The organism is Paenibacillus sp. 2KB_22, from assembly GCF_052115745.1.
Classification (GTDB): domain Bacteria; phylum Bacillota; class Bacilli; order Paenibacillales; family Paenibacillaceae; genus Paenibacillus.
In genome coordinates this window covers 1-57671 of the sequence record NZ_JBFRHG010000006.1, presented here as the reverse complement: position 1 = coordinate 57671, position 57671 = coordinate 1, and the positions used below count along the sequence as shown (strand labels likewise).

General features: G+C 47.1%; 48 protein-coding genes (1 of these 48 running past the window's edge). 36 read left to right on the top strand and 12 right to left on the bottom strand.

Annotated elements, in window-relative coordinates:
• The 6 genes from AB4111_RS25680 to AB4111_RS25655 form a co-directional block, all read left to right on the top strand.
• On the top strand, positions 1-920 hold the 3' portion of the coding sequence (locus tag AB4111_RS25680) for an ATP-grasp domain-containing protein (RefSeq protein ID WP_442033746.1). It extends 130 nt beyond the left edge of the window; only the last 920 of its 1050 coding nucleotides appear in the window; its start codon lies beyond the left edge, outside the window; it ends in the stop codon at positions 918-920.
• Between the two features lie 83 nt (positions 921-1003).
• A complete protein-coding gene (locus AB4111_RS25675) occupies positions 1004-1756 on the top strand; it encodes a hypothetical protein (RefSeq protein ID WP_442033745.1) in 753 nt (250 codons plus the stop codon).
• An 11-nt stretch (positions 1757-1767) separates the two neighbouring features.
• Complete coding sequence (locus AB4111_RS25670) at positions 1768-2871, top strand: toxic anion resistance protein (protein ID WP_036606281.1); 1104 nt, start codon at positions 1768-1770, stop codon at positions 2869-2871.
• A gap of 140 nt (positions 2872-3011) precedes the next feature.
• Positions 3012-3578 (top strand): hypothetical protein, encoded by a 567-nt coding sequence (locus AB4111_RS25665; protein WP_442033744.1) that lies wholly within the window; start codon positions 3012-3014, stop codon positions 3576-3578.
• A 366-nt stretch (positions 3579-3944) separates the two neighbouring features.
• On the top strand, positions 3945-5753 hold the full coding sequence (locus AB4111_RS25660) for an ABC transporter ATP-binding protein (RefSeq protein ID WP_442033743.1): 1809 nt from the start codon (positions 3945-3947) through the stop codon (positions 5751-5753).
• The gene (locus tag AB4111_RS25655) at positions 5734-7572 is read left to right on the top strand and encodes an ABC transporter ATP-binding protein (protein WP_347399694.1); all 1839 of its coding nucleotides are present in this window, start codon (positions 5734-5736) and stop codon (positions 7570-7572) included. The genes AB4111_RS25660 and AB4111_RS25655 overlap by 20 nt, the downstream gene beginning before the upstream one ends.
• A gap of 709 nt (positions 7573-8281) precedes the next feature.
• Here the strand turns inward: AB4111_RS25655 and AB4111_RS25650 are convergent.
• On the bottom strand, positions 8282-10273 hold the full coding sequence (locus AB4111_RS25650) for a DUF4832 domain-containing protein (RefSeq protein ID WP_442033742.1): 1992 nt from the start codon (positions 10271-10273) through the stop codon (positions 8282-8284).
• Between the two features lie 638 nt (positions 10274-10911).
• On the opposite strand from AB4111_RS25650, the gene AB4111_RS25645 reads away from it, so the two are divergent.
• The 5 genes from AB4111_RS25645 to AB4111_RS25625 all read left to right on the top strand — a co-directional run bounded on the left by AB4111_RS25645 (position 10912) and on the right by AB4111_RS25625 (position 16461).
• Positions 10912-12012 (top strand): Gfo/Idh/MocA family protein, encoded by a 1101-nt coding sequence (locus AB4111_RS25645; RefSeq protein ID WP_442033741.1) that lies wholly within the window; start codon positions 10912-10914, stop codon positions 12010-12012.
• Positions 12013-12023: 11 nt separating this feature from the next.
• Positions 12024-12914 (top strand): carbohydrate ABC transporter permease, encoded by an 891-nt coding sequence (locus tag AB4111_RS25640; RefSeq protein ID WP_442033740.1) that lies wholly within the window; start codon positions 12024-12026, stop codon positions 12912-12914.
• A 12-nt stretch (positions 12915-12926) separates the two neighbouring features.
• Positions 12927-13760 (top strand): carbohydrate ABC transporter permease, encoded by an 834-nt coding sequence (locus AB4111_RS25635; RefSeq protein WP_253430872.1) that lies wholly within the window; start codon positions 12927-12929, stop codon positions 13758-13760.
• A gap of 70 nt (positions 13761-13830) precedes the next feature.
• On the top strand, positions 13831-15180 hold the full coding sequence (locus AB4111_RS25630) for an ABC transporter substrate-binding protein (protein ID WP_442033739.1): 1350 nt from the start codon (positions 13831-13833) through the stop codon (positions 15178-15180).
• Between the two features lie 252 nt (positions 15181-15432).
• The gene (locus AB4111_RS25625) at positions 15433-16461 is read left to right on the top strand and encodes a LacI family DNA-binding transcriptional regulator (protein ID WP_307539485.1); all 1029 of its coding nucleotides are present in this window, start codon (positions 15433-15435) and stop codon (positions 16459-16461) included.
• A 59-nt stretch (positions 16462-16520) separates the two neighbouring features.
• Here AB4111_RS25625 and arr read toward each other — a convergent pair whose 3' ends face one another.
• Both arr and AB4111_RS25615 read right to left on the bottom strand, forming a co-directional pair.
• Positions 16521-16937 carry an NAD(+)--rifampin ADP-ribosyltransferase gene (gene arr / locus AB4111_RS25620; protein ID WP_442033738.1) on the bottom strand — a complete coding sequence of 139 codons (417 nt, stop codon included), beginning with the start codon at positions 16935-16937 and terminating at the stop codon, positions 16521-16523.
• A gap of 240 nt (positions 16938-17177) precedes the next feature.
• Positions 17178-18083, bottom strand: a complete 906-nt coding sequence (locus AB4111_RS25615; protein WP_442033737.1) for a helix-turn-helix domain-containing protein — start codon at positions 18081-18083, stop codon at positions 17178-17180.
• 187 nt (positions 18084-18270) lie between these two features.
• Between AB4111_RS25615 and AB4111_RS25610 the strand changes: the two genes are divergently transcribed.
• The 4 genes from AB4111_RS25610 (at position 18271) to AB4111_RS25595 (ending at position 21322) form a co-directional block, all read left to right on the top strand.
• On the top strand, positions 18271-18912 hold the full coding sequence (locus AB4111_RS25610; protein WP_442033736.1) for a carbohydrate-binding family 9-like protein: 642 nt from the start codon (positions 18271-18273) through the stop codon (positions 18910-18912).
• Positions 18913-18962: 50 nt separating this feature from the next.
• Positions 18963-19808: a sugar phosphate isomerase/epimerase family protein gene (locus tag AB4111_RS25605; protein WP_442033735.1), complete on the top strand. Its 846-nt coding sequence runs from the start codon at positions 18963-18965 to the stop codon at positions 19806-19808.
• Between the two features lie 63 nt (positions 19809-19871).
• A complete protein-coding gene (locus AB4111_RS25600; RefSeq protein WP_442033734.1) occupies positions 19872-20885 on the top strand; it encodes a Gfo/Idh/MocA family protein in 1014 nt (337 codons plus the stop codon).
• A gap of 122 nt (positions 20886-21007) precedes the next feature.
• Positions 21008-21322 carry a hypothetical protein gene (locus AB4111_RS25595; protein ID WP_442033733.1) on the top strand — a complete coding sequence of 105 codons (315 nt, stop codon included), beginning with the start codon at positions 21008-21010 and terminating at the stop codon, positions 21320-21322.
• A gap of 93 nt (positions 21323-21415) precedes the next feature.
• Here AB4111_RS25595 and AB4111_RS25590 read toward each other — a convergent pair whose 3' ends face one another.
• Complete coding sequence (locus AB4111_RS25590) at positions 21416-23071, bottom strand: bifunctional metallophosphatase/5'-nucleotidase (protein WP_442033732.1); 1656 nt, start codon at positions 23069-23071, stop codon at positions 21416-21418.
• Positions 23072-23250: 179 nt separating this feature from the next.
• On the opposite strand from AB4111_RS25590, the gene AB4111_RS25585 reads away from it, so the two are divergent.
• The 4 genes from AB4111_RS25585 to phnE (AB4111_RS25570) all read left to right on the top strand — a co-directional run bounded on the left by AB4111_RS25585 (position 23251) and on the right by phnE (AB4111_RS25570) (position 26873).
• Positions 23251-24246, top strand: coding sequence for a phosphate/phosphite/phosphonate ABC transporter substrate-binding protein (locus tag AB4111_RS25585; protein WP_442033731.1), 996 nt, complete (start codon positions 23251-23253; stop codon positions 24244-24246).
• Between the two features lie 178 nt (positions 24247-24424).
• Positions 24425-25222, top strand: coding sequence for a phosphonate ABC transporter ATP-binding protein (gene phnC, locus AB4111_RS25580; RefSeq protein ID WP_253430906.1), 798 nt, complete (start codon positions 24425-24427; stop codon positions 25220-25222).
• A complete protein-coding gene (gene phnE / locus AB4111_RS25575; protein ID WP_442033730.1) occupies positions 25219-26070 on the top strand; it encodes a phosphonate ABC transporter, permease protein PhnE in 852 nt (283 codons plus the stop codon). Before phnC ends, phnE (AB4111_RS25575) begins: the two co-directional genes overlap by 4 nt.
• On the top strand, positions 26067-26873 hold the full coding sequence (phnE, locus tag AB4111_RS25570) for a phosphonate ABC transporter, permease protein PhnE (protein ID WP_442033729.1): 807 nt from the start codon (positions 26067-26069) through the stop codon (positions 26871-26873). Before phnE (AB4111_RS25575) ends, phnE (AB4111_RS25570) begins: the two co-directional genes overlap by 4 nt.
• 1109 nt (positions 26874-27982) lie before the next feature.
• On the opposite strand, the gene AB4111_RS25565 is transcribed toward phnE (AB4111_RS25570), so the two are convergent.
• Complete coding sequence (locus AB4111_RS25565) at positions 27983-30769, bottom strand: DUF5689 domain-containing protein (protein ID WP_442033944.1); 2787 nt, start codon at positions 30767-30769, stop codon at positions 27983-27985.
• Between the two features lie 220 nt (positions 30770-30989).
• Positions 30990-31466: an RNA polymerase sigma factor gene (locus AB4111_RS25560; protein ID WP_442033728.1), complete on the bottom strand. Its 477-nt coding sequence runs from the start codon at positions 31464-31466 to the stop codon at positions 30990-30992.
• A 211-nt stretch (positions 31467-31677) separates the two neighbouring features.
• Between AB4111_RS25560 and AB4111_RS25555 the strand changes: the two genes are divergently transcribed.
• From AB4111_RS25555 to AB4111_RS25520, 8 genes are all read left to right on the top strand, one after another.
• Positions 31678-32391 carry a response regulator transcription factor gene (locus AB4111_RS25555; RefSeq protein WP_442033727.1) on the top strand — a complete coding sequence of 238 codons (714 nt, stop codon included), beginning with the start codon at positions 31678-31680 and terminating at the stop codon, positions 32389-32391.
• Positions 32388-33854 (top strand): sensor histidine kinase, encoded by a 1467-nt coding sequence (locus AB4111_RS25550; protein WP_442033726.1) that lies wholly within the window; start codon positions 32388-32390, stop codon positions 33852-33854. Before AB4111_RS25555 ends, AB4111_RS25550 begins: the two co-directional genes overlap by 4 nt.
• Complete coding sequence (locus AB4111_RS25545) at positions 33851-35014, top strand: hypothetical protein (RefSeq protein WP_442033725.1); 1164 nt, start codon at positions 33851-33853, stop codon at positions 35012-35014. Before AB4111_RS25550 ends, AB4111_RS25545 begins: the two co-directional genes overlap by 4 nt.
• 270 nt (positions 35015-35284) lie before the next feature.
• Entirely contained in the window at positions 35285-35968 is a 684-nt protein-coding gene (locus AB4111_RS25540) for an ABC transporter ATP-binding protein (protein ID WP_442033724.1), read from the top strand.
• Positions 35969-35986: 18 nt separating this feature from the next.
• A complete protein-coding gene (locus AB4111_RS25535) occupies positions 35987-37357 on the top strand; it encodes an ABC transporter permease (protein ID WP_442033723.1) in 1371 nt (456 codons plus the stop codon).
• Positions 37358-37385: 28 nt separating this feature from the next.
• The gene (locus AB4111_RS25530; protein WP_442033722.1) at positions 37386-38462 is read left to right on the top strand and encodes an efflux RND transporter periplasmic adaptor subunit; all 1077 of its coding nucleotides are present in this window, start codon (positions 37386-37388) and stop codon (positions 38460-38462) included.
• 524 nt (positions 38463-38986) lie between these two features.
• Entirely contained in the window at positions 38987-41428 is a 2442-nt protein-coding gene (locus tag AB4111_RS25525; protein WP_442033721.1) for a glycoside hydrolase family 6 protein, read from the top strand.
• A 755-nt stretch (positions 41429-42183) separates the two neighbouring features.
• Positions 42184-44520 carry a rhamnogalacturonan lyase gene (locus AB4111_RS25520; protein WP_442033942.1) on the top strand — a complete coding sequence of 779 codons (2337 nt, stop codon included), beginning with the start codon at positions 42184-42186 and terminating at the stop codon, positions 44518-44520.
• Positions 44521-44743: 223 nt separating this feature from the next.
• Here the strand turns inward: AB4111_RS25520 and AB4111_RS25515 are convergent, their stop codons facing one another.
• The gene (locus tag AB4111_RS25515; RefSeq protein WP_149846326.1) at positions 44744-45370 is read right to left on the bottom strand and encodes a histidine phosphatase family protein; all 627 of its coding nucleotides are present in this window, start codon (positions 45368-45370) and stop codon (positions 44744-44746) included.
• Positions 45371-45550: 180 nt separating this feature from the next.
• Between AB4111_RS25515 and AB4111_RS25510 the strand changes: the two genes are divergently transcribed.
• The 8 genes from AB4111_RS25510 to AB4111_RS25475 all read left to right on the top strand — a co-directional run bounded on the left by AB4111_RS25510 (position 45551) and on the right by AB4111_RS25475 (position 52677).
• Positions 45551-46564, top strand: a complete 1014-nt coding sequence (locus AB4111_RS25510) for an AraC family transcriptional regulator (RefSeq protein WP_442033720.1) — start codon at positions 45551-45553, stop codon at positions 46562-46564.
• Positions 46565-46699: 135 nt separating this feature from the next.
• Positions 46700-48205, top strand: coding sequence for an alpha-glucosidase/alpha-galactosidase (locus tag AB4111_RS25505; RefSeq protein ID WP_442033719.1), 1506 nt, complete (start codon positions 46700-46702; stop codon positions 48203-48205).
• A 402-nt stretch (positions 48206-48607) separates the two neighbouring features.
• Positions 48608-48967: a PadR family transcriptional regulator gene (locus AB4111_RS25500; protein ID WP_442033718.1), complete on the top strand. Its 360-nt coding sequence runs from the start codon at positions 48608-48610 to the stop codon at positions 48965-48967.
• Positions 48964-49659 carry a permease prefix domain 1-containing protein gene (locus tag AB4111_RS25495; protein WP_442033717.1) on the top strand — a complete coding sequence of 232 codons (696 nt, stop codon included), beginning with the start codon at positions 48964-48966 and terminating at the stop codon, positions 49657-49659. Before AB4111_RS25500 ends, AB4111_RS25495 begins: the two co-directional genes overlap by 4 nt.
• Positions 49656-50213 (top strand): DUF4825 domain-containing protein, encoded by a 558-nt coding sequence (locus AB4111_RS25490; protein WP_442033716.1) that lies wholly within the window; start codon positions 49656-49658, stop codon positions 50211-50213. The genes AB4111_RS25495 and AB4111_RS25490 overlap by 4 nt, the downstream gene beginning before the upstream one ends.
• A 132-nt stretch (positions 50214-50345) precedes the next feature.
• Positions 50346-51116, top strand: coding sequence for an amino acid ABC transporter substrate-binding protein (locus AB4111_RS25485; RefSeq protein WP_036672520.1), 771 nt, complete (start codon positions 50346-50348; stop codon positions 51114-51116).
• A 112-nt stretch (positions 51117-51228) separates the two neighbouring features.
• On the top strand, positions 51229-51888 hold the full coding sequence (locus AB4111_RS25480; RefSeq protein ID WP_149846333.1) for an amino acid ABC transporter permease: 660 nt from the start codon (positions 51229-51231) through the stop codon (positions 51886-51888).
• Positions 51889-51921: 33 nt separating this feature from the next.
• Positions 51922-52677 (top strand): amino acid ABC transporter ATP-binding protein, encoded by a 756-nt coding sequence (locus AB4111_RS25475; protein ID WP_149846334.1) that lies wholly within the window; start codon positions 51922-51924, stop codon positions 52675-52677.
• Positions 52678-52761: 84 nt separating this feature from the next.
• Here the strand turns inward: AB4111_RS25475 and AB4111_RS25470 are convergent, their stop codons facing one another.
• Positions 52762-52974, bottom strand: a complete 213-nt coding sequence (locus tag AB4111_RS25470; RefSeq protein WP_091015752.1) for a hypothetical protein — start codon at positions 52972-52974, stop codon at positions 52762-52764.
• Between the two features lie 158 nt (positions 52975-53132).
• Between AB4111_RS25470 and AB4111_RS25465 the strand changes: the two genes are divergently transcribed.
• Entirely contained in the window at positions 53133-53474 is a 342-nt protein-coding gene (locus AB4111_RS25465; RefSeq protein ID WP_149846335.1) for a DUF4190 domain-containing protein, read from the top strand.
• 129 nt (positions 53475-53603) lie between these two features.
• Here AB4111_RS25465 and AB4111_RS25460 read toward each other — a convergent pair whose 3' ends face one another.
• The 4 genes from AB4111_RS25460 to AB4111_RS25445 form a co-directional block, all read right to left on the bottom strand.
• The gene (locus AB4111_RS25460; protein WP_149846886.1) at positions 53604-55790 is read right to left on the bottom strand and encodes a YhgE/Pip family protein; all 2187 of its coding nucleotides are present in this window, start codon (positions 55788-55790) and stop codon (positions 53604-53606) included.
• A 77-nt stretch (positions 55791-55867) separates the two neighbouring features.
• Positions 55868-56446, bottom strand: a complete 579-nt coding sequence (locus AB4111_RS25455) for a TetR/AcrR family transcriptional regulator (protein WP_149846336.1) — start codon at positions 56444-56446, stop codon at positions 55868-55870.
• Positions 56447-56761: 315 nt separating this feature from the next.
• Positions 56762-57250: a hypothetical protein gene (locus AB4111_RS25450; protein ID WP_076319415.1), complete on the bottom strand. Its 489-nt coding sequence runs from the start codon at positions 57248-57250 to the stop codon at positions 56762-56764.
• A 309-nt stretch (positions 57251-57559) separates the two neighbouring features.
• Entirely contained in the window at positions 57560-57667 is a 108-nt protein-coding gene (locus AB4111_RS25445) for an IS3 family transposase (RefSeq protein WP_442031539.1), read from the bottom strand.
• Between the last annotated feature and the right edge of the window lie 4 nt (positions 57668-57671).

The window sequence follows — 57671 nt, the reverse complement described above, 5'->3', positions numbered from 1 at the left end:
CATTACAGGGCTGTGATGTTGCAGAAGTCGAACCGCGTGTAACGGGCAGGGAATATGTTGATTTTTGCCTCGACTTTTGCCGTCGTCATGAGATTGATGTGTTTATTCCGCGGTGGAACATGCTGGACATCAGCAGACATATCTCCCTGTTCGAAGAGATCGGTACACGGGTTATCGTATGCTCGGACACGGAATTGCTGGAGCAATTGATGGAGAAAGACCGGTTCTATGAATCGGTGCGTGAGAAAGGCATTATGGAGATTCCGGATTATTTCACGGTTAATAATGCCGCCCAATTCCAGCAAGCCTATGAGGCGCTGCGTGCACGTGGACATGATGTATGCTTCAAACCATGTAATGGTGAGGGCGGCATGGGATTCCGGGTGATTAACAATGAGCGTGATCCGTTGCAGGAGTTGTTCGGATATGCACTTAACTCTATTTCGTATGAAGATGCCCTGCGTGCTTTTTCTTCTGCTCCGTCCTTTCCCAACGTCATGGTGATGGAGGTACTGGAAGGATATGAATACAGCATTGATTGTCTTTCGGATCGCCATGGGAAACTTATAACGGCTATTCCGCGTAGAAAAGAAAGAGGACGTTTGCGCTTGCTCGAAGAAAACGAGGAATTGCTGGCGATTGCCCGCAATGTGGCAGAGGTATATCGGATTCCATATAATTTTAATATACAGATGAAATATCGCAAGGATACACCGAAGCTGCTGGAGATCAATCCGCGTATGTCGGGTGGGTTGCACATGTCTTGTCTGTCGGGCGTGAACTTCCCGTATCTGGCGGTCAAGTCTGCACTTGGCCATGATATTGGACCACTTCATCCGAAGTTTGGCATACTGGGAAGTCATATCGAACAGCCATTTATAATCGACGTTCAGAAGGTAAGCGGAGTACACCACGTCTAGCTGAGAATTTCCCTCAACATTGACACCTTCTGGATGGTTTTTTTACAATACGGATATGTGTTGTTAAGGCAGGAGGACAAGTAATGTTACGGAAAACGAAGATAGGTATAGGCGCATTGGTCGGTTATGGTCTCGCGGCCATCTCGAGTCCCTTTCTACCGGATGTCATCACGTGGGCAATTCCGGCACTGGCAACTGTGGTCGGGGGACTGATTCCTTCACGTTCCACGCCACGTACACAGGTCCAGGGTTCGTCATCATCCCCTGTACCCATTACAGATATCGGAAATGAACCATCCCGCTTGAATGGTGGACAAGCGCCGAGCGCAGTGCCAACAGGGGCAAGAGAAGCTTCTCCGGCACAGCCTCATTCGAGCTCCACTCCCGCACAACATGCGGACTCAGAACAAGCGAAGCCTTCCCGCACCGTACCAGATCCTGTATTTGATCCGGTGATTGAATACCTGGAGGTTCTGGAGGACATGATCATCTCCGAAGGTCAGAAGAACGAGCTGGATAATGAGATCGTGGAGAAATCACTGGCTTTGTTTGCCCGTCTGCAGCGTGTGATTCCTTCTCTTCAGGAGCTGAACAACGGGGATATCAACCATACGGTGCGCAGACTGATTTTGAAAGACCTGAACGGGTTTATTAATCCATTTCTACGGTTGAGCGGAGAAGCCAAACGGAACAATCGCCGTATGCTACTGAATGGTCTTCGAGACGTGGATTCCAAGATATCGGATATTGTATCAACGATTGAACATAAAGACTTAATGGAGCTCCAGAACAAAGCGGAACTAATACATCAACGGTATAACAGCTCTGAATTATAGGAGGGATTGGCATGGCAACGGAATGGGCTCAGTTGAAGCAGGAAGATGAGCAACGGATTAACCAGGAAGCAACGCAGCTTATTCAGAAAGTGTCCCAAAGTGACCCGGCTCATCTGGATACCTTAATGGATGATATCGGCAAGTTGGGTGTGAAAACACAAGAGAGAGCAGGACAGACTCTCAAGCTGCTTGATCGTCCAGTCAATGAACTGATGTCCGGGAATCGGGCAGAGGTATCCAACATGATCCTGAAGCTCCGTGATGAATGTGAGAGTCTGCAGCAGAGTAAAAATGTGAGTTTTGTCGGGAAGTTGTTACGTAAAAGCCCGCTGAAAAACTACGTATATCGTTATCAATCTGTTCGCACGAACATTGATGCCATCATTAACGGGTTGCGGGACGGCAAGGACAACCTGGAAGAAAGCATCGTGAACATGCGTCAATTGAAACGTTCTTCCATTCAGGAGATCTACAATCTGCAGACCAAAATTTCCTTTGGTAATCAGTTAAAAGCTTTGTTTGAAACCGAGATCGCCAAGCCTGAGAACGAGAATCGTAAAGCACATCTGGAGCGTGGGTTGCGCAAAGTGGTAACACGTACCCAATCCATGACAGAGATGATCATGCTGTACAATCAGGCGATCGCAGCTACCGACATCATTAACGATAACAATGACAAGCTGATTGATTCAGTGAATAATGCCATTGATAAAACGGCGAATCTGATCACCGTTTCCGCCATGATTGCGATGGCACTTAATGATCAGGAGAAGGTCATTTCTGCTGTGGAAGCGACCAATAAGACAATTGAAGATCAATTCAAGGAAAACGCCAGATTGCTGAAAACAACAACAGAGAAAACGAATGAGTTGTTGTCCAAACCGGCCATGTCCCTTGAAGCAGTCAATCAGGCGATGGGTGATCTGATGTCTGCGCTGGATCTGTCCGAGCAGTCGAATCGCCGTATCATTGAAAGCTGTAATGACTACACCAACAAGATGACAACCCTTAACGCTAAAATGAGCGATCGACTGGGTCTGGAAGGGCCGAAAGCTGCTGCCATTCCGGAGAAAAACAAACCGGATTCCAGTGCATTAGGATCTTTCCTGGATTAGGGTAATAGGGCGAGACTCGCTGCATAAGCCAGGAGATTGCTAGATGTATATCTTTCTACGAGGGACGCCGAGTGCGTCTCTTTGTTTCATTTGATAGAATAAAGCTAAAATCTGGGGTTATACGAAGGAGCTTGCTGAACATGTTGGACTTTTCATTCGAGATTATTGATGAGACCAAGATTAATATTCAATACAAATATGGCAGTGAGTTCTTTAACTTTAACCTGTATTATGCAAATGGAGAGTGGACACTGCATCCATTTGACGGCATACTGATCCAAAACCGTGAAATGTGCAGTCTGATTGTATCTGAACTGCTCCGTAACAAAGATTTTCATGTCATGCTGGCCAAAGAGAAAATCATTTTATCCCAACTACGTACGAGTGTTAATCTCCAGTCCAATGAGCCGGATGAATGGGTTGCAGATCGGAGAAACTCAGATTATTCCAGACATGATGATGAGTTGATGGATTACATAGGGAACCACAGTTTCGAAGAAATATTGCAGCTTGAGCGAGAACAGATTGAGGCCAGAGTGCAATTCTTCCAACAGATCATTCAGAGAATGTTTATGGAGGGGCTTGGACCGGAAGATGCTGATTTTATCAAAGTTCAGGCCGTGATACGGATATATAAGGAGACGTACGATCGCCTGGGCGAGTTGAATGATGACTACCGGGGTGATCGTGGACGCAGAAGATGGTAGTGAACATCTCGCTTGGTATGTAAACAGATAACTATATTTCTGCAAAGTTAGGCAGATGACCTGAGTGCAGATATGCATTTCTTTTTGACCTGAAATATGTCTGTGAGCGGGCGAGCTGTAAGAACTTAACTAGCGTGGGGAAGGGAGACCTTCCTTTTTTTACTGCCAAAATGAAGAGAAGTTTATTGTATTGGGAAAAGTAGGGTAATAAGAATAGAAGCGGCATTGTAAAATACGCTATAATAACCATATGTGTACATAGAAATGATTACATATTGGACGCTGTGGAGAAAACAACATGTCTAATGGAGGCTCTGAGCTGGAACGTGTTATTGGTTTAGGGTGCTCCGAGCCGGAGGAATGCTTATGATCAAGCTGTTGTACTACTTGAAGAAGTACCGAGTTGCCGCGATTGCAGCCCTGGTCATGATGTTAATTGAGCTTGCGGTGGAGCTGGCTCAGCCTTATCTGATCTCCAAGATCATCGATAACGGTATTCAGCAGGGAGACCTGTCTGTCGTCTGGTTGTGGGGTGGTGTGCTAGTTGGCAGTGCTGTCGTGGCTTTTGCTGCCGGAATTGCCAGTTCGTTCTTTGCATCCCATGCGAGCCTGGGGTTTGGATACGATCTGCGGGAGAAGTTGTATGAGAAAGTGCAAACGTTCTCTTATGCCGTCTTTAACCGATTCGCGACGTCGTCCCTGATTACCCGATTAACGGGGGATGTGACCCAGGTTCAGGACACAGTCTTCATGAGTCTGCGCTTCATGACACGTGTACCGCTGGTGGTCATTGGCAGCATGATTATGGCAGTCATCGTGAATCCGAGGTTGGGTTTGCTGCTGGTTGTCATGGTGCCTGTACTGCTCATTGTTGTGGTGTGGATGATTAAAAAGGCAGCGCTGCTGTTCCGCAATGTGCAGCGCAGACTGGATGCCGTCAATGGAGTCATCCAGGAGAATCTGACAGGCATCCGGCTGATCCGTGTTTTCGTACGGATGGGCCATGAGATTGAACGCTTTGCCGGATTCAGCGGCAAGCTGATGAAAGGCACGATCTCCGCGCTGCGCCTGACGGAGACCACGATGCCGTTCATGCTGCTGATGATGAACGTATGTATCATCGCCGTGTTATGGTTTGGACGAGTCGACATCGCCTCGGGTAATGCAACCGTGGGTGAAGTGGTCGCCGTCATTAACTATCTGCTTCGCACAATTGGTGCCATGTCTGCATTGTCATGGATTCTGGTAACCTTCTCGAGAGCAAGCGCTTCGGCGCAACGGCTGAATGAAGTGTTTAATACGGAGGACACGTCGGAGACTGAACAGACGAAGTCGTTATCAACGTCTGCACCATCTGCTGGATCTATGAAATCTTTGCATTTTCCGCAATCTGTATACCCGGCGAAGAAACAGCGCGCTGTGCAAGGAGCGGTTGAATTCCGCAGTGTAGGTTTCAGTTATCCCAATAGTGAAATTACAGTACTGGATAACATCACATTCTCGGCAAAAGCGGGGGAACGCATTGCCATTATGGGAGCAACTGGCTCAGGCAAATCCTCGCTCGTACAGCTTATTCCGCGGTTATACACAGAGGATCAAGGAAAGGTGCGGATTGATGGTGCCGATGCATCAGAGCTGGATCTGTCCATGTTGCGTGGTGCGATTGGTTATGTGCCGCAGGAGGTTGTCCTGTTTACCGGTTCCATAAGGGAGAATATTGCCTGGGGTCAGGAAGATGCTACCTTGGATGAGATCGTGGAAGCGGCTAAGCGCGCGCAGATCCATGAAACAATTGAGAATTTACCAAACGGTTATGATACATTGCTCGGTCAACGGGGAGTGAATCTCTCCGGTGGACAGAAGCAGCGACTTTCCATTGCACGAGCACTGGTACGTAGACCAAGAATTCTGATTCTGGACGATAGCACAAGTGCGCTGGATGTGGCTACAGAAGGCAGACTGCTCGATGCGCTGGAGGAATTGTCGTGTACCACGTTTATCATCACCCAGAAGATCAGTTCAACCACTTCGGCGGACCTGATTCTGCTGCTTGATGATGGACAACTCATTGGGCAAGGAAAACATGAAGACCTGATGGAATCGTCAGAGCTGTATCGTCGAATCCATGAATCACAATACGGGGAGGGTGCACAGCATGTTCAAAGCATTCATTGAGCCTTTCCGTCAGCCGCCACCGCCGATTGATCCGGAGACGTTACGATCAGGTGGTGGTCGCAAACCCAAGGCACGGGCGAAGAACTGGTCCGGTACGCTAGGTCGGATATGGACCTATCTGGCACGGCGCAAGGTTAAGCTGTCCATGGTACTGTTGATGGTGTTTGCCAGTTCCGCACTCGCTTTGCTTGGCCCCTACATGGTGGGGGTGGCCGTGGATGATTTCATCGCGGGGGAAGCCGGCGCAAGCTGGACGCGGTTTCTGATTGGATTAACCGCAGTGTACGTCTTGTTCTCTCTTACATCCTGGTTACAAAATATATGGATGATCGAAATTGCACAGGAAACCGTGTTCCGCATGCGGTATGATCTGTTCTCCCATCTGCACAAGCTGCCGATTCCATTCTTCGGTAAACGCCAGCAGGGTGAGATTATGAGCCGGGTGACCAATGATATCGAGAATGTCAGCGGTACGTTGAACAGCTCAGCGATCCAGATTTTCTCAAGTGTATTAACGCTGCTCGGAACGTTTGGGGTTATGCTCTGGCTCAGCCCACTACTGACCCTGCTTACCTTTATCGTTGTGCCTTTGATGGCCATTGGTATGCGTTGGATTACACGTAGAACGGGACCACTCTTCAAGGAGCGGCAGCGCAATCTCGGTGAGCTTAACGGTTACATCGAAGAGACTTTATCAGGCCAGCGGATCATTAAGGCATTCTCGCAAGAGGAGCGGGTGATTCGCGGTTTTGAGGAACGGAATACCCGCATCCGGATTTCCGGTTTCTGGGCACAGACCATCTCCGGTTTTATTCCGAAACTGATGAATGGATTGAATAACCTGAGCTTTGCGATTGTGGCGGGCATCGGTGGTATTCTGGCGATTCAAGGTTCCGTTACGGTCGGGGTGATTATTATCTTTGTGGAATATGCCCGTCAATTCACCCGCCCTTTGAATGATCTGGCGAACCAGTGGAATACGTTATTGTCCGCGATTGCGGGAGCTGAGCGCGTATTCGAGGTGCTGGACGAAGATGAGGAAGCGAAGGACGAAGGGGCAGCGGTATCTCTGGATAAGGTGGAGGGAGCCGTTCGTTTCGACAAGGTATCCTTTGGATACGATGAAGGACGTAACATTTTGCATGACATCAGCTTTGAAGCCAAACCGGGTGAGATGATTGCTCTTGTAGGTCCGACCGGAGCGGGGAAAACAACATTGATTCAGCTGTTATCCCGTTTCTATGATCCGACAGGTGGAACATTAACGGTAGATGGTCGTGATATGACCACCATTCGACGTGAGAATCTGCGGTCTCATATGGCGTTTGTGCTTCAGGATTCATTCCTGTTTCAGGGTACGATCCGGGAAAATATTCGGTTTGGCCGTCTGGACGCAACGGATGAAGAGGTGGAAGCAGCCTCCCGGCTGGCGAATGCCCATTCCTTCATTGTGCGAATGAAGGACGGGTACGACAAAGTGCTCCAGGCTGATGGGAGCGGCATTAGTCAGGGGCAGAAACAATTACTCGCCATTGCTCGGGCAATCTTGGCAGATCCATCTATACTCGTACTGGACGAAGCAACGAGCAGTATTGATACCGTCACAGAGATCAAAATTCAGGAAGGGCTGCAACGTCTGATGCAGGGACGAACCAGCTTTGTCATTGCTCACAGGCTGAACACGATCCGTCAGGCCGACCGAATTCTGGTGCTGAAGGATGGGCATCTACTGGAGCAAGGCTCGCATGACGCGCTGTTGGAACAAGGCGGTTTCTACAGCGAGCTGTATTACAGCCAGTTGCGTAAGAAGGCACAATAAGGCGCAATAAGGCAATGAGGTGCAGTAAGGGAAGGCAACGTGACGAAGGAATACAGGAATTGGTCCTGCTGACGATTCCTTTGCGCTCAAGTTTGGGAAATGACTTCAGCAGTACCTTTTATTCTGGTGAGGACGTTAACGTGGACAAGGCTCAATATTGACCAAAGGATTGGAGACCCGGACGGGGCCCCAATCCTTCTTTTATATGTGCGATATGAAATGGAGATCGTTCGCGGATGTCATATAGTCAACTTGTCAGGTATTATTGCAATGCAGACTCAGCAAGGGATGTACCAACATTAACGAACATGACAGACGCTATTAGGCGAGATACAAAGGTTGTGAGATTCTAACGAACCTCAGAGATGTTATTGACCTGAAGGAGTGTATTTGAAGCTAATTCTAGTCTGTACATTTGAATATAAGGTTTCTGATGTTCGTTAGCGTTCGGACCTACCCGCGAGTTGCCTTGTCGGAAGCTGAAGCTGAGGAAATAAAAGTAGACGTTAAAAAGGGTTGACCTGAGGGAAAGCGAGCTGCGAGCTATAGTGGAGTTGGTCGCTCGTGCAATCAATGGAAGAGCAGGAAGGAGGGCATGAGGGTTATGCCTTCTTTCCTGCTCTTGTAATTTACACGTACAATGGCGAATGCACTGACAAATGTACTGACAAATGAATCGCATTATACAACGCGGCATCTGAACCTGACATTACTTTGTTACACTGCTCAGCTTAAATGCTCCGTCCGTCAGCTTATTCGTATTGGCGAAGTCCACGCCAGGCTGAGTTGTTGATGGATCGATGATCGCAATCGCGATATCATAGGTGCCAGCAGCAAGACCGGAGACCGAAATGGAGTCGGTCAAGGTGTAGGTACCCGTTTTCCATGTGGTCAGATTAACGTTTGCAGTTTTCTTCGCAACAACGGTATTGCTGCTGCGAAGTTGAATCTCAACCGGCCAAGCAAACGGGAAATGCTGTACGCCTTTATTTTCCACCTTAATCGTTGTGGTAAACGTGCTTCCGCTAATGGTCGATGGATGCGATATTTCCTTCACGACAAAGTGGTAACCCATTCGTTTCTTGAGTGCATCAATATTGGCCTGTAATGCATGATTCAGAGGAAGCGAAGCAGGGGAATTCGGTCCCAGCCAGCTCGGTTTACTAAGCTCCGTTTGACGCAGCGTTTCCGTGAAGCCGCTACCGGTGGTTAATGCCGCAAGCATGCCGGAAGCTCCCCCATAAAATTCACCACCAGAGATTCTGGTTTCCCAGAAATTCGGGTGTCCTGGTTGCTGCTGGCCGATGTCATCCCAATAGCCATTCTGGGTGCCCGTGTACCAACCCCAATCCGCATCGAAGCTGTCTTTATGTCCAAACACATCGTTGAACATGCCCATAACCATGCCTTTATTGTTGGTTTTCGCCAAGGCGATACTGCGGCGGATCAGAACCTGCATTTTGTCCTCTTTGCCAGCAAAGGCATCAATGTAATGCTGAACATACTTGTTCGAGATGTCATTGGTAGGGAAAGCGCCTGTGTAATTGGTTTCACCATTGGGTCCGACATAAGGCCACGTATGGAATTCTCCCCAGTGTCCGAGGGAACCAATCTGGACAAAAGCGACCGGACGATCGTTGGTGTTGTACCTTGCCGCAATGGCTTCGATGGCTAATTGGTGCCGTTCTTGCAGATAGGTGGAGTTGTAGTTGGGGGAGAAGCCCATGTTGTTGCCTGTACCCATGCCTCCGGTTGTATCGTTGTATACGGTTCCGGGTGATTCTCCACGGGCAACCATGTCATTGTAGAGCCAGTCGGGAATATCCCGATGAGCCTGTCCTGTCGGGCTGTCCAGAATGAAGCGAAACACCACTTTGACGCCTTTACTTTTCCAGTAGGCAAAATTATTGGCGGCTTCAATCGCACTAAAATCATATGTGCCTTTGGTGGACTCTAGCTCCTTCCAGGTTACGCCGGCATATACGAGCCTGTGTGGCTGTGCATATGTCGTGCTCTTGGCCGAAGGCGCCCAACCTTTGAATGGATTGTTGAGTGGGCTGTCGAGCTCTACAGGATTCACCACGGTATTGTTCCCCGTACCCCCACCCGATCCAGACGAGGTCAGGAGATAAGCGGGCAGTGTTTGTCCAGCTGCGGGCAGTCTGGATGTATCCGAGCTGTTATCGATATACCCGACTTGCACTGTACTGCCTGCACTGATTTGCAGTGTCGAGAGAGGTATAGCAACCTCGATGATGGAGGAGCTACGGTAGAATTGGGAGCTGGTTAATGTGCTGTTGAAATTCCAGCTCCAGTCGGTCCCGCTGCCGCCATAGCGGTATAATCCCGTATTTTCAAGGAGCCACTCCACACCTGTAGTCCCCCAGCCCGCAGCCTGGTAACCGGTTGAAGTATTGTTATCGGTGTTAATCCAGAAGTTGCCCATCGCCGTACTCAGACCTGAGCCTTGAACGAGCAGATAGAGGTTGGTCCCATCATTAGTTACTTTGAGCGTCTGGGCTGTGCCACTATTGGTCATGAGAGCACTAACGCTGCTCCAGTCGCTCACATTGCCATCAATGGTAATGGTTGCAGCAGAGGCTTTGGGTAAGGCTCCGGCAGGTAAAAGCAGGGTTATCATGAGGACAAAAGCCAAAAACAGCCCAAAACTCCTCTTACTTCGATCAAATAATCTTGTCATGGTATACCTCCTGAATAATGGATAATGGATGATAAATCGTTCTGTCACACCTGCATGTCATGAGGGAAAGTTAAGGAAGCTCAACTCCTTTCGAATCCGCATGGAGCGGCACGATAATGACGTTGTATGTAAGAATCATGGTAGTAAGTGAGGATAAACAACTGAAAAGATGAAGGAATTAGTTTGCGGCAAATATAAAATGTGATATAAGTTCTTGAATTCTGCGCCTAAATTGCATTATAGGTGATGAATAAAGGAGATTCAACAGATTTTTTTCCAGAATTTATTGAGTTTTCTATTGAAAATAAGAGTATACCATTGAAAAATGAACAGAAATTTTTATAAGTTTAATGTTATTTTTGCCGCAATAAAAATAGAATTACATTAAATTATATGACATATAAGTAAAAATGTAAACGCTTAAGTTACGATAAATGCAGAGTTAAATAGTTTATTTGTATACAAAAACGCTTAAAAATATGTTGCGGCAAAATAATTAAAAATTTAGCCAAAACCAATTGACAAGCAAATAAAACTATTTTACTATCGTTACATAGTCATCGTCTTGTTAGATTTCTTTACATCGAATCGGTGTCAGGGCATTTGCCGCAAATTTACGAGCAACGGAGAGTGTAAGCATGGGGAAGATAAAAATGGCTTTTATCGGTGTAGGAGACATGGGGTCACATCATTGTATTGGTTTTGATTTGCTCGAAGAGAGTGAGGTTCGTTATATCTGTGATATGAATGAGGCCAATGTTGCACGTACGCTGGCTGAACTCAAGAACAGTAACCCCACTATAGTTAGTGATTATCATGAACTGCTTGCCAAGGAAGATTTGGATGCGGTGGTCATCAGTGTGCCGAACTATCTGCATCGTGAAGTAGCGGTCGCTTTTTTGGAAGCTGGCAAGCATGTATTTCTGGAGAAACCGGTCGCCCATACCATTGAGGACTGTGATGCCATTATAGAAGCGGCGGAAGCCTCGGGACGGGTATTGCAGATCGGATTGGTTTATCGGTATTCGAATCTGTATCGCCGAATGGAGAAGGAATTGGAGAACGGCCGTCTTGGTGACGTGAAATTGATGTGGTGCAAAGAATTCCGAGACCCGTTCCCACCTGCGGATTGGTTCTATGACAAAACCAAGTCCGGGGGAGCGATTGTAGAGAAGGATTGTCATCACTTCGATATTTTCAACTGGATGATCCAGGCGAAGCCTGTCCGTGTGTTTGCCTCTGGTGGTCAGCATGTCATGAAGCAAGGAGAGCGCAATCAGATTCAGAATTCATACAGTCACTATCCGACAAAAGAAATCTCGGATACCTCTATCGTCGATCATGCCTTTATCACCATTGATTATGATAACGGCAGCAAGGCCAATCTGGGCCTATGCATGTATCTGAAACCGCGCAATCTGATGGGAGAAGGGCTTGAGATTGGCCTGATCGGAGAGAACGGCGGTCAGATGGTGGCTCGCAATGACAAGACGATTGATATCGTTGGCGGGCAGGACTGGACGAAGGATCATCTGGAGATTGATGTGACGTCGGATTCCATTATGGGCGGTCATACAGGGGGACAGACTCAGCGTATTGATTTTCTGAAATGTGTACAGGAAGGCAAGCAGCCTTTTGCGAGTGCACAGGTTGGTCGTAATGCGTTGCTTATTGCCCTGGCGGCAGAGAAATCCATTTTGGAAGAACGGTATGTCTATTTAGAAGAAATTTCAGGCTGAGGGGTGTCATCATGAACAGGTTGAGAAAATATGACACGCTGCTGTTCTTTCTCTTCATTTTGCCTTGGATCATTGGATTTATGACCTTTTTTCTGATTCCTTTTGGAACCTCGGTATTCTATGCCTTTACGGATGCCAGACTTCCTGGAGCGACTAACTTCAACTTTGTCGGGATCGATAATTTTACACACATGATGGACGATCCCATCTTCTTGAAAAGTCTGCTGAACACGATGTATTTTGTAGTATTTGGTGTTCCGATTGTTACGGCGGGCATGCTCGGTCTGGCGATGCTGCTTAATTTTAATGTCAAAGGAATTGCCTTGTTCCGCACCTTCTTCTATTTGCCGACCCTGGTGCCGATTGTGGCAACGGTCATAATCTGGCGGCTGGTATTCAACTCCGAATTTGGCATCTTGAACGCTGGACTTGGCGCACTTGGTATAGGCAAAGTGGACTGGATTGGCGGAGAGCATACGATTAAGCCGGTCATCATCATGCTTCAGGTCTGGATCTCCGGCAGTGGGGTACTGATCTTCCTGGCTGCACTGAAGAATGTACCCAGACATCTGTATGAAGCGGCAGCCATCGATGGTGCCAGCGGGGTTCGCCGATTTTTCCAGATTACGCTGCCGATGATCAGTCCTTCCATTCTGTTTGTCATCATTATTCAGACCATGTATAACTTTCAGATGTTTACGGAAGCACTCCTGTTATCCAAGGGTGGTCCGAACTACTCCGCCTATACATTTGTCTACAATATCTACAAGTCGGCCTTTACCGATCTGAAATTCAGCATGGCGATGACACAGTCCATTTTCCTGTTCGCCGTGATCTCACTTGTCACCCTGATCCTGATGAAATTATCGAACCGCTTTGTGTATTACGAGGGAGAACGATAGGAGGAGAGTTACATGAATAGCCGAAAAATAGCGGTAAAAACGTCCCAATATACGTTGCTGATCGCAGCGTTAATGCTATTCGCAGGGCCTCTTGTATGGATGCTCTCGACCATGCTGAAAACCAAAGCGGAAACGTATAAGGTACCTCCAACCATCCTGCCAGACACATTCAGTCTGGAAGCCTTTGAACGGTTGTTCGCTGTACAGCCGATGATGTGGCAGTGGATTCAAAACTCATTGTTCATTTCCTTTTTTGTTGCAGCGGGAGCGGTGGTGTCCAGTTCACTTGTCGCTTACGGTTTCTCTCGCTTTGCAAATAGATACCGGAATATGTTGTTCCCGGTTGTACTCGTTACGTTGATGATTCCCCCGTCCATTATGATGATTCCCTCGTACGTCCTATTTTCCAAGTTAAACTGGATTGACACCTGGTTGCCGCTCATTGTGCCGGCCTGGCTCGGAGGCGCCTATTATATCTTCCTGTTTCGTCAATTCTTCATGACCATTCCCCAGGAGCTGGATGAAGCTACATATCTCGATGGCGGCAATCGCTGGACGGTATATGCACGAGTGATTATGCCGCTGTCCAAACCCATCATTATGACAACCATCATTTTTGCCTTTGTGAATTCCTGGCTCGATTTTCTGGGGCCGTTCCTGTATATCAAAAATGCAGAAATGTTCACCCTGAGCGTAGGCTTGCAGCTCCTCATTGGTCAGACGAGCCAGGATCTGCCGGCACTTGCGGCGGGAGCATTCATCAGTATTGTTCCGATCGGCCTGCTATATCTGTTTGCACAACGTTATATCGTTGAGGGGGTGGTGCTCACGGGCACCAAAGGGTAGAGAGGCTGCCTGCTTTCCGGTTTTCAGGTGAACAGGACTTATTGATATGACTTAAAGGGGAGCTGTGTATATGAGAGCGAAGAGCAAACGGTTATTCAATGTGTGGGCACTTGTACTTGCAACAATGGTGGTCATCAGTGGATGTGCGAATGGAGGATCGTCGGAAAATGCCAACTCTGGAGGTTCCGGAAGCAGTGAAGGCTCAGGCGAGCCGGTAACCATCACGTACTCACAATGGGGGACGGCAGAAGAGCTTCATCGTACACAGGAACTGCTGGATCAGTTCATGAAGGCCAATACCGATATTAAGGTCAAACTGGAAGGCAAGGATTGGGGCAGCTACTGGGACGGACTGACAGCGAATGCGGCGGGGGGTACACTGCCGGACGTGTTCAAAACGAGTTATGCATACGTGGAGAAATACGCCGAACTGGGTATTTTCAAGGAATTGGATGGCTTGCTGGCGGAAAATCAGTTTGATCTGAACAATGTGGACAAAAGTCTGCTGGGTCTCCACCAGTATCAGGGTAAACAAGTATCCTTACCTATCGATGCCAACGTCATCGTATGGTATTACAACAAAGCGATCTTTGAGAATGAAGCCACGAATCCTCATGATGCTCCCGTTCCTTCGCTCGAGCCCACATGGGATGAAATTACCGATATTGCAACCAAGCTGACGCTGGATAAGAACGGGAAAAGCGCAGACGAAGCGGGTTTTGATGCCGGAAACATCAAGCAGTGGGGCTTGTCCATTTCACCAGGATCAACGATGGATTGGTTTCTGGAGCCGGAACTGTGGTCCAATGGTGCGAAGCTGGTGAATGATGATGGTTCCCTTGCGCTTGAGACACCTGAAGCGATGGAAGTGCTGAACTATTTTATCGACTTGACCAAAAATAAAAAAATCAACACCACACCTGCACAGATTGAAGGTTTAGGTGGACAGGTGAATCTTGCGATTACGACATCCAAAGTAGCGATGAATCCGGGTGGCAGCTGGAATACAACCAACTATCAGGAGGCTGGGGTAGATTACGGCATCTCGTATTTACCAAAATTCAAAACAAACCAAACTGTTGTTCAGCCGGCAGGTCTTGCGATCAGTTCCAACACCAAGCATGAAGAGGCGGCATACAAGCTGCTTGCCTGGCTTGCGGGTCCGGATGGACAGACTGAACTTGCAAAGCAAGGATATTCCATTCCGGCTAACAAGGCCGCAGCGGATGCTTATATCGCTACTGTAGGTGAAGATAATAAAATCTTCCTGGATGCGCAGCAGTATGGCATTGTATCTCCATTTACAACCAAGAAAACCGATCTGGTCTGGACGTACGGCGAGCAATCACTTAAACTTCCGCTTGCCGGAGATGGTGATCTGAACGCAGCGCTTAAGGATTTGGCCTCCAAGATGCAATAAGCAGATAAAGAGGTGGAAATGCGTCATATGTTTTCTTAAAAAGGGTTAAAATTGCGGCAGTTATGGGGGACAGCAAGCTCCCTGACTGCCGCTATTATTTTATAAAAGACTGCGCCCGTGCACCATTTCATTGACTTCTGGTCAGTAGAAATATAGAATTATATTTGCCGCAAATTTGTGTTTTCAGAGATGGAATTGCCCCAATACGAATGGGGTTTAAATACATAGTTAGAGGAAAGGTGGGGACTTCACATGGCAAAATTGAAGGATATTGCAGACCGGGTTGGTGTATCGATCTCTACCGTTTCGCGCGTGATGAAGAACGATGTCAATCGATCGGTCAGCGATGAAACCCGCAAAAAGATCTGGGACACCGCTGAGGAGCTGGGTTATCGCTCACAGCGTCCGGCCAAGAAAAAGAAGATTGAACCTAAAACAGCTTATGCAATTGGTTGTGTGGTCGCCATTCCGCAGAACAAATACAACAGTCCTTATTTTTCAGTCATTATGGAAGGTATTGAGAAGCAGCTTGCTGAAGCGGGCATGCGGCTGGAATTTGTGTATAGCATCGAGAACGATGGAGATACCGTACAATTGCAATCTCTGGTGAAGGAACATCGGATTGATGGCATGATTGTAGTGGAACGAATTGACCCGGAAGCTTATCGCTGGCTCAAAGCCAATGTACGGACTGTTGTTGGAGTGGACATTACGGACCCGGACATTCCAGTCGTTGGTTATGACCGTGAAGAGGCGGCGAGAGAGGCCACGAATCATCTGATTGAGCAAGGACATCGGATCATTGCCTACATTGGCGGTGCGGAGTACAAGAATGATTTTCGTGAGGAAAAACGTTTCCTTGGTTACCAACGTGCGATGAATGGTGCGGGATTAACGATTGATGATCACTGGGTTATTGATGTGAAATGGGATGTTTCGCTGAGTTATGAATTGACCAAGCAGGCATTTACCAATAATGCGAATAGACCTACAGCCATTTTTGCCGCCAGTGATATGATGGCCATTGCAGCCATGCGCGCTGCAACAGAACAGGGACTCCGCATCCCGGAGGATATCGCCTTTTTTGGGGTGGATAATATTGAAATATCCGAATTCACCTCTCCGCCATTATCGACCATTCATGTACCCAAGTTGGAGATGGGCATGTTTGCGGTTAAGCAGTTGCTCGATTACCTAGATCATCAGTATGAAGTTGCTGTCAAAATGATCGTCCCATACCGCTGCATATTCCGCCAATCTTCCAATGGCAAAATAGAATAGCTTTCAACCCAAGAGTTCCCTTGTCCAAGTTGGACGAAGGGGACTTTTGGTTTAAGAGATTAATCGTAGATCACATTTTTCCCTTCTTCACTTAATTTCTTTAAAGAGGTGAGCATATGATTAATCTCTTCATCGGAGTGTCTTTCCCAGGAAGCTAATTCCGCTACTATTTTTAGAGGTGATTTAGATCGATATGAGCGTGTTGGGTTGCCGGGGAATCTTTTATCCGTTAAGTTAGGATCATTTTCAAAATCTCCTAATGGTTCTACAATGTAGATTCTTTCTCTGGCATTCGTTTTTGCTAACTCAGCACCCCACTTGGCAGCATTTAATGTTCCCGTAAAATAAATGTGGTTAGATTTTTTATCTTGGTAGTTGGATAAGTATTGCGGTTCTAATAAATCTCCAATGTTCAGTTCTGCTTTAGTACCATGAAAAAAGGGTCCATGATCTAAGACATTTTTTGGGTCATTCATACGGATGCACCTCTTTTTAGATTTGTATTTAGCAGTATAGTGTAGGAATCGCCAAAAAAACAGTCTATAAAAAACATGAAAATAACGTTACAATAGAAGTAGAGAGAATGATATTGAGCGGAAATTACCTATATAGGCTGAATTAAAGGGTATGGTTTGGCACGGAAAAATGAACTATTTGTCTTAAACGATATTTCAAAAAGCAAGGAGCAGACTGCACATTGGCAGTCTGCTCCTTTTTTATAGCATTCTGGACAACTTTCGGTATTCCCGGGGGGAAATGCCTTCATATTTGCGGAACATGCGGCTGAAATAATGAATGTCCGGGTAACCGCTTTGTACACCGACCGTCTCAATGGAATGATCGGTTTCCCGCAGCAACTTACGTGCCTCGCTTAGACGGATGGATTGAATGTATTCATTGGGCGGCATGCCCGCAATCTGTTTGAACAATTTGGCCATGTGATCCACACTCAGGTTTAATTGTTTGGCGATGCCCGAATTGGTCCACGGATTGGAAGGAGCGGCCTCTATATGTTTCATGACTTCAAGCAGCTTCTCTCCGTGTACCGAATCATGGCGTGGGGAGCTTCGCCAGGATGAACGCAGCAGATGGGTCAATATCTGAAGCATCAAGGCTTTGCATACCAGTTCATATCCCGGTGGGCGCATCGTAAATTCATGAACTAATTGCTCCATAAGCTGCACGGTAGCTGGAGAAGGGGTATAGGTCGGGTTGAAGGATAGCGGCGTCATGCCTTCTGCGCAAGCTTCCACTGCGAATTTATGATGCAGAACAGTCTCTTCGTTCACAACCATATCGGCCTCGGTCTGAATGGTCAATTCGTTGAAGAAATCAAAATGAATACCAATGAAACGTGCTTCCGGGCTGGAAACCACCTCATTCTGATGATAGACACCGGCAGGCAGCAAGATTAGCTGACCTGCCTTCAGAACATAGTGTTTATCGTTCATATAAGTTGCAGCTTCGCCTTGAGAGACGTACAGAAGTTCAAAATCATACAAACGACGCTTTGCCAGCTTGCCGGGAGGAAGGCTCTGGAATTGAGCATAATGCACGTTGGGGGACCATTCCTTGTAAGTGACGATTCGTTGCAGAGGATATATCGCTTGTTGCAGAGACATAAGTTCCATCTCCTTTTTCAATGAGATTGGGCCAAATAGATCGAATTAAAACTGAACGGAATTGTGCAAATAATCTCTTTATCTCCTAAATAAATAATCACATAATTTATTTATAATATATGTATTATCACATGTTCTTACGAGAGAGACAACATCACGGATTAAGCTAAAAAAGGAGAGGATGGACATGAACTCTCTCCCGGTGGAACGGAGCACGAGTTATTGCTGCGAACGACTCAGGTCCGTTGCACAGAATGGATCTCCCACGGCTGCGGATTGGGAGCGATGTGTTCCAGTGGAACTGGTGGACACGGTAACAGGCAGACCACCTCATCAATCTACAGAAGTTCGATTTGGCTGGAGTCCCGAATACTTGCATATTCGCTTTGTATGCCAGGATGATCACGTCGTATCTGATTTCACGGAAAGGGATCAGCCATTGTATGAGCAGGATGTAGTTGAACTGTTCATTGATGAACAGGGTGATGGCAGGAACTACATGGAACTTGAGATCAGCCCGCACAACGTGATATTTGATGCACTCATTCACAATAACGACGAAGGTTCAGCATTCCAGGCAGATGTAACCTGGCAGCTGAAGGGGTTGCAAACGTCTGTAGAAGTGGATCGTCAGGGCCATCGGGTGTATCTGATCCATATTCCAGCGAGTAACTTCAAGTTTCCCCTGACTAAAGGGGTGTGCTGGAGGGTCAACGTGTACCGTATTGATGAGAATGTACAGGGAGATCGGGAGTATCAGGCATGGCAGCCCACGGGGGCTGTAAACTTTCATTTGCCTGCCCGGTTTGGTTATTTTCAATTGGGATAGCTGTGCATCACTGAAGAACAGGTTTGTATATTTTGGAGGAGGGTATTCGGATGAAAAAAGGGATTAACATATGGTCGTTTCCAGGAGATGCCTCTATTTCGGATTGTATTCAGACGGCGAAGCAAGCTGGCTTTGAGGGGATTGAACTATCGCTTAATGGAGAAGGTGAACTGAGTCTGTCTGCCACAGATCAGGAGATTCGTGACATTCAGCGACGTCTGGAGGAAGCTGAACTCGAAATCGCGGGACTTGCAACCGGCTTGTACTGGGATTACCCGATGACGAGCGCGCGCCCGGAGATTCGCACGAAAGCACTGGATGTGTGTAAAAAACAGTTGGAACTTGCCGCGGCATTCGGTGTGGATACCATTCTGGTCATTCCGGGTGCGGTTGGTGTGGATTTCATTCCAGACAGCGAAGTGACGGATTATGAAGTTGCTTACGAACGGGCACAAGAAGCCCTTGCGCACCTGCTGCCGTATGCGAAAAGTGCTGGCGTATCCATTGGCATTGAGAACGTATGGAACAAGTTTTTGGTATCACCGTTAGAACTGCGTGCCTTTATTGATTCTTTTGGCTCAGAGTATATAGGTTCGTATTTCGATGTGGGCAATGTCGTACAGAATGGTTACCCGGAGCAGTGGGTTCGCATTCTGGGTCATCGGATTAAGAAGGTGCACTTCAAGGATTACCGCCGTCAAGCGGGAGGGCTTCATGGATTTGTGGATCTGCTGGCTGGAGATGTGAATTATCCGGCGGTGATGCAGGCATTACAGGCTATTGGTTACGACAACTACGTAACTGCGGAGATGATTCCGCCCTACACACATCATTCGAAGCAGATCATATTTAATACATCCAAAGCGATGGATGCCATTCTTGGACGTTCTCAGTAAAAAATTCGGATAACAACGGTTATTAGAGAGTAATAAATCTATTTTGATATGGGAGGTAGAAATATGTTAAAAGTAGGATTGATCGGTTTTGGGTTTATGGGACGTATGCATTTTGACAACTATGTACGCCTTGCCTCAGAAGGGGAACCCGTGGAATTGGTAGCCATCTGCGATCTGAGAATAGAGGAACTGAAGCACGGTAAAGCAGCCGGCAATATGGCAACAGAGCAAGAGGTATATGATCTCACACCTTATCGTTTGTACGACAATATCGACGCGATGCTGGAGCAAGAGGAACTAGATATCATTGATATTACGCTGCCCACACCATTGCATGCTGAATTAACATGTTCCTTGCTGGAGAAAGGCTATCATGTGCTGTGTGAGAAACCGGTTGCGCGCCATTCGGCGGAAGGCTGGAAGATGGCAGAAACCGCCAAAGCGACAGGCAAAACACTGATGATTGGGCAATGTTTACGCTTCTGGCCAGCCTATAGCTATCTGAAATCCGTAGTAGAAGACGGTCGTTACGGGGCGGTCAATGCAGGTTATTTCTTCCGCGGTTCGGGTTTGCCTCAAGAGTGGTTCCTGGATGGGGAGAAAAGCGGGGGCTGCATATTAGATATGCACATCCATGATGCGGATATTATTCACTGGGTGTTTGGCAAACCGGATCAAGTATCCACGCTCGCTCGTAATGTTATTCCGGGAAGCGGCTATGATACCGTGTCTACCAATTATGTGTATCCTGACGGAAAAGTACTGAATGCCCAAGCCGACTGGACGCTGGGGGGAGACTATGGTTTCTCAATGACGTATCGGGTGAATTTGGAACAGGGGAATCTGGTCTTTGAGAATGGTGAGCTGAAAGTAAATCCGAACCATGCTCCAGGCTTTGTCGCTGAGCTGTCACCCGACTCGGGATATTATCACCAACTCAAATATTTTATCCAGTCTGTTCAAGCCGGCACGCCTGTATCTGTATGTACACCAGAGAGTGCAACAGGCACGCTTGAGTTAATTGAAGCCGAGATACGTTCAGCAGATGAGCGCGGCACATTGGTTACAGTAAAGTAGGAGCGGATTGAGAAGTCCTACAGCTTGATATCGTTAATTTTCTGGAAAATACAACCATGACGGTATGTCACAACGTGGATATACTGGGATGAGATTGTTTTTCCGGGAGGCTGCCGTCTGTTTTGAAAAATCAAAAAGTTGCACATTGGCTTATTCTTTTCAATGGCGTATACGCGATTACGCTTTTACCGTATCCATTTTTTCTGTTGTTGAGTCTGTATACGTATGCCAACAGTCAATCGAGTGAACAGGTTTGGTTGGAAGATATCACTGCGAGTCTGTTAGCGACGTATCCAATCGGTGTGTTAGCATCGTTTGTCTGCTGGATTTTCTACCATGTTTATAAATTCAAGTGGGCCATTGTGACTGCTAATCTGTTTTTAATTTGGTTGGTTCCACTTGTGACCATTGTAATTATTTCTAGTACCATATCGTAAAAATGAAGAAGGGGCTGTCCCTGTATGAATATGACGGGACGCCCCTTTTAAGCATCAGTGTAATGACTCGTCGCCTCATTCGAGAAACTCATCTTAATTCTGCCCGCCAACAACCTGCCAGTTATTCGCCTGCTCCACCGTTAACGGTTGGTGTCTGCGGATGTAATCTTCCACCAATGTAGCCATATCCGTGGCGCCTTCATGCAGTACCTTTTTGCCCGGATACATCGCATAATCCCCGCCGCCAGCAGCGCGGTAACTATTCATTACTACCGAGTACATGCCATCCATATCCATTGGCTTGCCTTCATGTTCCAGCTTCACAACTCGACTACCTACAGGTTTGGAGATATCCAACTCGTATTCCATGCCAGCCCACATATCGTAATTATAATGCTGGGGTTTCGGTTCCATATAAGCCGGATTGACTGCCACCTCGCCAGAGGCATTTACTTCAAAATAACGTGCCGTTTGTTCCAATGCCTCCCGGATATCCTGACCACTCAGCTCCAATACGGTCAGTGCATTAGGGTAGATGAAGTTGGATAATACGTCTCGAACAGTGATGTGACTCCCGAATCCTTGTGCTTCTTCACTCAGCATGGCGGTATTGGATAGCTGCGCTCCAGTCGCTTCCATCTGCACTTGATGTACAAAATCAATAAAAGGATGTGCCTTGAGTCGCAGGGATGTAGCATTGGTGATAGATAAATCCCCAGCTACCTCGCCAATAGGTTGATCCAGCCATGCTTGTGCTTCAGTTTCCAGTTCGTCTGTAAGCTTCATAACTGTAGCATCAGGCTCAACTTCATTATGTTCATCCAGAAGCAACAATCGTGCCTTCTTATCTATAATCTTCCATTTGCCATCCGATGATTGTTCCAATTGAACGGATACATGCCCCGCACCATTTCCACTAAATCCTGGCTGAATGACGGTAACACCATGAATATTAGCGGTAAGCTGACGATGCTGATGTCCGGTAAGCAGGACATCGATGCCTTCGATGTCCCGACAGATGGCATAGCCTTGATTTTCTCCAGTTAACCGTTCGGCAGGCTCTCCTGTTTCCAGATCACTCTCAAACCCGCCATGATAACTGACAACCATTACATCTGGTCGCTCCTGTTCACGAATATAGCCAACCCATGTACGAATGTTCTCCAAGGCATCAAGGAACTGTAGACCTTCAATATTCTTCGGATGCTCCCAGTTCGGGATGTAGTGTGTCGTTGCACCCAAGAGTGCAATTCGGACCCCGGAGGAGAGGGTCTTGATCAGATAGGGAGGGCCGAAGGCTGGCAGACCTGCACCTGGTGGAAGATCTGTCCGAGGTTCTGGTCCATTGGCTCTGTCGTGCTCAAGATGAACAATATTAGCTGACAGCCAAGGGAAGTTGGAAGAGTCAACAGCACCGCGCAGCATCTCCTGACCATAGTTAAACTCGTGGTTACCCATTACCGCAGCATCATAACCGAGTTCATTCAGTACAGTAATAAAAGGATGGCGACCCTCAGCAGTTCCTTTCGAAGCTGCATAAGAGGCCAAGGGTGATCCTTGCAGTAGATCTCCATTATCCACTAGCATCAGTTCAGGTGAACGTTCGCGTTCCTTACGAATCAGGGAAGCCAGCAAGGCAAGCCCGGCCGGGCGGTACGCATTGGTATTGTAATGAATGGGGCGAATCGCCCCGTGCAGATCACTGGTATACAGAATATCGAAGCTTGCCGTAGGGTGTATGGATGTCATTTTACAATCTCCTCTAATATATAAGTTCTTCCCATATCTTCAACCATAATGAGCCTATTTTAACAGATACAAGTCGCGCTGACAGCCTGACAGGAAACTTTACAAAACTCCAAATTTCGTTTCACATCGCGCAAATATTTGGCAATTATAGTAGACAAGTACTGAAAAATAGAAACTCTTTGGAGGGTGTTCGTTTGAAGAAGTCTGCTTTATTTTTACCATTGTTGATTTTGGTTCTGTTTCTGAGTGCTTGTGGGTCTAGTAGTACAACTGGTTCGGCTAACGGGGAAAATACGAGTTCCAATGCTTCCGGTACGGCGACGGCAGAGACAGAGAAGCCAGTCGAAGGTTATGTGCCAACGGAACTGACGGTTCAATTCGTACCTTCCCAGAATGCAGACACGCTTGAAGCCAAAGCGAAACCGCTGGAGAAGCTGCTTGGTGACAAACTGGGCATCCCGGTAAAAGTCAGCGTATCCACGGACTACAACACGATTATTGAAGCAATGGCTTCCAACAAAGTAGACGTAGGTTTCTTGCCTCCGACAGCTTATGTACTGGCTAAAGAAAAAGGCGCTGCACAAGTTATTCTGCAAGCACAACGTTTTGGTGTAAATGATGAGACTGGAGCTCCAACAGAGCAACTGGCAGATTCATATAAATCCATGTTCATTGTGAAAAAAGATTCGCCGATTCAATCCATCGAAGACCTTAAAGGTAAAAAAGTCGCTTACCAAAACGTAACGTCTTCCGCAGGTTATGTATGGCCAGCAGGTCTGTTGCTCGACAGAGGAATTGATCCATTAAAAGATGTAACACCTGTAACGTTGAAAGGTCATGACCAAGGTGTTATCGCTGTATTGAACGGTGACGTTGATGCAGCAGCGATTTTCCAAGATGCCCGCAACACGGTAGCCAAAGACTATCCGACTGTATTTGAAGATACACGTGTACTGGCGTTCACTGAGCCTATTCCTAACGATACCATTGCCGTTCGTACAGACATGAATGCAGATTGGACTGCGAAGATCAAACAAGCCTTCATCGATATCGGTAAAGATACGGAAGGTCACCAAATCATCAAAGAAATCTATACGCATGAAGGTTATGTAGAGTCCGATGATAGCAAGTTTGAGATCGTTCGTCAGTATGGCGAAAAAGTGAAAGGTGAATAATTCTGATCCAAAAGTAGTTAAGGATCTGTTCACTTTGTAGTGGCTTTCTTGGATGGGAACAGCTTAATCGTAGCAATGGACAGGCCAGTTCAGCGTGATCTACGCTGCACTGGCTTGTGCCATTATAGCAAGCACTTAGGTAGGGTTGATCATTATGAATGAAAGAAGGGTTATTGCCATGATTGAGCTTCATAACGTTACCAAAACTTACGCTAACGGCACCAAGGGCCTGGATAATATTAATCTAAAATTTAAGCAGGGTGAGTTCATTGCTGTAGTGGGCCTGTCCGGTGCAGGTAAATCAACGCTCCTACGCTCCATTAACCGACTGCACGACATTAGTGAGGGCGAGATTCTGATTAACGGAAGTTCCATCACGAAGGCACAAGGCAAACGGCTACGCATGATCAGACGTGACATCGGCATGATCTTCCAGAGTTTCAATCTGGTGAAACGGTCCAGTGTACTACGTAACGTGCTCGCTGGGCGGGTTGGATACCATTCCACCATGCGTACCATTCTGGGTCGTTTTCCAAAAGAGGATATTGAACTGGCATTTGGGGCTCTGGATCGCGTAAATATCTCGGAGAAAGCCTATTCCCGTGCAGATCAGCTGTCGGGTGGACAACAGCAGCGTGTGGCTATTGCCCGTGTACTGGCACAGGAAGCAAAAATCATTCTGGCCGACGAACCGGTTGCTTCACTAGACCCGCTTACAACAAAGCAGGTTATGGATGACTTGAAACGCATCAATCAGGAGCTTGGGATTACGACTATTGTTAACCTTCACTTTATTGATCTGGCCAGAGAATATGCGACCCGGATTGTCGGATTGCGAGCAGGCGAGGTTGTATTCGACGGCCCGGTGGAAGAGGCAACGGATGATCGCTTTGCAGAAATATACGGCAGACCGATTCTGGCTGATGAATTGCTGGACAAGCAGGCTGTGCATGAGCAGGGAGAAGTTGTGGTATGAAGGGGCAGTCCAACGTTCCACTTCAGAATGCAGGTGGAGTGGGGAAGGAACCTGGTTCCAGCCCGGCTCAGGTTGTGAATCGTCCGAAACCGCCTGGGCGTACGAAACATCTGCTCACCTTAGTGATCATTCTGCTCCTTCTGTGGGCCAGTGCCAAACAGACGGATGCCAGTTTCACGGAGTTGTTTGAAGGTTTCCCCAATATGCTGGATCTGCTAAGGGAGATGTTCCCACCCCGGTGGAGTTACTTTGATAATATCGTGCAAGGCATGCTGGAAACAATTCGAATGGCCTTGATTGGGACAACCATTGGTGCCATTATTGCGATTCCGATCTCGATCATCTGTGCAGGTAACCTGATGCCGAGTCGCTGGATCTATTATCCGGCGCGCTTTCTGCTGAACCTGATTCGGACTGTGCCGGATTTGCTGCTTGCTGCTTTGTTTGTCGCTGTGTTTGGTCTGGGACCCATCCCCGGAATCTTGGCACTGGCTGTGTTCTCGGTAGGTCTGATTGCGAAGTTGACCTATGAGACGCTGGAAACCATTGATCAGGGGCCGCTGGAAGCGATGACAGCTGTTGGTATGAACCGGATTCAGCTCATTGTATATGGCGTGGTGCCGCAACTGGCAGCCCAGTTCACATCCTATGTGCTGTATGCCTTCGAAATTAATATACGTGCTGCTGCCATTCTTGGACTGGTAGGAGCCGGAGGAATTGGACTCTACTATGAGGCCACACTTGGATTCCTGGAGTATGACAAGACCAGCGTAATCATTCTGTTTACCCTCGTCATCGTCCTGATCATTGATTATGTAAGTACTAAGTTGCGGGAGAAATTGCTATGATGAAAAATGAAACAAGCCGCATCCGGCCTAAACCACGGAAGAACCCGCTTCGCTGGGTCATTGTGTTACTGCTGATCCTTGTGTATGTCTGGGCTCTTGCCGGTGTACCATTCACTGGTTTCAAGGAAACCGCTGCCCAGATTATGAAGGCCATTGTAGCTGGGATTTTCTCACCGGACTGGGCGTTTGTATATTTGCCTGAGGGAGAAGACCTGCTGCGCGGACTGCTGGATACGCTGGCGATTTCCGTGCTGGGTACCGTGATCTCGGCTGTACTCTGTATTCCGTTTGCCTTCTGGTCTGCCCGTAATATGAGTGGGCATCGTTCCATCTCGGGTGCAGGTAAAATGGTACTCAGCTTTATCCGCACGTTCCCTGAGATTATCATGGCCTTGTTGTTCATTAAGGCAGTAGGTCCTGGATCGTTCGCAGGTGTACTCGCCCTTGGTTTACACTCCATCGGCATGTTAGGTAAATTGTACGCCGATGAAGTCGAGAATATCGACTATGGCCCATCTGAGGCGCTGCTTGCCTCCGGAGCCAATCGTATGCAGCAGTTGTGGTTTGCCATCCTGCCGCAGGTGATGCCTGGATTCCTGAACTATACGTTGTATCGTTTCGAGATTAATGTTCGTTCCGCAACCATACTGGGGGTAATCGGAGCAGGGGGTATAGGTACCCCGTTGATCTTTGCACTTAGCACACGGAACTGGCCGCGAGTAGGTATAATCCTGCTGGGTATTATCGTGATGATCACAATAATCGACTTGATCTCGGGGTATATTCGTAAGAAGCTGGTGTAAGTTAATGTGGAGCTGCGAATTATATTAGATGATAGAGTAAGAAGAGAGTAAGAAGAGAGGACTATTCGCTGCCAGAAATATGGCTAGGGATAGTCTTTTTTTGTGTCTGCAAATCAACAACAGAATGTTTTATTGCCGTGCTGATCATTATTCAATATGGATGTTCAAAGAATATGCAGACCGAGGATTGAATTAATTTCCAATTACATGTAGTATTAATAGATTCCTATATAAAGGGAATTAAGGATATTAATCAATATTCCTCATAGATAACCATTACAAGTAATCAGTTTTTCAAAAGGAAGGTGACCTATGGAAATATTTTATTATATATGGATTGGGTTTATCATGCTCCTGTTACTCTACAGAATGTTCTTTCAGAAGTTTAAAAAGCATAATATAGAGAATATTGGACTCAGTGCAATCCTGATTATTTTCACGGGAAGCAGTTATACATTTACACACATGAATTTGATTATTATGATTAGTGTTATCGCTGTGGCCGCTTGTTTTGCTCTATGGAACAGCATTCTATTTGTGAGAAATGGATATGAGCCTGAACGTTTGAAATGAACCCACGCTCTGCATTGCATTAACAATATGTAACCAAAGTAGCGTCGCAGGAGCTGGTCTAACGAACTTGAGAGTCCTTATTTGGTAACATAAGGCGTCACTGGCATTCTAACGAATCGTAGTGACGCTATTTGTTGCGTCTAACCTGAATTAACCCTCTAGGAGCGGGAATATAGTTACATAGCGACACTGAGGTTCGTTAGATCTTAGAATTCGGCCAAAATGGCTGAATAAGATCTGTCAGATTCGTTAGCGACGTTAAGGGGTAAGGGTATCACGTGAAATTCCCAATACATAAGCGCGCGAGTCAATGAGCCGAGAAGCCCGCGATCCCAAGAGCGTCAGCCCCTGAGATTCATAAGTAACAAGTCACTTTAGCGTCATGAGTGAATTGGTACCGTATAAGTCAAAGTTCAAAGTATTCAGATGTTCCTCTGCTCAACTAAAAAACCGAAACCATATTGCCCTGTGAAGCAGGCAATGTTGGTTTCGGTTTTTTAGTTGCATGGTTAAACGTCAGGCTTCTTTATTGAGAATTAGCTAGCCAAAGGCAACGCTTTGGTTACTTGAACCGTAATCGTCTCGGTGCTGGTCACGCCTGCGGCGTTGATCAGCTCAGCACGGTACGTATATGTTCCGTTAGCGCGACCCGACAATTCCGTTGTAGCACTTTGAGAAGCAGGTGTAGCAGCTTTTAATGCTTGTGTATCAATCAACACATCATTTTCATAGAGACGGTATTCGGTCGCGTTCGTACCCCACCAGAGGTTCATGGATACGTTGTAGTTGCCGTCACCATCCCAGTTGTTTTGGGACAAGTTCGCTTTGCCAGGGGAGGCGTTCGTTACTTGTACGGTCAGTACGTCACTGCGTGTTGTACCTTTGTCATTAGTCAGCTCGGCAACGTAAGTATACGTGCCATTCGTTTTGCCTGTAATAGCCGTTTTGGAGGACTGAGCCGATGGAGAAGCCGCAGTCAACTTCTGCGTATCAATCAGAACACCGTTCTCATACAGTTTGTACTCGGAACCATTTTCACCCCACCAGAGGTTCATGCTTACGTTATACGAACCTTCGAACAGGCCAGTGGTATATCCATTATCAGAAGAAAGCACCGGTTTACCCGGCGCTTCTGCAGCTGGAGTGGAAGGCTGTTCGCCTCCACCTTGATCTTCAGCAGGTACAAAATCATTCAAGCTTCTAGGTTTCAATTGATATACGTCTTTGAAAATAGCAGAAACGCCTGTGATATCAATTTTGTCCCCAGCAGTATAAGGGAAGGAAGTATCTGTCACACCTGTACGGGTGTCTACACGGATGTGTGTGCTTGTCCCATCCGCTGCCACTGCGTCAAATTCAAAAGATCCAACTGGTGTAGCACTGATGATATTCTCAATGGTTACATTTTTCAACTGAACGAGTTGTCCTTGGTTCGCATCTGTAATGGCTGTAACTTCGATTGGAGCAGGTACGGAAGCCGTACCCGTTTTCTCAATCGCAACGATGTCGGTAAGCTCGAACTCGCTGTTATAGATAGTTGTTGCAGCCGTTACTTTCACCTTGTCACCTGCATGGAAACCGCTTGTGTGCTGGAACACGTAGATTCCGGCAGTTTCATCTTGAAGATAGAAGGCTTGTCCACCAAATGCACCCGGTTCTGTCGTCACAACACCTTCGATAGTTACGGTCGTACCAACCGCTTTGGTACGTGCTTCAGCAACGGTAATAGCTGCTGGAATCGGTCCTTCTTCTTCCGGAAGCTGTTCAGCTGGCACATTGCCAACAGTCACGGCATTGGTGATCAGGTTACTGCCGTTCAGACGCAGACGCAAGCTCGCAGCGCCAGTTGTACCCGGTTTGATACGTACATTCAGATCTTTGATCCCGCGACCTTGGCTATCCGAGGTTACACTGAATGTGGAGCTGTAACCGTACGATGTCGGCCAAGTACCACTTTCATTCTGAATCATGGCTACCTGTGTTCCGCCAGTCAGATAGATACCAGCACTATAACCGGATACGGTTGTGTTTGGAGCCATGTTCTCCACAACGACACGAATCTGGAAGTCTTCTGCATTCGGAAGCGTATCCTGTTTCACGAAGCTGTAAGAAGCATTTGCGCTGGATGCAGGGCCGCCGTAAGAACCAGCCTTGAACGTGGAACGATCGTACCACTTGTATCCGGCAGCAGGTGCTGCCCAAGGTTCAGCCTGTGGTTCTGTAGAAGCAGCCGGCTCTTCGAATGGCAACAGCGCTGTAGCTGTATCCAGTTCAAGTCCGTTTACTTGAGTGAAGTCCGTGTAGTTCTCTTGTGTAGCAAGCCAGTTCACGGTGTTCACGAGCAATACGGCATCATCGACCTCTTTGAAACCGTCATAAGTTGTTTTGCGTGTGCCAGTCTCTTCACGCAAGTATTTAGGCGATGCATCTTCTACTGGAGAGGAGTCACCGATGAAGGCAGCCTTACCTGCGCCAAGCTTGGATACGGCTACGTAAGGACCTTCTTCGATCCCGCCGCCGTTGTATACGCCTTGGTCCACTGCGTTGTTCCATTTTGCGTTGGTTTTTGGCAGGTACACAATGCCTTTTGCTTTTTCCGGATCAGTGATTGCGAGTGTTGAGCCGGCATGCATGGCTACAGCCGACACGCCTTCTGTGATGCCGAAGGCTTGATCTGCCGGTACAACGATATTGGCATTGATATCGCCAAGTGCGTTATAGCGGAATCGTACGCCAAAGTTATCGGACAACCAGTCCGAGCTTGTTATATTTTGCATTGCTTCAGAATTACGCTCATCTGTGCTCATGCCTTTGGCTGGATCTTCGAATGCTCCCCGACGATAGCCGTTGATGACTTCAGAGCCATCCCAGCGGTTTTTATTACGGTCGGCATTATAGTGATCTCCAACGAAGAAGATGCTGCCGCCTGTTTCAACATATTGTTTGAGTGCTGCTTGTTCGGATGTTTTGAAAGGAATTTGAGGCTCTGCAATAACGAATACGTTATACTCTTTCAGATCATCATAGGTAAATGGAGTCGTCTTGCGAAGTTCTTTGACATAATAACCGTCATTCGCGAGTGCATTCCCGAAGTCAGAGAAACCTCCATCGATGACCCAGTCTGCTGCTCCAGCCGTCTGGCCGTGTGAGTTGTCGAACAATACTTTCTTACCTGCATTTTGGTTCACAACCTTCGCCTGGATGAACGGTGCCGGGTCTGTCGGTCCTTCCGCATGAACCGATGCATCTCCGTTCCATAATCCGATCTGAAGCGGCAAAGCCATGGACAATGCCAGGAGTGATTTTAGAAATACTCCTCGCATACCTGTTAATTTACCCAACCAAATCCCTCCCAAATATTAGTTGATTCATGAGTTCGTCCATATTCTACCACATGAAAATCTCACATAGTCATAACAATTTGTAAAAATTAACTCGATATTTGTAAAATTGGGTCTTTTGACATATCGATAGGTATTTCGATCCTGTCTTAACACTCCCATCCGGCGTCACTGTTGATTTTGCATAAATAAAAAGCCATCTCTATGAGATGACTTTGGCCCGAATTCGATTGACGGCATGGAAGACAGAGGATTTAATCATGCCTTCACTGCGATTCACCAGCTCTGCCGTTTCCTTAATGGAGTATCCGTGGATGAGGCGAAGTTCTAATATTTTACGGTGTTCCGTGTTGTTGATATGGGAAACCAGATCGTTGACACCTTCATTAATTTCAAGGTGGGGTGTATCGAGGTGATGGGTAGGTGCCTCCAGACGGCTGTCACGTTTAAGTGTACGGGTTCGCCTGCGGAAACTGTCCATGGCAAGGTTTCGGGCAATTCGTTTGAGATAATAGAGAAGCCGATCTTCAGGAATATCCACGGTCACATTCATCAGTCGAATGAAACAATCCTGAGCCAGATCTTCTGCGTCTTGCGGCTGTTTGACGATATGGGATAGATACCGTGTGATTTCTGATTTATAGTTGACATAAGCATCGTTGATTTGTGCAGTGTTCATATGATGTGAATCCCCCTTGGATACAGATCAGGCTTGGGTCCGGTCTGGTATGAGTCTCTTATGATCCAAGTATATCGGGAGGTTGTTTCCAAACGGTTCAGAGTTGTATCGGAGTTGTAACATTTCGTGCTTCCCTCTATTCAAGTACAAGGCTTGGGATACAAAATATAGACAGATGAAATTCATAGAGCAGGGAGATTACGAGGGTATCATGAGACCAAAAGAGATTTTAATTATTGAGGACGAGGAGTCCATTCGCGATATTTTGTCCTATTCGTTACGTAAGGAAGGATTTGAGATCAAGGAAGCAGCTACGGGTAAAGAGGGTTTGAGTCTGCTTCGGGATTCGAAGCCAGATCTGATCCTGCTGGATCTGATGCTGCCAGATATGAGCGGTTTTGATGTGTGCCGGCAACTATCTGTGAACTCCAAGATACCCGTCATCATGATCACTGCGAAGTCTGACATGCTGGACAAGGTACTTGGCATGGAGCTTGGGGCGGATGATTATATCACGAAGCCTTTTGATATCCGTGAGGTGGTGGCACGCATTCGGGCGATCTTTCGCCGGATTGATCTCATCAGCGAGACGCTGGAGAATCAGTCCTATGAGGTGGTAAGGCTTGGCAAGCATATTGAGATTCGCAAGGATGAACGGGAAGTGTGGAAAGACGGGGAACGCGCAGGACTCACCAATAAGGAATATGACCTGTTGTTATTTCTCGTGACTCATCATCGTAAGGTACATACACGTTCTGAACTGTTGGACAAAGTATGGGGATTTGATTTTGCAGGGGATACCCGAACGGTGGATATTCATATACAACGGATTCGCAAGAAATTGGATAGTGGTGTGCAGGGCATTTCGATGATCGAGACCGTATTTGGTGTAGGGTATAAGCTGAATATTCAGGTGCAGACATGAAGTGGACAATCCAGTTCAAAATGGTGGTGCTCTTCTCGGTTATCGTCTTTATCGGATTCTCCGTTCTGCTGATTCTGTCCAATAAGGTGGCGCAGGAGAATATGTACCGGGAAGTGCATGAGGACATGGTGCAATCGAAGAAAAATCTGGATATCGCGCTGAATCAGTACTTCCTGATTCATAACAAACGTATGAGCAGAGACTCGCTCGAAGCAGGAAGCCGCGAGCTTGCGGAGCAGATTGGTTCAGCCGTTGGCGGGAAGATTACCGTATATCGCCCCGATGCTTCGCCATACGGATCTGCTGGCAGTGAAGTTAATGTCGCTAAGCGGTCTGGCCATCCTGATGTGGAGGCGGCCATACAATCCAAGATCGCGTATACCACAGTTGTGGATAAAGGTCGGGTCACCTCCAGTCTGTCCTTTCCGCTTCAGATGGATCAACAATTGATCGGGATTGTGCAGATGGAGAAGGATTACACGGATTTGTTCAAACGCAACCTGCGTTTTCAAAATACGATCAAATTGTTCGCAGCGGTGATTTTTGTGTTTGTATTTATCGCATCCATCTTTATTTCCCGGAAAATCACCCAACCTATCCGTGTACTCACGAAACGTTCTGCGGAAGTGGCTCAGGGGAGTCTGAATGCAGACATTCAGATAACCACCAAGGATGAGATTGGTGAACTGGCTTCAAGCTTCACCATTATGATTGATCGTGTGCGGGAGCAGATTGATGTGATTGAGCGGGAGCGGGACGAAGTGAATCAAGTACAGGCGCGAAGCAAAGTCTTTTTTGACAATGTGACACATGAATTGAAGACACCACTAACGACCATCCTGGGATACGCCCAGATTTTGCGGGATAACGGATTTACCGATCAGGATTTTTTTGACAAAGGCATGAATTATATTATCAAGGAAAGCCAACGTCTCAACACGATGGTTGCGGATATTCTGGAGGTCTCGGTCTCCTCTGCGGTCATTCAGGCGTACCGATTCGAACGTATCGATGTATCGGATATCATTCGTGAAGCTTGTGAAGACATGTCGATTAAGGCGGGTAAGTACAATATAGGCATTCACTATGAGCTGGAGGAACATCAGTATCTACAGGGAGATCGGGACAAGCTGAAGGAGGTATTCCTCAACGTTCTGGATAATTCGGTCAAATACAGTGATGTCAATTCAATCATTGAAGTACAATCCTTCCGGTTAGGTGAGACCATCGCTATTTTGATCCGTGATCAGGGGGAAGGAATCGGAGCTGAAGCGCTCCAGCATGTATTTGAACCCTTTTACCAGGATAAAGGAATCAACAGGGCCGAGAAGGGCAGCGCCGGGCTGGGCTTGTCTATTGTGAAGAACATCGTGGAGCGTCATGGAGGAACAGTGGAGATGAAGAGCATCATGCGGCAAGGGACACAAGTAAATATCAGTCTTCCGGGGGAAATGAACGCATGAGACATCCCGGATTCTGGCGAAAGCACCGTGACAAATTGATGTTGTCGGGGCTGTTAATCGCATTTGTCAGTGGAATTTTCGGAATCGGCAGCCTGTTCAGTATGGGGAATCTCAAACCAAGAACGGTGATTATGCCAAGCGAGCAATTCAACAGCCGTCTGGCGCCGCCGCCCAGCAGTACGATTCAAGTCGAGTCGGCAACCAAGATTCCGAATGACTTCGCAATCTATGATTTTGAAGTGGTAGACCGGAATACAATTATATTAAATCAACCGGAACCTTCCTATTCTGGACTGCGGCTGTCTCTCCTGCATCTGGATGATAATGAAGTGAAAAATATTGCAACGAATACGGATTACGGTGTAGTCATCAGCCCGGATCACAAAAAGTTGATATACTCTCAATATCGGGCGGGTCAAGCGCAGAAGACGACGTATGAGTATATGATTCAGAGCGGGGAACGTCGCAAACTTTCGAACGATAACTCGTATTACAGAGTGTTTACAGGGAATGAATCCTACATCGGTCAAGATGATCTCTTATTTAAACAAGTCGATCTGAGGCAGGGAACGAGTCAGACCATCTACACCCATGATGAGCTGATGAGTATGTTTGCAGGAACAGGACAAGGAAAAGGATCGAGTGATACATTTATCGTTATGGATGTCTTGGAGGTCAGTGAAGATCTGAAGCAGTTCTATATGCTGGTGATGCTGAAAGACAATTATGTCATCTATCGTGTATCCCTTGAGGATGCGCTTGAAGTGAAGGCATATGCGGCAATGGAAGACATTCAACAATTCAAGTTGCTGAAAAATGGGGACATGCTTATCCAGGGAACGATGAATAAGGTGCAGGGATTATATCGGTATCGCGCAGAACAGAAGCAATATGATCTGGTCTTGAAAGGGTCCATCTGGAGCTTCGAACTGGATGCAGATCAATCGCGAATTGCTTATTTTTTGCCAATGGATAATCAGAATCAGAAGAATGAATTGCATATTGCCTATCTGAATGACAGCAAGCTTTCGTCAGATACGGTGATCTACCGTAATATTGATAGCTTCATCAAACTCAGATGGAATGATGATGAGCTATTTGCAGTGGGCAGCACGATGGATAAAAGTGAGATGTACCGCTTTAGTTTCAGAGCCTGGTAAGCTGAGTCGAATCGCATAAGAATATAAGACCTTGGTCTGGATGAGGCTGGCGACAGCTCCCATGCGGACAAGGTCTTTTTGTTGTGACATTTTACAAATTGGATACAACTCCGGTCAGCCTGGATACATCTCCACCCTATAATAAAAGGGAATGTGCTACGCGAATTCATACATACAAGTTCATATAAGACCCGTTTCCGTATCGAGAAAATCGGACTTTTTGAACAACCTCTGTACATATTTGGCAAGTAGAAAGGAAGACATGCAGTAATGCTTCAAGTTGATCAATTATCCCACTCGTTCCGTAATGCTCAGGGAATCGTACCGGTGCTTCAAGATATCAACCTGACAATTGGAGAAGGCAAAATGGTGGCCCTGCTGGGCAGTTCAGGTTCAGGCAAGTCGACGCTGCTGAATCTGATGGCGGGGTTGATGAAACCAGATCAAGGCAGGATTCTCATTGCGGGACAAGATATCGTACGTTTCAGTGAGAATCGCCTGGCTGAGTTCAGGCGCAGTCATATCGGATTTATTTTCCAGTCGTATGAGCTGCTGTCCAATCTCACGATTCGGGAAAATGTAGAGTTACCGTTGGTGTTCATGGGTATCAGTCCTGCGAAGCGCAAAGCAAAAGCATTAAAGCTGCTGGAACAGGTTGGACTGGGTGAAAAAGCAAACTTGTTCCCGTCCCAATTGTCGGGCGGTCAACAACAACGTGTCAGTATTGCACGCTCACTCATTACCGAACCCTCGGTTATCTTCGCGGATGAGCCAACGGGAAATCTGGATACGGAGACAGAGGAAGAGATTATTGCGATTTTGCAGCAGCTTAACCGGGAGTTGAATACCACCTTTGTCATTGTGACACATGAAGCAGAAGTCGCGGAACAGATGCAGGTTGTACTTACATTGCAACATGGAATATTGGTTGAAGAGGCTGTAAGGGAAGTTTGAGGCAAAAGGAGAGGAAATGTGAGAATACGGGATGTAGCACGTATGGCCTGGGGACAGATCATTCGCAGAAAAATGGTCACACTGCTGTGCATGATGGGGCTGTCCATCGGTTCTGCTGCCATGATCATTGCACTTAGTGTGGGGCAGTCCGTACAGACCTATAGTGAGAAAACATTAAACGACAATTACAAGATGGATGAGATTATAATTACACCCAATGAAGGCATTCGTACGGGTAACAGCAAGGGGGGCGGTCAGAGCTCGACTTTTGAACGCGGTGCGCTGACGCTGGAGAAGATTCAGATTATTCAGAGAATTCCCCATGTTGCTGCTGTGGCACCCATGTTAAAGCTGGATTCGCTGGAGATGGTGCTTCCGGATGGTCGCAGTACATACGTTGAAGTTATTGGTACGGAGCTGCAGACCCTGGGCGGGTTCGGATATAAATATGCCGAGGGACGTGGGGCGGAGGATGGTCGTATGGCGGTGACCAGTTATGGGGCCGCATTCGGACTTGTAGACCCGAAAGTAACTCAGAAGCTATTCGAGCAGTTGAATGCTGATCCATATAACAATGAGCTCCTGCAGCAGTATACGGAAATGTCATCCAAGCAGGATCAGTTGGTTCAGCAGCGTGTTCAGTTCCGATATGAAGATTATGCGGATGCGAGTAAAACCAAAATGAGTGGCTCTGTACGTGTATCAGGCGAGCTTACAAAACCTTCCAACATGGATGAGATGAGTGCTCAGGGCGACAAAAAAGTATATCTGCCGCTGGACACAGCACGTGCGTTGCAGGATGAGCTTGGATTGCAACAGGCGGATCGTAGTGCTGCCAAGCGTCTGAACTCTGCCTTGGTCAAAGTCGAGGATAAACGCTATGTATCCCAGGTTGAAGAACAGATCCAAAAGCTGACGTTAAATACACAGAGCAATCTCTTCCAGGAGGAAGCAATGGCTGGCCAACTGGCGATGTATCAAAAGGCGGCATTGGGCATCGGTGGTTTTATCATGTTACTGGCCTCGTTGTCCATTGTTGTAGCGATGATCATGTCTACGCATCAACGGCGTAAGCAGATTGGTGTGATGAAGGTGCTGGGGGCGAATCTGTGGCAGATCCGCCAGATGTTTATTACGGAAGCAGCGATGCTTGGATTAATGGGCGGCTTGGCAGGTGTTGGAATTGCCTTTGCTGCCCTCGGCGGGGTGAACAGTCTGCTCGCGAGTCAGATGGCAGATCAGGTCAATGGTCCCATGACCGTAGTTATTCAGCAATCCGCTCTGCCACTCGGCATCGTGTTTGCTGTGCTGGTCGGTGTTGTATCGGGAATATATCCGGCAATTAGCGCATCGCGGACCAACGCATTAACTGTGATCAAATCGATGTAACTTTATCAGCGAAAGGGAAATTGGGCACATGAAGAAATGGATTAAAATTATCATCACGGTTGTACTTTTGGCAGGTGTGGGGTACTGGCTGTATGAAAAGTACAAACCAAAACCGGAGGCACCTGTTGAGATCCCGCCGCCAATTACGTTTGATGTTACACAAGAAACGATGACGCAAACGATTCAGGTGAAAGGGAAATCCGTATATACCGATCAGACGGATATCTATGCTCCGTATGCTTCGAACATCAAGCAGTGGCACGTGAAAAGTGGTGAGCAGGTGAGCAAGGGGGATATCCTGTTTACGCTCGACACGTCCACGTTACAAACGGAAGTAGAGCAATTGCAGAGCGATCTGGAGAAAGCCCAGTTGGAAAATAAGATGAATCAGGTTAGCCTGGATCAGGCGAATATGAGCGAGCCGCTTGGCGTGACGGAAGAGGAGCGCAAGAAGGCATTTGCGGATCGGGAAGGCAAACGTCTGACGAATGAGTTGAATCAAAAAGCGCTGGCCCTCAAGGAGAAGGAGATACAGAAAAAGCAGGCCGTGATGAGCAAGTCCATTGTGTATGCTTCAGCCTCCGGTATATTTCAGATGAATGAAGAGGACAGCAAGACACGTGCAGTGACGGAAGGACAGCTAATCGGGTCCATTACCAATATCAGCAAACTGAAATTCATGACGATTGTTGGTGAAGAAGAGATGTTCAGACTTAAGGTGGGAATGCCGGTTAAGGTACGAATGACAGCGCAGAAAGACCTGCAATTCACGGGGAAGGTAAGCAAGGTGTCCAAGTTCGCCCGGAAGAGTACCGATACAGACCTCAAGCAGGCTTCCCAGTTTGACGTGGTCATTGATCTGAAGCCGGATGCCAGGATGTATGGAGGCGTGAGTCTGGAAGGGGATATTGAGACGACACGGAAGGACAAAGTAACGGTTGTGTCCAGCCTGGCCATCATGCGTGACCAGACCGAACCTTACGTCTTGTTAGACAAAGGGAACGGACTGACAGAGCCGTTGACCATCAAGGCTGGAATGGAATCGGGGGACAAGACGGAAGTGGTAAGCGGGTTAAAACCGGGAGATATCGTCGTTCTGCCCTAGACAAGCGGGTTACTTCGACCTTGATCAACAAGAGGTTCATTGTGGCATATTGCCAGGATGAGCCTTTGGTGTGGTTAGGGGCAAGGGGTGTCCAAATTCCTGCCTGAATTATGGAAAAAAATATAATTAAATTTATATAATTCAATTTACAGTAATATTTACATGTCGTATAATCATACATAAGGAGGTGACACCGAACATCATGTTTGTAGATGGGTAGGCGAAGGCTTTTTTTTAAATCGTTTAAAGAAAGCGCTTACCGGAACGAAAAATCAGGTAACCTGTTAATCCATTTTCCACACTTCTTCATGTTTAACACACGTTCAACCTCACCCACCACATTATACTCATTCACATGATTCGCCCTCACACAATTTGTTTGATCAAGATTCCAGTTATACAACTATTCCTTATGGAGGTGATACAACCAACTCATCCGAACGTTCTCTTCGTGCTAAGCATCATAATGACACAGAGGATCAGACATGAGTACAACCCAATCTAACTAAAGGAAAGGTGGAACTATGAAGACTAAAATGAAAACCAAATCAAGAGGTAAGAAGATCCTGCGCAAAGGAGTAAAGCAAATGTTGGCGGCAACACTGCTGGCGGCGGGGATTTTCCCGGGGATGTCTCCGGGCTTGACTCAGGCGGCTGAAGCACATGTGGATAATCCATTTGTAGGGGCCACGGCATATCTGAACCAGGATTATTCGGCTCTCGTGGATACGTCTATTGCGCTGACCAACGATGCATCGTTGAAGGCCAAGATGGAAACGGTCAAATCGTATCCAACCGCAGTATGGGTTGACCGCATTGCTGCAATCTATGGTGGCCCGGACAACGCTGGTCGCAAAAGTGTAGAGGAACATCTTGATGCCGTTCTGGCCCAAAAGAAACCTGGTACGCCAATAACGGCTTCATTCGTTATCTATAACTTGCCTGGACGGGATTGCCATGCACTTGCATCCAATGGTGAACTTCCACTAACACAGGCAGCACTGCAGACATATAAAACGGATTATATTGATGTGCTCGCAGATATCTTCGCAGATCCGAAGTATCAGGATATTCGCATTATCGCCGTCATTGAACCGGACAGTCTGCCTAACCTTGTAACCAACCTGAGTACACCAGCTTGTGGTCAAGCCAGCTCAACAGGTATCTATGAGGCGGGTGTGAAGTATGCACTGGACAAGCTGCACGCCATTCCGAATGTGTACAACTATCTGGATATCGGTCACTCCGGCTGGCTTGGATGGGATAACAACCGCTCTGCAGCAGTCGCGCTGTATACAAGTGTTGTACAAGGGACAGCCGCGGGTCTGAGCAGTGCAGATGGTTTCATTACGAATACAGCGAACACCACACCGCTGGGAGAGCCGAACCTGTCTAACCCGGATCTCAATATCGGTGGACAACCGATTAAATCGGCCAAGTTTTATGAGTGGAATCCATATTTTGACGAAACCGATTTCACTGCTGCGCTGTATGCCGATTTCGTACAAGCCGGCTGGCCAAGCAGCACAGGTTTCCTGATCGATACTAGCCGGAACGGCTGGGGTGGGGTAGACCGTCCAACATCGGCTACGGGCAGCAACATTAATGATTATGTGAATTCCGGACGTGTAGATCGCCGGGAGCATCGGGGGAACTGGTGTAATGCCAGTGGAGCTGGCATAGGGGAAGTGCCTAAGGCAGCGCCAGGACCAGCGCATCTGGATGCTTATGTCTGGGTGAAACCTCCGGGTGAATCCGATGGCTCCAGCTCCGAAATTCCGAATAATGAAGGTAAAGGTTTCGACCGGATGTGTGATCCGACCTTCACAACTCGGGATGGCGTATTAACAGGTGCATTGCCTAATGCTCCGGTATCCGGTCACTGGTTCCATGATCAATTCGTGGCATTGGTGAAGAATTCATTCCCTGTGCTGCCTGCAAGTAACGGTGGCAATCCTCCAGGCGGTAATACCGCTCCAGCAGCACCCACAGCATTGACGGCTACTGCCGGTAACGCTCAAGTCTCCTTAACGTGGACTGCTTCTGCAGGTGCAACGAGTTATAGCGTGAAGCGGGCACTGAGTGCAGCAGGTCCATTTACAACGATCGCAGCCAATGTGAGTGGAACATCTTACAGCAACACCGGCCTGATCAATGGCACAACCTATTATTATGTAGTAACGGCAACGAATGCTGTAGGTGAAAGTGTCAACTCTGCCACAGCAACAGCTACACCGGTTGCAGGTGTAACGGCGCCAGCTGCACCGACTGCGCTCACAGCAACCGCAGGCAATGCACAGGTGAGCCTGACGTGGACTGCATCTACAGGTGCAGCAAGTTATAATGTGAAACGGGCGATCAGTGCATCAGGTCCGTTCACAACGATCGCGACGAATGTGAGTGGTACGTCTTACACCAACACTTCCCTGACGAACGGAACAACGTATCATTATGTGGTAAGTGCAGTGAACACAGCAGGGCAAAGTGCCGATTCCGCTGTAGCTTCCGCGACACCTCAAAGTGTCGTTGTACCGACAAGTGATCTTGTCCTGCAATATCGTGCTGGAGATACCAATGCGCAGGATAGCCAGATCAAACCGTATTTCAACATCAAAAATCTGGGCAGTACGGCTGTGAATCTGAGTGATCTGAAGATCCGGTATTACTTCTCGAAAGAAGGGTCGGCCGCAATGGATTCTGCCATTGATTACGCTCAAGTTGGCGGAGCCAATATCCAGCGGACCTTCACAGACTCGTATGTGGAACTGAGCTTCACATCTGGCGCTGGCAGCATTCAGGCTGGTGGACAGACTGGAGACATCCAGCTTCGCATGTACAAAACAGACTGGTCCAACTTTGACGAGACGAATGATTACTCCTTCGATCCAACGAAAACATCCTATCAGGATTGGAACAAAGTAACACTCTACCAAGGTGGAAACCTGGTGTGGGGCATTGAGCCTTAAGTGGAACTTATAACTAACGTAACTAATGAAGGTAAGGTCGTGAGAAGTGAAGTTCTCACATGAACAATGTATGTATAATCGCTTGAAGATCCGGAATTAGGGATGTAAGAGCGGGCGTATCAGGCTGGGCTGTCCTCTGTTCATGAAAATGAGCAGGGGCCAGCCCTATTTCTTTTCTAACGAACAGAGGACACGCTATTCAGTTGAATTGATGCATTTGAAAAATCTAACGAATCGTAGACATGCTATTCAGTTAATTTGGGTAGATTTTGATCTTCATAAACTAGTTCTGGTCCAAATAAGGTTACTGAGATTCGTTAGAAAAAACTTGGCGTTGAGTCTGAATCATGCTTCAGCCTGAATCGTTCATCGGTTTGATTTCCAAAATGACTCTTAAAAACACTGATTATTGATCGTTTTGGACGGATATTTGCCTAGGGTCTGGCAGGAAGGATGTCTATAATAGAACCCGATGGGCGGGATCACCTCGCTCAGATTGGAAAGAGAATGAAAGGAGGTCCGCACTCTGGTAGTCGGGCAAGCTGATTTCTCTTTTTTAATTTTGTAATCATTAAAGTTTGGAATCATTCGTTGAAGAGGTCTACATGGGTAATCGAATGTTCAATCATCATCAAAGTGTATCAGCATCATCTATTCTGTCTCAAGGAGCGTGAAGGTGGATGAACTCAGAAACAACAGCGCCGGTACATAAGGGATCGGCTTCAGGTCAGCAATCCGGTCGCAGGAAGGCGCGTATGCCACTTGCAGCCAAGGTGCTCTCTTCGGCACTCAGCGTAGCTTTGCTAGTTGGGGGAACAGCGGGAATCACTGGAGCAGAAGCTTCGAATGGAAATAGTACGACAGAGGCTGGACTGCAATCACATAAGGGAGGCAGTCATGTGAAAGAGATTCAGCTGGAATATCTGGATCGGGGACTGGTGGCTGCATCAACATCTGAAGGGGTGTTTCTCAGTTGGAGATTGCTTGGTGACGAGGCCACAGGATATAGCGATAAAGGGCTGACAGGAACGGACTTTAACGTCTACCGTGATGGCAAAAAGATCGCTACGGTCACCGACAGCACGAACTATGTAGATATCGGAGGCAAATCGTCTTCCCGTTATGAAGTGGCAGCGGTGAACAAGAAGGGCAAGGAAAGCAAACGCAGTGCATCCGTCAAACCTTGGGCGAACGGTTACGTGGATATTCCATTACAAAAACCGGCCGATGGTGTGACACCTGCGGGAGAAGCTTATACGTATTCGGCCAATGACATGAGTGTTGGGGATGTGGACGGGGATGGCCAGTATGAATTTTTCGTCAAATGGGACCCTTCCAACGCGAAGGACGTATCGCAAAAAGGATACACTGGTAAAACCTACATTGATGCGTACACCCTGGATGGACAGTTGTTGTACCGAATCGATCTTGGGGTTAACATTCGTGCAGGTGCTCACTATACACAGATGCTCGTTTATGATTTTGACGGGGATGGCAAGGCTGAGATAATGTTTAAAACCGCTCCGGGAACGAAGATTATCAAATATAACAAAAAAGGAAAAGTGACATCCGAGAAGTATATCACCTTACCGAAGGAAGACCGCAAGGCAGGCGTGAAGAACGAGGATGATTATCGTTTAAGTGCTGACGGGTACTACGATCACGTGGTGGATATGTTCAGAAACTGGCATAAACACGAAGAGGTTGTGAAGGGCAACTGGCCTGCGACATTGGAAGAGGCTTTTGGAATAGAGAAAAAGTATAACTATCCATTATCTCAGCAGGATGCCGAGAGCTTGGCCGATTACTTCATTGATGTCTATGCGGTAGAACGCAGCAACCGAAATGAGTTGCGTAAGTTTGAGGGTTTTATCGTGGACGGACCGGAGTACGTTACGGTATTTGAAGGGAAATCAGGCAAAGAGCTGGAGACGATCCCCTACGAACCTGAACGTCATGACGATGGCCTGATGTGGGGCGATTATGCCATGGCACGGATTGAACCGGGCAATCGGGTGGACCGTTTCCTGGCAGGCGTGGCGTATCTGGATGGCAAGAAACCATCTGCAATCTTTGCACGCGGATACTATACACGTTCAACGATGGTTGCCTACAACTGGGATGGCAAGAAGCTGAAAAAGGAATGGAAAGTGGACAGCGGCTGGACACCGATGAAAAATCCGTTCAATGACGGGCCGCATGGCGTGGATGGCACAGATCCAGTGTACGGCTCCATCACTACTCAAGGTGCGCACTATTTCAGTGTGGCGGATGTAGATGGAGACGGCAAACAAGAGATCATCTATGGCTCCGCCACGATTGATCATGACGGCAGCGTACTGTACAGCTCTACTGACCTGATGCCAGCCGAAAGTGCTGCACCGGGAACGATTGCCCGTCTGGGTCATGGGGATGCCCTTCATGTAGCAGATATCGACCCGGATCGTCCGGGACTTGAGATATTCATGGTTCACGAGGGTGGTCCGTGGGCGCCATATGGCTACTCCTTAAGGGATGCGAAGACCGGAGAAGTAATCTATGGCGGATACACAGGGAAAGATACGGGACGCGGCATGGTGGGTGATGTTGATCCAACCCGTCGCGGTCTGGAGACATGGGCTGTAGGCTTGTGGACAGCACAGGGGCAGAAAATCAGTGATCAAGCACCGGGGACGAATATGAATATCCGTTGGTCTGGTGATATGACGACACAGATCGTAGATGGTGCCATTGATGTTACACCAACCATCAAGGATTGGAATCGTGGCACGTTACTGACGGCCACAGGCACATTGACTAACAATTACACCAAAGGTACGCCGTCTCTTGTAGCTGATATTTTCGGAGATTGGCGGGAAGAGATGCTGGTGAGAACCACGGACAGCTCAGCGATCCGTATCTATCTGAGTACCGAGAAGACAGACCGCAAGCTGTATACGTTGATGCATGATGCGATGTATCGCGTGGGCATTGCCGGACAGAACAGTGGATACAACCAGCCTTCCTATCCGTCCTTCTACATGGCATCGGATATCGACTGGTCGAAGGTAACGCTACCTAAGTTCTACACGCCAGGTAAGGGCGGAAAATAAACAGGCCGGATCCGCAATAGTAAGAAAGCGTAAAACTCGATCAGATTTGTAACGTAAAGAAGCGACGTCAATGCTTACGAGTAGGCACTAAAGCATTTTGAAGTGCTCTATAGCTCTGGAGTCTCCCATGTGTCTCGGCACATGGAGGCTTCAGAGCTTTTTTACATGAGGATCTGAGGGAGTTGGGGATAGAGCCTGGTATGTTCCCGGCAATCATGTTACGTCATTCTTGTGCATCCGTTAATTCTAGATGTTCGGTTGAAGCGAACGCTTCAATGGTGTAGTTTCCTTGATCATGGATTAGTGTGGTGATAGAGCACTCAGGGATCAATTGGTTCTGCATAGCTATAAAATCGGAATGCAAGACGTTAAGCTCGCGCTCGGTAAAGGTTTGCACCAGAAAATCAGTAATGAGTCCTCCATGTGCAACCACAATAATGTTACTGTTCTCCTGCTCTTCATTAGCCAATTCGGTCAGGAGGGAGGCCAGACGTTCACCTGCCTGTTTGGCCGAGTCTCCCACGGGTGGAATGTAAACGGGGTCAGATGTGCATCGATCCCACATCGCAATGAATTCTTCGAATGATTGATCGGGACAATCTCCCCAATTGGCACGTTCACGCAGGCGAGGATCTTCGGTTATATGGGCATGGGTATGGCGGGCAATCATATTTGCAGTTTCTTGGGCACGCCGAAGTGGGCTGGTAAGAATTTTAGTAACAGTAAGGGCAACTCTGGCAAAATGAAGTGCTGTGGCTTCGGCTTGTAACGCCCCTTCGGAAGTGAGGGGGACATCACCGATTCGTCGTTCTTTGAGGCCGTGCCTCACCAGATGAAAGGTGGTACTCATAATTGGAAACCTCCATAAGTAAAAATAGTTCAAACAAATCATTAGATGAAAAACTAATTATATATTTGTCTAATTATAAAATACAATCATCATTTGAGTCAGGACGTTTATATCCAACCTACATAATTGTTACAATGGAGAAAAGTGAGGATCGATCGTTGAAGGACTGGAGGTATGGACATGAGCATCTCGAAGCGCTGGACAGGAAGCCTGTATCAGGAGGCATTGCGAACAGAGGATTGTGGGCCACGTTTTTACGCGTACTATTATAAGCAATGGGACAACTACCGTATGTCCTATCACAATCATGATTCCACGGAGATCATGTATATTATTTCGGGAATGTGCCGGGTGGATGTACAGATGCCGGATGGGAGCTCAGAGCAGAGCGTTTTGAAAAAAGGACAGTTCATTATGCTCGATGCAGGTGTCCCGCATCGTTTGCTCGTAGAAGATGGGGTGCCTTGCCGGATGCTCAATGTGGAGTTTGGATTCGCCAGCTCACCTCCCGGACAACTATCCATCCGTCAACTCGCGCAAGAAGAGGAAGAAGTCCATACGCTGCTCACTAATGCTTCGCCATATCTGGTACTGCCTGACCCGGAAGAGGTGTATCACATTATGAAGAGTTTGGTGCTGGAACTCGATCAGCGCGGTCTGCTGGAACAAGAAAGATCGACTGCACCGATGAGGATTATTCCACCAGAGGAACGGTCGCATCAACGCGAAGCCCGGAATCTCTCATCCCCGGAACAGGGCATGCTGGTGCGTACGTTGTTCATCCAGTTGATCGTCCGTGTGGCACGTCTGCGTGGGGAAATGAACCGAAGTGCGCCAGATCAGGCGGAATTGTATGTCAAACGAACGATCGAATTCATGCATCATAATATGGATCGCAATATTCAGATGAAGGACATTGCCGCAGCCGTCAATCTGCATCCGGGTTATTTGCATCGCATTTTCCGTCAGCACACGCAGCGAACACCAACCGATTACCTGACGATGCTTCGGATGGAGAAGGCCAAGATGCTGCTACAGCAGACGAATATTCCGATTTCTGAAATTTCCGACTATGTTGGAGTAGGGAGTCGTCAGTATTTTCATATGTTATTCAAAAAATATACCGGCCGTACGCCTGTTGAATTTCGCTCCTCGATGGAACGACATGTCAGTCAGTACCCGACGAATGAATAAGTTAGGATTTTTGACAACAGGGACTGGAACAGGTCATGATTTTGATAACGCTTCCCCTATTGGCGTTGGTACAATGATTTCATGAAGAGAGTCATTAATCGAAGGGAAAGATTCGGATTAGGGGAGGACATAGACATGTCGTTTAAAGTGGCGTTTATCGGGGCAGGAAGTATCGGATTTACACGGGGATTGCTGCGGGATTTGCTCACGGTACCGGAGTTTAACAACATTGAAATTGCATTCTGCGATATTAGCCAGCACAATTTGGACATGGTGACTGAACTGTGTCAGCGGGATATCCGGGAGAACGGATTGAATATTCAGATTCAGCCGACAACGGATCGTAAAGAAGCGTTAAAAGATGCGAAGTATGTTCTGTGTACGATTCGTGTTGGGGGACTGGAAGCTTTTGCAACGGATGTGGATATTCCACTGAAATATGGGGTAGACCAATGTGTCGGCGATACGCTGTGTGCAGGGGGCATAATGTACGGACAACGCGGAATCGCCGAGATGCTGGACATCTGTAAAGATATTCGTGAACAGAGCGCACCAGACGTGCTGCTCTTGAACTATTCCAATCCGATGGCGATGCTCACTTGGGCTTGCAATAAGTATGGTGGTGTGCGGACAATCGGACTGTGTCATGGCGTACAGCATGGTCATCATCAGATTGCGGAAGCTTTTGGTTTGAAAAAGAGTGAAGTGGATATTGTCTGTGCCGGCATTAATCATCAGACCTGGTATATTCAGGCTTCTCATGAAGGGAAAGACCTTACAGGTGACCTGCTCGAAGCCTTCGAGAAACATCCAGAGTACAGCCGTACCGAGAAAGTGCGGATCGATATGCTGCGCCGCTTCGGATACTACAGTACGGAATCGAATGGTCACCTGAGTGAATATGTGCCGTGGTACCGCAAACGTCCGGAAGAGATCAACGAATGGATCGACCTGGGCAACTGGATTAACGGAGAGACAGGTGGCTATCTGCGCGTATGTACAGAGGGGCGCAACTGGTTCGAGACTGATTTTCCTAACTGGATGAAGGATGAACCGATGCAATTCATTCCGGAAAAACGGGGCGAGGAGCACGGTTCCTATATTATCGAAGGGCTGGAGACGGGACGTGTCTATCGCGGACATTTTAATACCGTTAATCATGGAGTCATCTCGAACCTGCCAGATGATGCGATTATTGAAGCACCGGGATATGTGGATCGCAATGGCATCTCTATGCCGCATGTGGGCGATTTGCCATTGGGACCAGCCGCGGTATGTAATGTGAGCATTTCCGTGCAACGGCTTGCAGTCGAAGCTGCGATGAACGGAGATGATCAATTACTTCGTCAGGCGTTCATGATGGACCCGCTCGTGGGTGCTGTATGTAATCCAAAAGAGATCTGGCAGATGGTCGACGAGATGTTGGTTGCACAGGCTCAGTGGCTACCACAATACGGAGATGCGATTGCTGCCGCAGAAGCAAGACTTGCTGCGGGTAATCTTATTCCGACGAAGGAGTATGAAGGTGCAGCACGTCTTAAGGTGAAAACCGTTGAAGAGATGCAACAGGATCGTGATGCTGCCAACAAAAACGCAGGTGAATCCGATAAAGGCAAAGATCGTGAGAAAGTGCAGCAATAGATACAAAGGCGTAAGGGCCTCTCCGAAATTGGAGGGGCCCTGTTTGTTTTATTTTTTCGACACCACGGATAACAAAGGCAAAAGAGGTATCACCCAAGGAAACCTGCGAATTTTGAGCGGATGTCCACCGGGCAAAGGCTCCATAATAATGAGTTCCTTTTTCCTGTGACAACTGGAATGAACCTTCTCGCAAAGAGATGGGACGTGCCTTCCCATTCACATATTCAACCAGAGTGAACTCGTCAGGGGGGACATTCGTATCCAGATGAAAAACAAGAGAGGAATGTTGCTAATGTTGCTCACTGTGAGGCATACTTACCATGTGATGCATATTACCTTTACAGACATAGTAATATGTCTTATAGTATACGCAGGATGGAAGAAAGTCGGTGAATTTTGCAGATGGATGTTCAAGTGATTAACAGTGATCTGATTCGGGGCAATATTGACCCCATCATTCTGAGTGTACTTATACCTTCTGATAACTATGGTTACAGCATTATTAAGGAGATCTATCGCAAGAGTGGAGAGCAGTTTGAATTGAAGGAACCTACGCTTTATTCCAGTTTGAAGAGGCTGGAGAAGAGTGGATATGTGGAGTCCTACTGGGGGGAAGAGACGCAGGGAGGACGACGCAAATATTACCGAATTACAGTGCAAGGCCTCGAAGCCTATAGAGAACAGGTTCAAGCTTGGCATGCAGCCAAGGCACTGATTGATTGCATGATTGTCACTGGAGTAAAAGGAGATGAAGACCTATGAGATTGGAAGTTCGGATTACCCGTCATGTGAATCGGCTGTTCGCTCACGCACAAGATACATTGGACAATCGGGAATTAAAAGAAGAGATTCACAGTAATCTCGCTGCCCGGATTGACGATTATATCTCTCAGGGGATGAGTGAAGAAAAGGCATTCCAGACCGCCATTCAGCATATCGCTGGTATGGATCAAGTGATGAGTGACCATCGAAGGGTACAACGTGTTCCTTACTGGACAGCGTTGTTGCAGTCTGCTCTGATTTATAGCCTTATAGCCTGGATCATAACCATTCCAACGAGAGTGGTGATGCATGGCTCCGCCATAAACAACCTGCTTATGCTCGTGAGCTTCCTTGTTGGGGGGGCATATGTATTGTATATGTTGACCAACAGGACGAATGATCCAGCAACTTCAGTGCAAACCACAGTGATTCGAACCCATGCCTTCATGCAGTGGAATCGCAGAATTTGGTGGTTGTGGGCGGTGTTCATGATTGTACTATGGGGAACACAGGCGGCGTTGCGATTTGGAAGCAACATCTGGTTTAATCGACCCATTCAAGTGGATGGACCTTATCAGTTTGCTGTGATGGCGATTGCCTTTGCTATCCCGTTACTGAGCGTTATTATTCCTTTGGTAGTGCATCGTGCGTATCGGATCATTAGCAAATATGAAGTGAGTGATGTGTCATGAGAGGGAAAAATATATGGATTATTGCACTCGTTGTTCTCGGTGTGGTTGGCCTCGTGTTCGTTGAGGGGTTCGTTAATCCGAGGAACGAGGCAAAGCAGAATCGATATGAAGCAGAACAGCAAAATCCGCTGACGCATGATTTTACCGCCTTAGCCAAATATCGCAGTCCCTATATGGGTGATAATTCAAACCTTAGTCATCTGAATCAGGCTTTACCTTTACGAGAAAGATTGAATGGTTACCAACTGTACCCGGAGACGTTCGCGGCTCAAGTGAATTATAGCTTGGATACACATGAGATGGATGCAGAGGAACTTGAGCGGATACTTGTATATAATGCGGTTGCGAACTTTGTGATGATCGATAATCTGGAGCAGGTCGTCTACCAGTTAGAGAATACCAGCTATACCTTACGTCGTAAATCCGCTCAACAATGGACAGGTACGGAATTAAAGGAGCTTCAGAACCCGGAGTTATGGGATTTGACTGTACGCGAGAAGCTGGTAGAACCAGCACAAGTGAAAGAAGTTTTTTCACAAATTGTTGACAATTAAGCTGCATGGAATCCAATGAAATAGGCAAGAGACTCGACTCTTCTCCCATGCTATGTTATTATAAATCTCTGATAACGTGGTAACGAACTAAAGCGTTTTGGTTTTGGTTATAGACATGGAGGGGTTCGAGAGATGAGAAAAAAAGCGATTCTACTATTATTCATTAGTATATGTGTATTGATTGTGGCGGGTTGTTCCAGTTCCGCAAGCAAAGACGATAACACGATTGTTGTAGGAATTGACGACAAGTTTGCTCCAATGGGTTTCCGGGACGAGCAGAATGAAATTGTTGGTTTCGATATTGATTACGCACGAGCTGCAGCGGAGAAAATGGGTAAAGAAATCACATTCCAGCCGATCGACTGGTCTTCCAAAGAGTCAGAGCTGAACAGTGGGCGAATCGACATGATCTGGAACGGATATACCATTACGGATGAGCGCAAAGAGAAAGTGCTCTTCACGAAGCCGTATCTGGAAAACAGTCAGGTAGCCATTACACTGGCAGACTCGCCAATTACGAAGCTGGATGAACTCGATGGCAAAAATGTGGGATTGCAGGCATTGTCCTCAGCGGCAGATGCACTGGCAGCAAGTCCCCTGAAGGATAAAGTAAAAGCTTCCGAATTCAAAGATAACGTGCTTGCTCTGACTGACTTGAAAACAAAACGTCTGGATGCGGTCATCATTGATGAAGTGGTCGCGAGATACTACATGTCCAAGGAAGAGGGAACATTCAAACTGCTGGATGAATCTCTTGCACCGGAACAATATGGAATAGGTATCAAAAAAGGCAATGAAGAGCTTCTGAATCAGCTGCAAAAAGCGCTGGATGAGCTGAATGCAGATGGAACAGCAGCTAAGATCTCCACTCAATGGTTGGGTGAAGACAAGGTTCTGAAATAGGCAGGTTACACACCTGATATATAGTTAGAAACAAAACGGACCCCGTATTCCACGCTGGAGCGATTTATGCTTCGGAGGAATGCGGGGTTAACAGATTAGAGGAGACAAAACAATGAGTTGGGATTATCTATCGACCATTTTAAAACCGATGCTAGAGGGTGCGCAGACCACCATTTTCATGTTCTTGCTCGCGATCGTGTTATCCGTGCCGCTTGGATTTGCGGTCACGCTTGCGATGAGAAGCCAGATTAAACTACTGGCATGGATTGCCCATACGTATGTATATGTGATGCGAGGAACACCGCTACTGCTCCAAATTCTATTCTTCTGCTTCGGTTTACCGTTGCTGCCGGTGATTGGAGAGTATCTGGTGTTTGATCGCTTTGTAGCAGCGGGGATTGCGTTCATCCTGAACTATGCGGCGTACTTCGCTGAAATCTTCAGGGGCGGACTGCTTTCCATTGATAAAGGTCAACATGAGGCAGCGAAGGTACTGGGGTTAACAAAGTGGCAAACGATGACTAAAGTCATTATTCCTCAGATGATTCGTGTAGTATTGCCTGCAACGGCCAATGAGTCCATTACGCTCATCAAGGATACGGCACTGCTCTATGCCGTGGCTGTACCTGAGCTGTTGTATTACGCCCAAGCGGCGGTAAATCGCGACTTGCAGCTGATCCCTTTCTTCGTGGCAGCGGTTATGTATCTACTCATGACACTCGTGCTCACGGTGCTGTTCAAGGCACTGGAGAAGCGGTTTTCATTTGAATAAATTAAATCTGATCAATCAAAGGACTGTCTGCTTATGACACATATAATAGAAGTAAATCAGTTGAGAAAATCATTCGGTACACTTGATGTGCTGAAACAGGTATCCTTCAACGTGGAACCAGGCGAAGTAATTGCCGTCATCGGGCCTTCGGGCTCGGGGAAAAGTACGATGCTGCGCAGCCTGATTCATCTGGAGGATATTTCGGGCGGAACAATTCGTATTCAGGATCAGACGTTGGTTGATAATGGCCGTTACGCGGGTGCCGCAGATATTCGCAAGATGACGGATCGCATGGGCATGGTGTTCCAGCATTTCAACTTGTTCCCGCATCTGACTGTACAAGCTAATCTGGAACTCGCACCAAAGACGTTGAAAAAAGAAAGCTTGGCAATCATCCGGAATCGCAGTCTGGAATTACTCGGCAAAGTAGGGCTGTCGGACAAGGCTGACGCGTATCCAGCCAATCTGTCCGGTGGACAGAAACAACGTGTAGCTATTGCCCGCGCACTCATGATGCAGCCCGACATTCTCCTGTTTGATGAGCCGACGTCGGCACTCGATCCCGAACTGACGGGAGAGGTGCTGCGTGTCATCAAACAGCTTGCGCAGGAGAACATGACCATGATGATCGTCACGCATGAGATGGGCTTTGCCCGTGACGTTGCGGATCGTGTATTTTTCATGGATAACGGGGAGATTGCAGAGGCGGGACCGCCAGAACAGATCTTCGGCAATCCAAAGCTTGCGCGTACCCGGACATTTTTGCAGCGGGTGGAAGTGGAAGGATAAAAGGCATTCCAATCTAAGAAATATATAAAGAACGCAATCCTATGAGTAATAAGGGATTGCGTTCTTTTTTTTGAAAGTAATAGCTTATGTCCACAGGTATATGTTCCAGATCATCAATACCAGGGTCAACACGATATAAGTTACTACATTCCAATGTGTTCGAACTCGATAAGTGGTATAACTCATGATTCCAAACATAACAATACTAAAACATAATACAGCCACATTATTCCGATAAAAAGCAATAAGTACAAGCATCACAATCATAAGTATATTCATGACTTTATCGATTTTCATCGTAGTGATCCCCCAAAGATATTCAGAAAAGTATTACGACTATAATAATATCTATATGTTAGAGGTATTCTTGATTTATATCATCACACGGATAAAGGGGTTCTTACATTCATATCCTTGAAGTACAATCTATAAGTAAAGAACAGGGAGGATTTACCTTGGAACATCGCGAAAATGATGTAGATCGTTATTATAACGACACATTGCCACCACCGCCTTATGTAGTACCAAAGACCAATAGTAAGTCGATTGTATCACTTGTTTTGGGGATTCTGTCCGTCACGATTCCTTACGTGGGAATTTTAATCGGAATCGCCGCGATTATATTTGCATCTTTGGCCTTCAAAGAGATCAGAGTTCGCATGGAGCAAGGCAGAGGATTAGCCATTGCTGGACTTGTTTGTGGAATAATCGGTACGGCGATGTATGTATTACTTATTGCATTCGTGCTATTGTTTACTTTCGCTGTCACAGGCTTTGATATGTACTCTACATACTAGAAATATTGAAGTTAGCAAACCTAGATTGTATCTCTAACTAAAAAAGCAAAGGCGTACCTTAGCCAACACCTCTGTTGTCCAGAAGAGTGTGTGGCATCGGTACACGCCTTTGCTTTTTATATTCCTTTTTTACAGGTGAATTGCGACTTCACTGCTGACGTTTTCGTTCTCCGTGGTCCGGTGCATCAGGAAGTACGTTAAAGTTCCTGCCAGACCCATTAGAGCGAAGATGCAGAGAATACCGATCTGATCCCAAGCCACGCCGAACTGTCCGCTTGAGATAACTGCTTTATAACCTGTTACCGAATAGGTCATAGGCAGCCATGGATTAAACACCTTCAACCAGTTTGGAATCAGTTCGAGCGGGAAAGTGCCCGCACTGGTGGTGAGCTGGAAGATCAGCATCAGAATGGCGAGGAATCGTCCCGGATTTTCCAGCCAAGTCACCAAAGCCTGAATGATGTACATGAAGCTTAGACTGGTCACAAAGCTGAACAAGAGGAACAACGGAACGCTCTGAACTTCCAGACCCAAGCTGTACAATACGAGCCATGAAGCAAGCAGGGATTGCACAGCACTCATGAGTGTGAAAGCCAGCGTTTTGCTCACAAAACGATTCCAGCCACTTGCCTCGCTAACCGTGCTGCCGCGAGTTGGCACAACCAAAGTGGCAATCAATGCCCCGACAAACAGCCCCAGTGACAGGAAGTATGGCGAGAATCCTGTACCATAATTGGGTACCTCATTATATTTATGCTCATCGACCTGAACAGGCTCTGCATACATGGTTACCAGTTCATCGGTCTTTTTCACACTAGCCGTCTGCTCAGCCGCTTCATTGAGCTTAGTGGCAAGTTCGCCAGAGCCGTCGGTTAATTTGAGCGTACCCTCTTTTAACTGACCTGCACCGTCATCCAGCTTATGTGAGCCATCTGCAAGGGTTGTGATTCCATCTGTAAGTTGGCTTACACCCGCAACCAACTTGCCTGCACCCGCATTCAATTGACCTGAACCGTCCGCAAGTTTGGCTCCTCCAGACGCTGCTTCGGATAATTTGGAATTGAATTGCTGTAGTCCCGTCGCAAGCTTTTCATGTCCGGCGGATAATTGCGTGGCACCTTGTACGAGTTGTTGTTCACCCTGTACCAACTGGCTGCTGCCTTGATGCAGTTGCTGCTGTGCAGCGTACAGGTTTTGACTGCCTGCGACCAATTGTTGCCCGCCCTGATACACCTGCTCGCTACCAGCGGCAACTGCCTGACTTGCTGCCAGGAGCTGCTTCATAGCTGGACTTGCGGCCAGTTCTGGACTCGCTTCGGCTAATTGGGCAAGACCTTGCGCAACCGCTTTTGCCCCCTCGCTAACTTTGCCACTGCCCACAACAGAACTTTGCAGCCCAGCAGTCAGCTTTGCGCTGCCTTCCTCGGAAGCCGCCAATCCAGCATCTAGCTTAGCTGCGCCTTCTTGAGCAGATTGAATGCCAGCCTGTAGCTGTTTGCCGCCAGTTTCAGCCTGGGTTGCTCCATCACTCAGCTTCGTACCTGCTGCTGCGAGTTGGGACAGCCCACTGGAAAGGGCACTCGCGCCCGTATGAAGATCACGTGTGCCTTGGGCGAGAGTGGACGCACCTTCTTTTAACGGAACTATGCCGGTTTCCAGCTTGTCGGTGCCAGCGGCCAGTTTGGACAGGTTCTCTTTTAATGTAGCAGTACCGTCATCCAGCTTGATCGCACCATCATGAATCTGACCTGCGCCATCCCCTGCATCCGCCAAACCGCCAGAGATTTTTTCGATCTGATCCAATAACGTTTCGGTATACGATTCTGTGACTTTGGCAGCGACTTTGGAGCGAATTTGTTTGACCGCCGTGCCACCAATCTGACCTGCGAGGAAGTTGTATCCTTCATTGGGTTCGTAGATCAGGTCGGCCGGCTCGGGGTGCTCATCCATCAGGGTTGTTGCTTTGGTGGAAAAGTCCTCCGGAATCACAATCGTCATATAATACATGTTGTCTTGCATGCCTTGTTCTGCTTGTTCACGAGTCACGAATTGCCAGTCGAAATCATCACTTTTTTTCAATTCATCGACGAGATTCTGACCGACCTCCAGTGATTTGTCATTGTAGACTGCGCCCTGATCCGTGTTGACCACGGCTACAGGTAATTCATTCATTTTGCCATAGGGGTCCCAGAATGCATTCAGGAACAGGCCACTATACAATACCGGAATGAACAGTACAACGAGAATCGGAATAAATACTTTTGGTTTCTTGAAGGCGGACTTCAGATCCTGCCCAAATACGTGGAATGATTTCATCATGTTCTCTCCCTATCCTTACGCTAATCCGTTTGTTCTATCTCTATTAAGTTGTGAATCTATTGGCATGCCTTTCTCTAGGTGGGGGATAAGCCATTCTTGAGAAAGAGGCCCACAAAATCCTTGATCTGATCTTTGTGCAACGTAGGATGCGCTTTGTTCCAATCTGAGGTTAAGGTGACATACAGCTTCAGCAGGACAAAAGAAACCAACTTGGGATCATCCCTCCGAATCTGCTCTAACTCCATGGCACGGCTGACCTGACGCTCCAAATATTCGAGAATGGCTGTCTCCACTTGCTGCAAACCTTCCTTGGCTTGCGGAGTACCGAACTCGTTAACCTCCTGAAAGAGCTTGATCAACAGCTCATGTTCCTCCCGGTACTCCAGCAGAGAATCCATGCTCATATGCACGTTATCCAGAAAGGAGTTCTCTTCCTTCACCGTCTGCTCTGTAATCTGTCTCATATCCGCAATGATCGAGCGCAGAATCTCGCTGAACAGTTCTTCTTTATTTTCGAAAAAAGTATAGATCGTTCCCTTGCCCACATTGGCAAGTCTCGCAACCTGCTCCATCGTTGTGGCCTTGTAGCCAAACAAGGCAAAGGATTTCTCGGCAGAATCCATCACCTGTTGCCTTCGATCTATCGTTTTCATCACATATACACCTCCTTGTAGGTTGAAAGGCTAATGGTAAGGTAAATCCTTTAGTGACCGTTTTACTATTATGGTCAGTTGGTCGTTAACAACTGTAGCACTTGAACAGGGAAGATGGATGTGATCTTTGTCATGGTATGGATGGGGGGCGGACAGCGGATCAAGAGGGCAGGGGATTATTTCTCAAAATAAAATGTTAAAAATAAAAGGCATGTGTGATAACCATATTATTGGTCATCACACATGCCTTTGTGGACATAGCAAATATGTTAGATGTCTTGTTATCTTTAATGTTCACGGGTCAAATAGGATGGATTAATCGTGTATTCCTCCACCTGTGTTAGTAGCCCAGACAGGATACCATCCTTTAGCTATATTCTTTGTATTATAGAGAACTAGATTTCCATCATTTTGCATGATTAGCAGGTCGCCCACAAGATTTTCAGGTACATTTCCCGGGCCATACCACGCATTGGCCCACGCCTGATTGTCGGATGTCCAGTAGGGAGTATTGCTATAGTCCGTCAATTTCAGTCTTCCGTTATATTGATCTATAACAAGCATAACAACTCTGCGTTCCTTGAGATTGGTGCTCCAGATCAAAGTTTTTTTCTTTACATTTCTCAACTCAACGTCACCTTGCACATTGAAATTGAATAGATATCTAGAATTGTCCGATAATAACCTTGTTGTAAAGGTCATATTCTCAGAAACCGTAAGTCTTTCTTGGAACGCAAATGTTGTTGAGGAAAAAGGGAGAAGTAGTAGGAACATAGCTAAACTGAGCAAAAATGTCTTTTTCATAATATCCTCTTTTATGGTTTTATTTTCTAAATGTAGAGTAACTATATCATAGTAAAGTTTTAAAATATATCATTATTTCCATAACTAAAAATAAATTGAATTTATAGAAATTGAAACTTTCAACTCTTGCCCTGCGTCCAAAATCTAAGACCAGAGTCCAACAATTATATATGCAGAAGAAATACTGTCTGTTAAATGATACCGGGAAGTATAGAACTAGAATTTACCCACCTACCCTGGTAACAACAAAAAAACCAAGGCTTTGAGTGAAGTTGGTCTTACCCCTGTCAAGCAGACAGATGAAAAAAGCTATGCTGCCAGTGCGCATCGATATTCAATCGGTGCGCGCTGTTTGAGTTTGGCTTGAAAACGTCGGTAATTGTAATTGTACATATAATCTTCCACAGCTTGTCGAATCTCT

Bases quoted from the DNA above. Each gene is read 5' to 3' on its own strand.
- AB4111_RS25675 (WP_442033745.1), top strand. From the start codon at position 1,004: ATGTTACGGAAAACGAAGATAGGTATAGGCGCATTGGTCGGTTATGGT.
- AB4111_RS25670 (WP_036606281.1), top strand. From the start codon at position 1,768: ATGGCAACGGAATGGGCTCAGTTGAAGCAGGAAGATGAGCAACGGATT.
- AB4111_RS25665 (WP_442033744.1), top strand. From the start codon at position 3,012: ATGTTGGACTTTTCATTCGAGATTATTGATGAGACCAAGATTAATATT.
- AB4111_RS25660 (WP_442033743.1), top strand. From the start codon at position 3,945: ATGATCAAGCTGTTGTACTACTTGAAGAAGTACCGAGTTGCCGCGATT.
- AB4111_RS25655 (WP_347399694.1), top strand. From the start codon at position 5,734: ATGTTCAAAGCATTCATTGAGCCTTTCCGTCAGCCGCCACCGCCGATT.
- AB4111_RS25650 (WP_442033742.1), bottom strand. From the start codon at position 10,273: ATGACAAGATTATTTGATCGAAGTAAGAGGAGTTTTGGGCTGTTTTTG.
- AB4111_RS25645 (WP_442033741.1), top strand. From the start codon at position 10,912: ATGGGGAAGATAAAAATGGCTTTTATCGGTGTAGGAGACATGGGGTCA.
- AB4111_RS25640 (WP_442033740.1), top strand. From the start codon at position 12,024: ATGAACAGGTTGAGAAAATATGACACGCTGCTGTTCTTTCTCTTCATT.
- AB4111_RS25635 (WP_253430872.1), top strand. From the start codon at position 12,927: ATGAATAGCCGAAAAATAGCGGTAAAAACGTCCCAATATACGTTGCTG.
- AB4111_RS25630 (WP_442033739.1), top strand. From the start codon at position 13,831: ATGAGAGCGAAGAGCAAACGGTTATTCAATGTGTGGGCACTTGTACTT.
- AB4111_RS25625 (WP_307539485.1), top strand. From the start codon at position 15,433: ATGGCAAAATTGAAGGATATTGCAGACCGGGTTGGTGTATCGATCTCT.
- arr (WP_442033738.1), bottom strand. From the start codon at position 16,937: ATGAATGACCCAAAAAATGTCTTAGATCATGGACCCTTTTTTCATGGT.
- AB4111_RS25615 (WP_442033737.1), bottom strand. From the start codon at position 18,083: ATGTCTCTGCAACAAGCGATATATCCTCTGCAACGAATCGTCACTTAC.
- AB4111_RS25610 (WP_442033736.1), top strand. From the start codon at position 18,271: ATGAACTCTCTCCCGGTGGAACGGAGCACGAGTTATTGCTGCGAACGA.
- AB4111_RS25605 (WP_442033735.1), top strand. From the start codon at position 18,963: ATGAAAAAAGGGATTAACATATGGTCGTTTCCAGGAGATGCCTCTATT.
- AB4111_RS25600 (WP_442033734.1), top strand. From the start codon at position 19,872: ATGTTAAAAGTAGGATTGATCGGTTTTGGGTTTATGGGACGTATGCAT.
- AB4111_RS25590 (WP_442033732.1), bottom strand. From the start codon at position 23,071: ATGACATCCATACACCCTACGGCAAGCTTCGATATTCTGTATACCAGT.
- phnC (WP_253430906.1), top strand. From the start codon at position 24,425: ATGATTGAGCTTCATAACGTTACCAAAACTTACGCTAACGGCACCAAG.
- phnE (WP_442033730.1), top strand. From the start codon at position 25,219: ATGAAGGGGCAGTCCAACGTTCCACTTCAGAATGCAGGTGGAGTGGGG.
- phnE (WP_442033729.1), top strand. From the start codon at position 26,067: ATGATGAAAAATGAAACAAGCCGCATCCGGCCTAAACCACGGAAGAAC.
- AB4111_RS25565 (WP_442033944.1), bottom strand. From the start codon at position 30,769: ATGCGAGGAGTATTTCTAAAATCACTCCTGGCATTGTCCATGGCTTTG.
- AB4111_RS25560 (WP_442033728.1), bottom strand. From the start codon at position 31,466: ATGAACACTGCACAAATCAACGATGCTTATGTCAACTATAAATCAGAA.
- AB4111_RS25555 (WP_442033727.1), top strand. From the start codon at position 31,678: ATGAGACCAAAAGAGATTTTAATTATTGAGGACGAGGAGTCCATTCGC.
- AB4111_RS25550 (WP_442033726.1), top strand. From the start codon at position 32,388: ATGAAGTGGACAATCCAGTTCAAAATGGTGGTGCTCTTCTCGGTTATC.
- AB4111_RS25545 (WP_442033725.1), top strand. From the start codon at position 33,851: ATGAGACATCCCGGATTCTGGCGAAAGCACCGTGACAAATTGATGTTG.
- AB4111_RS25540 (WP_442033724.1), top strand. From the start codon at position 35,285: ATGCTTCAAGTTGATCAATTATCCCACTCGTTCCGTAATGCTCAGGGA.
- AB4111_RS25530 (WP_442033722.1), top strand. From the start codon at position 37,386: ATGAAGAAATGGATTAAAATTATCATCACGGTTGTACTTTTGGCAGGT.
- AB4111_RS25525 (WP_442033721.1), top strand. From the start codon at position 38,987: ATGAAGACTAAAATGAAAACCAAATCAAGAGGTAAGAAGATCCTGCGC.
- AB4111_RS25520 (WP_442033942.1), top strand. From the start codon at position 42,184: ATGCCACTTGCAGCCAAGGTGCTCTCTTCGGCACTCAGCGTAGCTTTG.
- AB4111_RS25515 (WP_149846326.1), bottom strand. From the start codon at position 45,370: ATGAGTACCACCTTTCATCTGGTGAGGCACGGCCTCAAAGAACGACGA.
- AB4111_RS25510 (WP_442033720.1), top strand. From the start codon at position 45,551: ATGAGCATCTCGAAGCGCTGGACAGGAAGCCTGTATCAGGAGGCATTG.
- AB4111_RS25505 (WP_442033719.1), top strand. From the start codon at position 46,700: ATGTCGTTTAAAGTGGCGTTTATCGGGGCAGGAAGTATCGGATTTACA.
- AB4111_RS25500 (WP_442033718.1), top strand. From the start codon at position 48,608: ATGGATGTTCAAGTGATTAACAGTGATCTGATTCGGGGCAATATTGAC.
- AB4111_RS25495 (WP_442033717.1), top strand. From the start codon at position 48,964: ATGAGATTGGAAGTTCGGATTACCCGTCATGTGAATCGGCTGTTCGCT.
- AB4111_RS25490 (WP_442033716.1), top strand. From the start codon at position 49,656: ATGAGAGGGAAAAATATATGGATTATTGCACTCGTTGTTCTCGGTGTG.
- AB4111_RS25485 (WP_036672520.1), top strand. From the start codon at position 50,346: ATGAGAAAAAAAGCGATTCTACTATTATTCATTAGTATATGTGTATTG.
- AB4111_RS25480 (WP_149846333.1), top strand. From the start codon at position 51,229: ATGAGTTGGGATTATCTATCGACCATTTTAAAACCGATGCTAGAGGGT.
- AB4111_RS25475 (WP_149846334.1), top strand. From the start codon at position 51,922: ATGACACATATAATAGAAGTAAATCAGTTGAGAAAATCATTCGGTACA.
- AB4111_RS25470 (WP_091015752.1), bottom strand. From the start codon at position 52,974: ATGAAAATCGATAAAGTCATGAATATACTTATGATTGTGATGCTTGTA.
- AB4111_RS25460 (WP_149846886.1), bottom strand. From the start codon at position 55,790: ATGAAATCATTCCACGTATTTGGGCAGGATCTGAAGTCCGCCTTCAAG.
- AB4111_RS25455 (WP_149846336.1), bottom strand. From the start codon at position 56,446: ATGAAAACGATAGATCGAAGGCAACAGGTGATGGATTCTGCCGAGAAA.
- AB4111_RS25450 (WP_076319415.1), bottom strand. From the start codon at position 57,250: ATGAAAAAGACATTTTTGCTCAGTTTAGCTATGTTCCTACTACTTCTC.